Genomic DNA, 44104 nt, shown 5'->3' on the forward strand with positions numbered 1-44104 from the left:
TGGACGCGGATATATCATCAACTCAGCCAGGAGGGCTTAGTTGATGTAAATCGGCTGGATAGGGTGGATTGGCAGTTCTGGCAGCGTAGAGCTGCCTAAGCATAGATATTAACTGCTCAAAGTATTAAAATGTGATAAACGCGAATTCAATATTGAAAACATTTCGACCGCTAAAATGTGCTTCATAATCTAGTATGTATCAGTCTCCACTGCCCTCGCCCCATTCTCCGCCAGCGCCTGAACGCCCGTCAGCAACGTAGCAAAACGCTCGTCTTTGGTCAAGCCTTTTTTGTAGCGACCGTAAATCTGCTGGATAACCACGGCATTCTTAAAAAGTCCGAATACGTAGTAGAACAACAGGTTAGATACATCACGGCCGCTGCGTTCGGCGTAGCGGTTGGCAAACTCCTGCCGGGTGAGGTTGCCGGGCAGCCACGTCAGGTTAAAAGACTTCTCGAAAGGGCCGTCATTGGCCTCTGCCCAGTAGGATAAGGCAGTGCCCACATCCATCAACGGGTCGCCAACGGTGGTCATTTCCCAGTCCAGCACCGCCTGTATGTCGGTCAGGTCGTCGGGATTGAGCACGACGTTATCGTATTTGTAATCGTTGTGGATGAGCGTCGGTGGGTTCTCGGCAGGCAGGGTATCCGTCAGCCAGCGGGCGAGTTGGTCCATAGTGGGCAGGTCGTCGGTTTGGGCCGCCAGGTAGCGTTTGTGCCAACCCTCTACCTGCCGCCGGATATAACCCTCCGGCTTACCAAGATTTATCAGACCCGTCTGGTGAATATCAATCGCGTGCAGATTAACCAGATTATCGACCAGTGCCTCGGAGAGTTGGCGCATCTGCTCCGCCGGCAGGTTTAGCTTAGGAGCCATATACGCCCGCAGGATGATACCCGGCACCCGCTCCATCACGTAAAATGGGCACCCAATCACCGACTCGTCTTCGCAGAACACCACCGGCTCCGGAATTTTGGTATAGCCGGCTGCTTTCAGCATCGACAGCACCCGAAACTCACGGCCCATATCGTGCCCGCCCTTTATTTCCTTCGCCCCAAAAGGCGGCCGACGCAGCACATACTCCGGGCCATCTGTTTTCAGCAGATACGTCAGATTAGAATACCCGCCGGGAAACTGGGCAATGTCCGTTATAGGGCCAAAACCCGGCACCTGAGTATTCAGGTATGCCTGTAAGGCCTCTTTGTCCAGTTCTTCGCCGGAGCGAATGGTAGTGGGAATATCGGGTTTGAGGTTGGTCATGAACTACGCTCTTGTTGCCGCCATATCAGTTGCTTTTTTCTTTACATCCAGCCCATATCCTTTCATAATACTGCGGGCCAGGGCAGATTTGTGTACTTCGTCGGCACCGTCGTAGATGCGGGCACCGCGCTCGTGGCGGTAATACCAGGCCAGCAGAATATCGTCGGTGATACCCATAGCACCGTAGGTTTGAATGGCGCGGTCCACGACTTTGAGCATAATGTTGGCTACGAAGAATTTGATAGCCGAAATCTCGTTGCGTACAGCGGCCGCACCGAACTGGTCAATCTGGTGGGCAGTACGCAGCACCATCATACGGGCGGCATCAATCTCGGCCCGGCTCTCGGCAATGAAGCCCTGGATAAACTGCTTCTCGCCCAGCATCACGCCCGGTTCAATCTCGCGGGTAGCGGCCCGGCGGCACATCAGGTCGAAGCACCGTTCGCTGATGCCGACCCAGCGCATGCAGTGGTGAATGCGGCCGGGGCCTAATCGTTCCTGAGCCAGCGTAAAGCCCATGCCCTCACCCCCAATTAGGTTGGAGACCGGCACCCGCACCTCATTGTACTTCACCTCGGCATGACTACCCCAATGATCGCTGGGGTCACCCATGATGGAGATGTTACGCACCAGCTCGAAACCCGGCGTATCGGTCGGCACCAGAATCATGCTGGCCCGGCGGTGCGGAGCCGCGTCGGGGTTGGTCACGGCCATCACAATGGCAAAAGCCGCACCATCGGCCGAACTGGTAAACCATTTATGGCCATTTATCACGTACTCATCCCCGTCGCGCACGGCGGTGGTACCCAACCGTGTTGGGTTGGACCCGGCAAACTCCGGCTCGGTCATGGAGAAGCAACTCCGGATATGGCCTTCTTTGAGCGGCTCCAGGTATTGGCGCTTGAGGTCGTCGGGCGCGTATTTATGCATCAGCTCCATATTGCCGATGTCCGGTGCCTGGCAGTTGAAAGTATAATGCCCGAACGGGCTATAGGCCAATACCTCGCTCACCTGCCCGAATTCGCAAAGGGTGAGGCCCAGACCGCCTTCGTCTGCGCTATGCTGCAAGCCCCACAAACCGGCTTTCTTGACCAGTTCGCGTTTCTGGTCCAGAATACGGGCTACGGTCGAGAAGTGGCCGGTCAGGTGCTCGGCATTTTCGAGCGGAATCAGTTCATTTTCGACAAACTCCCGAATGCGCGGGATGAGGTCGCGGGTCTGATCAGTAGAAAAAATATCGTTCATGCTGGTTTTACTGCCGATGAAGCAGATACAGGCGACAAGTTAGTTTACTTAAATACCACAATCAACACCGCCCCGGTAACCATAATGGCGGCTCCGACGAGTTTCTGCACAATGTTTCGTTCCTTGAAAAACTGGTAGCCGAACAACACACTCAGCAGCGCCGACGTCTGGAATAGCGCCAGGGCATACCCGACCTGCGTACCGCCGAAGGCCACATTCGTCGAAAACTGCATCAGCCCCACCGACAGAAACAGGGCCAGGTACGTAATTTTCTGCGAAGACAGCAGCCGTACCTGCTCCTTCCAGTTCCCGCGCAGGGCCAGCACAATCCACAGCAATGTCAGGATAAAGCCCAGCACGCACCAGAAAACAAACACGGTTACGGGCGACGACAGCAGCATGGCTTTTTTGATAAAAACCGCTTCAATGGCCGAGCAGACCAGTGCCGCCAGCCGGTATTGAATTTCCGGTTGTTTCAGCAGCGCCCAGCTAAAGCCCGGCCCGCGCCGGCCCGAATCCAAGACAAAGTAGCTCCCTACCACAATGAGTACGACGCCCAGCGTACCGGCCCAACTGGGTATTTCATTGAGCAGAATAATACCGAAGACAATACTCACGACTGCCTTGTAGGCATTAATCGGCCCCAGCACCGACAGGTCACCTGTTTTGAGGGCCTTTACCAGAAAGACGTTGCCGAGTACGGCCAGTAAACTGATGATAATCGCATTCCACCAGAAGGCAGCCGGCAGCGCAGAAAAGTTAATTTCCTGCCAGAAGAACAGACATAGCACACTCAGAAAGCCATACGTAGCGGAGGTAATAAACAAGGGCTCCGCCGAGCGTTGCGTCAACTGTTTCTGGAAGACATTCGACAGCGGGTTCGATACAATCCGGACGATGATGGCGAGGGATGTGAGGGTGAGGATAGTCAACAGCATATTAAAACCATTCGTTTTGCATTGTCACCGTTACCCGGTCGGCGGAGAGCAGCCGCCGGGATAGCGCGTGGATTTTCACTAATTCGTATTCATAAAAATAACGGGCGGCCATGCGTTTTCCCTGATAAAAGTTTCGGTCGTCTTCGTGGGCGTCGGATAATGCCTGCTGGGAAATAATAGTTTGCCGGAGCCACTGCCAGGCTATCACAACAATGCCGAACAACTCCAGGTACAGTGTCGCATCGGCCAGGAAGGCTTCGGTATCAGACGGGGCTACGCTAAGCAGGTGTTGGGTAACATTGTCCAGTATTCCCAAAGCCGCACTAAGCTGGTCACTCAGGGCGCTGCCTTCCGGAGATGCCTGTGTCGCAATTATATCTTTTTGAATTTCAGCCAGCAGGAGCGTCACGGCTTTGCCGTTTTGCATGATTACCTTCCGGCCCAGCAAATCAAGACCGTGAATACCGGTTGTTCCTTCGTGGATAGGATGAATGCGGGCTTCGCGGTAAAACTGCTCCACCGGAAAGTCGGTGGTGTAGCCGGCACCACCGAGAATCTGCACGGCTGCGCTGGTGGTCAGGCAACCCATCTCCGAAGGATACGATTTGGCAATGGGTGTCAGCAAATCGAGTAGCAGAGCCGCATTTTCCTGCTCGTCACCCTCGGCGGCATGCACCAGATCGGCATAATAGCTGCATTGTAGCAATAGCCCCAGCGAGCCTTCCAACACTGCTTTCTGGAACAGCAGCATTCGCTTAACATCGGCGTGGCAGATAATGGGTACCTGCGGTTTGCTCGGGTCTTTTTCGGCGATGAGTCTGCCCTGCGGGCGTTCGCGGGCATATTCCAGTGACGCATAGTATGCTGCCGTACCGATGGATACGGCATTCATCCCTACCCCCACGCGGGCTTCGTTCATCATCTGGAACATGTAGCTGAGGCCCTTGTGTGGCTCGCCAACCAGATATCCGATGCAGCCATCGTTGGAGCCCACCATCAGGTGGGCAATGGGTGCGCCCTTGTAACCCATTTTGTGGTAAACGCCTGCGGTCAGCACATCGTTAACGAGTAGCCGGCCATTCTCCGGGCGCTTCTGTGGTACGGCAAACAGCGATATACCCTTTGCGCCCACCGGTCCGCCTTTGATTTTGGCTAGCATCAAATGAACAACGTTCTCACAGGCATCATGGTCGCCGGCCGAGATATATATCTTCTGTCCCCTAATTTTGTAAGTCCCCGGTTGATCAGTAGGCTCGGCGGTAGTGGTAATGTCGGAGAGCGAGCTACCCGCATCAGGCTCGGTCAGGGCCATGGTTCCCTGCCAGCGTCCGGCATACATATTTGGGGTAAAGGTGTCGATGAGTTCCGGAGAACCGAAGCTGCGTAGCAGATTAGCGGCTCCGGTAGTCAGAAACGGAAATACGCTGGCCGAATAATTGGCCGCGCCAAAGATAAAGGTAGCAGCATTCAGGATAGTGGCCGGAAGTTGCTGCCCACCTTCTTCGTACGAAAACGGCGCATTAATCCAGCCGTCCTCGCCAAACCGCCGGATGATGGAGGCCAGGCCGGGATGCACCCGGATTTTACCATCGACCAGTTGCGGCTCCTGCCGGTCCATCTCTGTCAGCAGCGGTTTCAGCAGCGACCCGGCAATCTGTCCGGCCGCATCGAGCACCATATCAAATGACTCCCGGTTGTGGTCCTGAAAGTAGGGGAATTGCGTCAACTGCTCCGCATTCAGCACTTCGTATAGGTGAAAGGCCAGATCACGTTTGGAATAAAACTGGTTCGCCATGAGTTATAGGTTAAATTTTCCGGGCCTTATCCGGCCGTCAGGCCGCCATCCATCTGAATAGCCTGACCGGTGCAGAAGGCATTTTCGTCGGAACACAGCCACAGAATTGCCTGCGCAATCTCTTCCGGCTGACCGAAACGGCCAATAGGAATAACCCGGCGCATCCGTTCTTCCATACCCGGTGCTCTATTCATCAAATCATGCACCATGCCCGAATGCGTATAGACCGGACAAACAGCATTGACCCGGATATTCTGCCGAACATATTCCAGCGCAGCTGTTTTGGTCAATCCCAGTACGCCATGTTTAGCGGCACTGTAAGGGGCCCCGTTAGGCATACCCCGCACGCCGGCAATCGACGAAATATTCACAATTTTGCCTCCGCCCTGCGTCAGCATCTGGCGGATTTCGGCCTGCATGCAGTAAAAGACACCACTCAGGTTTACCGCCAGCATGCGGTTCCAATCGTCCAGGGTCTGGTCAAGTAGTTTTGCGAAAGCCCCACCGATACCGGCATTGTTGATGCCAATGTCGAGCCGACCGTAGGTCTTTACCGTCTGCCGGATAAGTGCTTCCACCTCATTGGGGTCGGCGACGTTGCAGGAGATAAACGTTGCCTGGCCTCCGGCCTCCTGAATCATGGTAACTGTTTCCTGCCCGCCTTCGGCATTCACGTCGGATACGACCACGGCCGCCCCCTGTTGAGCAAATGCCAGCGCAGTGGCCTGGCCAATCCCTGAAGCAGCTCCGGTTACAATGGCTACCTGATTACTGAACGTAGTCATATCTATGGGTCATCAATTCGTTTCGAAAATAGCGTTATTTTACAGACACTATGCGTACCCTCTGGCATTATCTGCGCACCCACCTGCAAACTGATTTCCGGACTGACCTCTACCTGACCACAGCCCTGTATGCTGCAGTATTAATCGCCATCAACTATTGGCTGGACTTTGAAGACAGCATCATTGACAACTACCGGGGCAGTTATATGCGTCCGCTCCTGTATTTCTGCCTGTACGCGGTCGCTTATTACGGGGGTGTGCTCATCTGGACGTACTTCCATCGGCAGCCGGATGTGCTCCGCCGGCCACGGTTCTGGACACACACATTATTCGGTCTGGCTGTATACTCGTATTATGCCGGCTTTTACGGCTATGTGTCCTGGAGTGAGCAACTATTCGGTGGGAAGATTTACATATTCGCTTACCGTTGCCTCAGCAACCTGCACTCCATTATTACCGTGGCGCTGCCGCTGTACCTGTACTACCGGCTGTGGGACCGTGAGCATACCGGCTTTTATGGGCTTCGGCCAAAGCGAGCGGGCCTTCAGATGTACGCTGGTCTGCTGCTGCTTATGGTGCCGCTTATAACCTGGGCCTCCTTCCAGTCCGACTTTCTCAGCTTCTACCCAAGTTATAAAGACACCAACGCCAATGAATTTTTCAACGTCCCGGAGTGGGTAACGGCCCTCATTTTTGAACTCTCCTATGGCTGGGATTTTATACCGACCGAACTGATGTTTCGTGGTTTTCTGGTGATTGGCCTTAGCCGGTTGTTAGGTCCCGGCACGGTGCTGCCGATGATTGTGGTGTATTCGAGTATTCACTTCGGCAAACCGCTGGGCGAAACCATATCCTCCCTGGTTGGCGGGTATTTGCTGGGTGTTTTCGCCTTGTACAGCCGAAGCATCTGGGGTGGGGTACTCATTCACCTCGGCGTGGCCTGGCTGATGGAACTGGCCGCCTTCCTGCAACTGTACTTCCGCAGCTAAATGGTTGCATTTTGTTTAAACGTTAAATCCTGCACCCTTTACCATAATTTTTTGTACTCTCCGGTTATTAGAAAATTTTATTTGGCTTCTTAATAAATTCTAATGCTTCTGAGTAGGTTTCCGTAAATTTTCCTTACAACTTTGATCTAACTTGTCAAATTGTTAACGGCTCTTCCAACGGCTTATGCAACCGTTAAACAGCGTACTGACCGAACCGACAACAACCGTATTAGGGCGTGGCATCCAATACATCGGCATCGGTAAACACGGTAGCAAACCCTTACCCACCGAACTACTCCAGGAGTGCAGGCAGGCGCTGCTATCTCCTGATACTGACCCTCTCCAGAAAGGCGCGTTTATTGGTGCGCTCATCACCAAAGGCCCCACCGACGAGGAGCGGCAACTCGAAACGGTTTTTGGCCGGGGCGCTTTCTCGCACCCAACTTTTCTGATAAACAGGCTCTGCCCCGAACTGCCGACCCGGCTACTGCCTATCGGCACTAAGCTGCTACGCGGGCATACGCTCCGCACCAGTGAAGCACACCAGTTAGGTACGTACCTGTTTTCTGATGAACAAGGCCCAGATGCGTCCTGCGAGACCTTCCGCGCCATGGCGGCCAGTATTATGCGGGTACGTCACGAAACCAACGACGAGTACAAAGGGCTGTACGAGGCCGCCATGGAGACGATTACGCCCGGTTTTCAGCAGCCGGCCAACGTTAAGCAAACGCTCATCCAACTGGCCGAGCCATTCGACGGCGTAGCGCATTCGTACCTGATTACCCCGCTGCTGGCCAATCACCTGCAAAAGCGAGGCTACGGCGTTATATCCTCCGTCGGCCGCACGGCCGGACCCAAATACGGTGTAAACGCCCACGACCTTTATCTGTACCTAGGGTGCCCAATGCTCCAGAGCAACCACGAACTCTACACGCCTGAAGAACCCTTTGGCTGGGTACTCGACCAGAAAGCCCTTTCCCCGGCGCTCGACCGCTGGGTTGATCGTCGACGCGCCATGATTAAACGGCCGTTTCTGGCGACGCTCGAAAAAGTTTTAAACCCCTGCCATGCCCGCGTGCTGGTTACGTCGGTTTTTCACATCAACTACCAGATGAAAATGGCGGAACTGGCCCTGATGGCGGGCTTTGACGCGGTGGTAGTCATGAAACGGGGACTGGAAGGCAGCCTGGCCATATCAACCGCCCGCGCCAGTGGTATTCTGTGTGCCGTGCGGACGGAGAGCAATCATCTCTTCTTCCAGCATTTCGATGCCAGCCTGCCGGTATTCAACCCCTACCGCACCGAGACCGACGAGGATGTAGCTCCGCTTCAGGTAACGGATAATGTCCGGCTGGTACGGCAGTACCTCAAAACCAAAGAGACGGGCCATGCTGATTTCGACAACCGCGTCCGGTTGACATGCCTGATGCTCGACCGGGGGATGGAGTGGATTGCCGGTCAGCTTAAGTAAGAGAACACACCCGGTTTTGCTACCTTTGCCCCGTGCCTGTACCACCGGGCACCTGCTGATTCATGCTTAAAATCGCACCACGGTTCTATCCGCTTGTCTTACTGTTTCTTGGTATTCTGTTCTATATACCTTTTCTGGGACGGGTTCACCTGTTCGACTGGGACGAAATAAACTTCGCCGAATCGGCGCGGGAGATGCTGGTGACCGGCAACTTTACCCGTGTACAGATCAACTTTGAGCCGTTCTGGGAAAAGCCGCCCCTGTTCTTCTGGATGCAGGCCACAGCGATGAACGCCTTCGGTATCGGGGAGTTTGCGGCCCGTTTCCCGAATGCGATTATAGGCATTTGTACCCTGGTCGTCCTGTACCTCATCGGCCAACGGCTTTACACTCCGCCATTCGGATTGCTTTGGGCGATGGGGTATCTGGGCTCCTTTACGCCCCACCTCTACTTCAAATCCGGCATTATCGACCCTACCTTTAATTTCTTCATCTTCATGGGCGTCTGGTATCTGGTCAATGCCGTTGCTGCCTATAGTTCGTCCCGCGCCACTCGCTATTCAGCCCTGTCCGGATTATTCATTGGCCTGGCCGTGCTGACCAAAGGACCGGTTGGCGGACTGCTGCCGGGATTAACGTTTCTGATCTACTGGGGTCTCCAGCGCTTCCGCCCTATTCTGAGTTTCCGAAATGGACTTCTGCTGGCAGGCTGTGCGCTTGTAGTCGCATCACTCTGGTTTGGACTGGAGCTGGCGCAGAATGGCTGGTGGTTTTTTCAGGAGTTTATCGATTACCAGATTCGCCTGTTCATGACACCCGATGCCGGCCACGCGCAGCCGTTCTTTTACCATTTTGTGGTGGTGTTGCTGGGCTGCTTTCCCATTTCGGTACTGGCCATTCGCTACATCACCGTCTGGAAAGCGGCTCCCGCTTCTGACACAACGGAACCAGTGAATGGCGAGTTGTTCCGGCAGTGGATGGTGATTCTTTTCTGGGTGGTGATGATTCTGTTCTCCATCGTCCGGACAAAGATTGTCCACTACTCATCCATGGCCTGGTTCCCGGTATCGTACCTGGCGGCATACCATCTGCATCAGTACCTGACCGGGAAGATTAGCTGGAACCGCTGGACAACCATCGGACTTATCGTGCTGGGAGCTATTTGGGGAATACTGCTGGCGGCCGTGCCCCTCGTGGGTATGAATGCGCCGGCGCTTACCCCCTATATCAATGATCCCTTTGCCGTAGCCAACCTGCAGGCTCCCGTATATTGGGCGGGCTGGGAGTGGCTGATCGGTCTGTTGTACGGCGTTGCCATTATCTGGTGGATTATACGCGTGCCACGTGTCGGTTTCCGGGCCATAACCGGTCTTTATCTGACTACCGCTGTCTGCCTGCTCATCTATCTGGCGCAGGTGGTACCCAAAATTGAGCAATACACCCAGGGCACCGTTATCGACTTTTACCAGGCCAAACAGGGTCAAAATGTATACGTCGAACCCATTGGCTACAAGAGCTACGCCCAGCTTTTCTACTTTCGGAAAACGCCACCGGTGAATCCGAAAACCCGCGACGAAAATTACCTGCTGAACGGGCCGGTTGATAAGCCGACATTCCTGATTACGAAAATTACGTCGGCGGAAGATTACCGCTACAACCCGAATCTGGAGCTGATCAGTGAGGAAAATGGTTTTGTCTTTTTCCGCCGAAAAGTGTTCAGGTAAAATTGCCGGTTACAAATCGCCCATACTGTCGGTTCGCTCTTTAAGCCGGCGACGCTCACGCCATTGATTAAAGTAGTAGAATACCAGCAAGGAGGTCAGCGTTCCTACAACAGAGCCGGCGTATACATCTTCCACAAAATGCTGGAACAGATAAACGCGGGAGTAGCCAACCAGCATAGCGATAATCGCCAGCACCCAACCCCGGCTTTTCCGTTCGTCGAGCATCGCCAGCAGGCTGAACACGGCAAAAGCCGTTATGGTATGGCCGGACGGAAAACTGTTGTAGCTGAAAATATTAAGGCCCTTTATAGCGTGGTATTGCCAGTTAGAATGTTCAAAATACTTTAGCGGCCGTAAATTATCCGGAAATACTACCCGCTTCAGAAAAATAGACGTCAGCGACGAGATTACAAAACTACCCGCAGCCAGAATGCCCATCCACCACGACCGGATGAACAGAATAACCACAACAATAACAGCAAAAGCCCCATCGCCAAGATAGGTCACATTGTCGAAAAAGACGTCAGCCCAGGATGTGTTATAGGTATTTACCCATCGAATGAGTTCTTCCTTGGTATAGATCAGTTGCAGGATTCCTACCACCACCAGCGCTACCAAATAAGTCCAAAAGAACGCTCGGTTCTTACGTATTAATTCGATCATTCCCTTTGATCAGTCAATTAGTAACCTCTCCGACTCCGTAAACCGAACCTTTAGCTCACGGGCAGCTGCGTAAATCGGGTCTGCCAGATGGCCCAGGCCCGTTACGTCCGACATACAATCACTCACCACTACTAGTTTCGGCAATAAGCCCGGCGCAAAGTCCATTACTTGCTTCAGGCTGTTCGCTACGCAATGCGACTTAGCCTCACCCATCAGGTACACAGTATCAAAACGCTCCAGGTCGGCAATCAGGTCGGTGTTGAGCTGGGTTTCCGGCACGGCGGGGTCCGGCACCTGCGCCCGAAAGATACCGAAGTGCTCCGAAAGCGGGTGAACCCCCTTCTGTACGGCTTTGTAATCTACCTCCCGCTGCCGCGACCAGTCTTTCAGCGCATCCAGCAGCGTATCGTGCAGGGCCGCCCCTTTGGAGCCAATCAGACAGTGTTCGGGCCAGATGTAATGTTCAAACTGCCCGTCTGCTTCCAGGTCACGGACATACTGCCGGGCTTTCTCGGCGGCAAAGCGGGGCATCCATTTTCCGGCTTCTACCTCGGCGTAAGTAATGCGGGTAAACGGATGCGGGTGATTGCCCTGCTCGTCGTGCCAGAACAGCGGGTGGGCAATGTCCAGCAGTTTATGCGTATCCAGCGTCACCACAATATGGTCGATTCGGTCCCTATAGCGTCGAATCAGGTTCGCCATTCGGTCGACATCCTGCTCTGCTCCCGGCACAAACAGGGCACCGTTTGGGTGGCAGAAGTCGTATTGGGTATCGATAATGAGCAGCGCGTTTTTCGTATTATTCATAGCATCGTACTTACCTCAAAGGCGTTTCAAACTTAACAACTATTCCGACGTCTATGCTTATAAACTCATTTTCTTCAGCCGGTTCTTTCTTGATTCACAAAAGGTTCGTATCTTTGCGGTCTTATTTTACGGAGGACAGAGGTGGAGACCGAATTGCGTAAATACGACATCAACATCTTTGGGCTGGAGAACAAGCGCTATGAGTTCGATTTTGAATCAGGCGACAAGTTCTTCGAGGCTATGGATCAGGAGCTTATCCAGAAGGGCAACTTTAAAACCCACCTGACGCTGGATAAGTCGGAGACCATGATTCAGCTCAACTTTCACATCACAGGGCAGGTAGAACTGACCTGCGACCGGAGCCTCGATACGTTCGATGAGCCTATCGACATCCGGCAGAAGCACGTGCTGAAGTTCTCAGACCATAACGAAGAACTGACCGACGAGATCGAGTTGATTCTGCGCAATACACCGGTTATCAATGTGGCCCGGTACATTTTCGATTTCATTGGCCTGTCGCTGCCGATGAAAAAACTGCACCCCCGCTTCCGGGAGGAAGAAGAGCAGGAGGCCGACGACGAAACCGAAGGCAAACTGATTTATCGCTCCGACGCGGATCAGACGGATGATGACCAGGCACCGATTGACCCGCGCTGGGAAGCGTTGAAAAAATTGAACAACAACTAAATGCCTGAGCGCGTACCGACCGTACCGGCAGCTCAGGACCTGATTGATAACTGAATACTGTAAACTGCAAACTGATAATACAAAATGGCACATCCCAAACGCAGACACTCGAAAACCCGGCGTGATAAGCGTAGAACGCATTATAAAGCAACGGCCGTAACGCTCGCGACCGACGCAACTACGGGCGAAGTGCATCAGCGCCACCATGCTCACGTATTTGAGGGTAACCTTTATTACAAGGGCAAAATGGTTGTTGAGAACTACGCTCCGACTGTATAAGGCAGGCTTAACGCCCCACAAGCGGGCTCTGATTAAAAAGTATTTCGCAGGAGTCTGACCGAAAGATGAGTGCGGAATACTTTTTTATTGCCGGTGACCTCTCTATTTTTACACGATTTTTAGAAGTGCGTTTTTGAACGAATTGTCAATGAAAATTGCAGTAGACGCTATGGGTGGCGATTTCGCTCCTGAAGCTATCGTGGAAGGAGTAGTAATGGCCGCAGCCGGATTGCCGGAAAATGTGCAGATTGTATTGGTTGGGAAGCAAGCCGTAGTAGAAGAATTAATACACAAATACGCATCCGCGTCGGGTACGTCGGTAAACGCTATTGAGGTAGTCAACGCCGATGATGTGATTGAGATGGGCGAACATCCGACGAAAGCCCTCTCCCAGAAGCCCAATTCCAGCATCGGAGTTGGGTTTAAGCTTTTAAAGGAGAAGCAGGTCGATGCGTTCTGCTCCGCTGGTAACACAGGGGCCATGCACGTAGGTGCGCTGTTCAGCATCAAGGCCATTGAAGGCATTCTGCGGCCCTGCATTGCGGGCTTTGTACCGCAGAAAGCCGGTGGGTATGCCGTCATGCTCGACATTGGTGCCAACGCCGACTGCAAGCCCGAAATGCTGGCCCAGTTTGGCGAAATCGGCTCCATTTATGCCCAGTACACCCTGGGCATTGATAAACCGAGAGTGGCACTGATGAACATCGGCTCCGAAGAGCAGAAGGGTTCTCTGATTGCCCAGGCCGCTTACCAATTGATGAAAGACAGCCGCAAAATTAACTTTGTGGGCAACATTGAAGGCGGTGACCTGTTTGTAAATGCCGCCGATGTGATTGTGACCGATGGCTTTGTGGGTAACATCGTCTTTAAGTTTGGTGAGTCGCTGTACCCGCTGATGCTCGAACGGGGTATTCGGGATGAATTTATCGACAAAACCAACTACGAAGCCGTAGGCGGCAGCCCCATTATCGGCGTAAACGGCAACGTAATTATTGCGCACGGTATTTCATCGGCGCTGGCCATCAAAAATATGATCAATCTGGCTGTCCGGCAGGTTGAATCAGACGCTTATACAAAGATTGCACAAGCCCTCAGCTAGTTGAGCCGGGCTTTTTTTATGTGAATACGTACCCCCGAAACATGACCACCAGAGCTGCGATTACCGGAATTCACGCTCATGTACCGGACTATGTGCTAACAAACGCTGAGTTGGAGCGCATGGTGGAAACCAACGACGAATGGATTACCACCCGAACGGGCATTAAGGAACGCCGGATTCTGAAAGGAGAAGGAATGGGCACCTCGCACATGGCCGCCAAAGCGGTTGAGGGCCTGCTCGAAAAGACAAATACCAAACCGGAGGAAGTAGACCTGCTTATCTGCGCCACCACTACTCCCGATTTTGTATTTCCGGCCACGGCTAACTTGATTTGCGACATGGTGGGCATTCGTAATATAGGCAGCTTTGATATTCAGGCCGCCTGTTCGGGCTTTGTTTACGCGCTGACTATCGGCACGCAGTTTATTGAAACGGGTAAATACCAGAAGGTCATCGTAGTCGGTGCCGATAAAATGTCGGCGATTGTCGATTATACCGACCGGACAACCTGTGTACTGTTCGGCGACGGGGCCGGTGCGGTGATGCTGGAACCGAATACGGACGGGTATGGCGTTTTAGATTCCATTCTGCGGTCTGACGGCGTGGGGCAGCACCACCTGTTCCAGAAAGCAGGCGGCAGCCGCTACCCGGCTACGCACGAGACAGTGGAGAAGCGCTGGCATTATGCCTATCAGGATGGGCCATCGGTATTTAAGTTTGCCGTGAAGAACATGGCCGACGTATCCGCCGAAATCATGGAGCGTAACAACCTGAACGGGGAAGACGTTGCATGGCTGGTGCCGCATCAGGCCAACAAACGCATTATTGATGCTACAGCCAACCGCATGGGCATTGATGCCGATAAGGTGATGCTGAATATTCATAAATACGGCAATACCACGGCGGCTACCATTCCACTCTGCCTGTACGATTACCAGTCGCAGCTGAAAAAAGGCGATAATCTGGTGCTGGCAGCTTTCGGCGGAGGTTTTACGTGGGGTGCCGTTTATGTGAAATGGGCTTTTTAATCTGAATACCTATTGGGTATCCTGGCCCGATACTTTTATACATTTTTCTTTACTTTGAGTTATGGCAACGACCGCAGACATCCGCAATGGATTGGTACTCAACTTCAACAACGACCTATTCCAGATTATCGAATTTCAGCACGTGAAACCCGGTAAGGGAGCCGCTTTTGTGCGTACGAAACTGAAAAGTTTGACGTCGGGTAAAGTGCTGGACAATACCTTCAACTCGGGGGTAACCATTTATCCGGTACGCGTAGAACGCCGGAAATACCAGTACCTCTACAAAGATGAGGCCGGCTACAACTTCATGGACAACGACACATTTGATCAGGTTAACCTCGACGAGAAACTGATTGAAGGTGCCGACCTGATGAAAGAAGGCCAGGAAGTAGAGATTCTGATTAACGCCGAGACTGAAACCCCGCTGACGTGTGAACTGCCGCCGTTTGTCGAACTCGAAGTCACTTATGCGGAGCCCGGCCTTCGGGGCGATACCGCAAACAGCCCCAAAAAGCGGGTTGAAGTAGAAACCGGGGCCAAAATTATGGTGCCCCTCTTCATTGAGCAAGGCGAGAAAATTCGGGTCGACACCCGCACATACGATTATGTAGAACGAGTAAAGTAAGGTAATAGTCGATGGTCGTTAGTCGCTAGTTGTTAGCAAATTCGGCGTCAGCCACTATTGACTAACGACTAGCGACTAGCGACTAAACCCAACAACTATGGATACCAAAGACATTCAACGACTAATTGACTTCATCGCCCAGTCGGGGCTGGATGAGGTGAACATCGAAACCTCCGACCTGAAAATCAGCGTGAAGCGCTATGGCTTAGGTGCTCCGGCCGGTCAGCAACAGGCTTCGGCTCCGGCGACTATGCCGGCTCCGGTTCAGCAATCAGCTCCGCAACAAAGCGCTCCGGCTCCAGCGGCACCCGCAGCCGCACCGGCCCCGGAAAAAAAGGCCGATACCTCAAATTACATCACCATCAAGTCGCCGATGATTGGTACGTTCTACCGCTCATCAGGCCCGGATTCGGCATCGTTTGTAGAGCTGGGTGACGAGGTGAAGCCCGGTAAGGTAGTGTGTATTATCGAAGCCATGAAACTCTTCAACGAAATCGAGTCGGAAGTTTCGGGCCGTATCGTACGCGTACTCGTGGAGAATGCCACGCCGGTAGAATATGATCAACCGCTGTTCCTGGTAGAACCTATCTAGTATGTTCAAAAAGATACTTATTGCCAACCGGGGGGAAATTGCACTGCGCATCATCCGGACCTGCCGGGAAATGGGCATCAAAACAGTAGCCGTTTACTCGACCGCCGACCGCGACAGCCTGCACGTGCGGTTTGCCGATGAAGCGGTTTGTATTGGACCTCCCCCAAGTCGTCAATCTTATTTAAATATCCCCAGCATCATCTCAGCCGCTGAGGTAACCAGTGCCGACGCCATCCATCCCGGCTACGGCTTCCTGTCGGAGAATGCTGAATTCTCGCAAATCTGCGCGGATTACGGCATAAAGTTCATTGGTGCCACCGCCGACCAGATTAACTCCATGGGTGATAAGGCTACGGCCAAGGCCACCATGAGAGCCGCCGGCGTTCCGGTAATTCCCGGTTCAGAAGGGTTGCTGGAGTCGGTAGAGCAGGGCAAGCGGCTGTCGGCCGAAATGGGCTACCCGGTGATTGTGAAGGCTACCGCCGGTGGGGGTGGTCGTGGGATGCGTATCATCCGCAACGAAGGTGAGTTTGACAAAGCCTGGAACGATGCCCGTGTAGAAGCCGGTGCCGCTTTCGGCAACGATGGTCTCTATCTGGAGAAGTTCGTAGAAGAGCCCCGTCATATTGAAATTCAGGTTGTGGGCGACCAATACGGTAAGGTCTGCCACCTGTCGGAGCGCGACTGCTCCATTCAGCGCCGGCACCAGAAGCTGGTCGAAGAAACGCCTTCGCCCATCATCTCACCCGAATTACGGGAGCAAATGGGTCAGGCCGCTATTAAAGGGGCGCAGGCCATTCGATACGAAGGCGCTGGTACGGTTGAGTTTTTGGTGGACAAGTACGGCAAGTTCTACTTCATGGAGATGAACACCCGGATTCAGGTGGAGCACCCAATTACCGAAGAGGTAACGGACTTTGACCTGATCAAGGAGCAGATTAAAGTAGCCGCCGGTGTGCCGATCTCGGGCCGTAATTACACGCCGAAACTGTACTCGATGGAGTGCCGTATCAACGCCGAAGACCCGGCCAACGGCTTCCGTCCCTCACCCGGTAAAATCACCAACCTGCACATCCCCGGCGGCCACGGCGTCCGCATCGACAGTCATGTCTATGCCGGCTACACTATTCCGCCCAATTACGACTCCATGATTGCCAAGCTGATTGTCTCCGGACAGTCGCGGGAAGAGGTCATAACGCGGATGAAGCGGGCGCTACAAGAGTTCGTGATTGAAGGCATCAAAACCACCATTCCGTTTCACATCAAACTAATGGACGATGCACGCTTCATATCGGGCGATTTCACCACCCGATTCCTGGAAGATTTCGACTTCTCAAACCTGTAACCCGGAAAGCATTTCCGGTCATAAAAAAGCCCGTCGCTTTCTCTGGCGACGGGCTTTTCGTTATCTGATGAACTTGAGATGATTAATGGATTGTATATCCGAAATCCCCAATCTCAAATCCGAAATCGTATTACTTCTTGTCAATCCGGTACAACCGTCCCTGGTCGGTAACGGCGTACAGGGCACCATCATTCCCCTGGGTAATGTCCCGGAAACGCTGGTTCTCACCCGACAGTAAGCGCTCTTCGCCGACTACCTTGTTGTTGTCAATCACCAGCCGCGCAATATGCATCCCACTGAGGGCACCTACAAACAGGTTGTTTTTCCATTCCGGTATGTTGTTCCCGCTGTAGAAGGTCATGCCACTGGGTGAAATCGACGGATCCCAGTAGTACACAGGCTGTTCCATTCCCTCTTTCTGCTGAATGGCATCACCAACTTGCTTACCACTGTACTCAATACCGTAAGTAATAGTAGGCCAGCCATAGTTCTTGCCCGGCTGAACCCGATTGATCTCATCGCCACCACGCGGACCGAACTCGCCTTCCCACAGGTCACCTGTTACCGGGTGAATGGCCAGACTTTGCACGTTCCGATGTCCGTAGGAATAAATTTCCGGTCTTCCGTCTTTACCAATGAATGGATTGCCGGCAACCGGCTTTCCGTCTTTTGTAATGTGGATAACTTTACCCAGACCAGAGTTAACATCCTGCGCCTGCGGCCGGGTAACCAGGTCAGACCGCTCACCGGTACTAATAAACAGGTTACCGTCTTTATCGAAAAGAATGCGGCCACCATAGTGCAGGGTTCCTTTATAGGCCGGAGTAGCCCGGTAAATGACCGTGGTGCCTTCAATCCGCTTTTCATCGGCAGACAGTTTTCCCTTGGCTACGGCCGTCAGGTTTCCGTCGGATAGCGGCTCGGAGAACACCCAGTATACCATTCGGTTCTGCGCAAAAGCAGGGTCGACCCGCACGCCCAGCAGACCACCCTGACCGTTGGCGTTAACCGTCGGCAAACCGGTAATGGGAGCACTCAATTGACCATCCTTCGTAGCAATCCGCATGGTGCCGCCTTTTTCGGTAATCAGCAGCCGGCCGTCGGGCAGGCTGGTAATACCCCAGGGATTCTTAAGGTCACTGGTCAGGACTTTGCCTTCGTAATTGGTGGTTGTTTTTACCCCGGCCACCCTGGTCTGACCGGCAAAGGCTGGTTTATAGGCCGGCGAATTAGGTTCTTTTGTTTCTACAGGAGGCTGGCTGGTATTACTGGCGATTTGTGCAGAAGGATTTTGGCCGCAGGCCGTTAGGGATAGGGTAGCGCCCGTTAAGAGCAATAGGAGTTCTTTTGTCATTGTAAGTTGTAACAGAAGTTTATAAGTAAATCTAAAACGCTACTAAAACGTTCGCCGAGCCCTATTAGGTTCTTTTCTTTCCCAATATGCGTTGCTAAGTAGCCCTAAAAGTACTACTTTTCCCTGCTTAATATAAACCTATTCCTACTCCTGCCTTATGAATCAGTTGCACTGGGCCGATTATGTGGTCTTCTGTGTTTATTTTGTTGTCGTTGCCGGATACGGCTATTGGATTTATTACCGCAAGAAATCCGGCCAAACTGATACCAAAGATTTCTTCCTGGCCGAAGGTTCGCTGACCTGGTGGGCCATCGGGGCTTCGCTGATTGCCTCCAATATTTCGGCGGAACACTTTATCGGTATGGCCGGCTCCGGTTTCGCTATGGGACTGGCCATCTCTTCGTACGAGTGGATTGCCGCTGCTACGCTGGTCATTGTCGCCGTGTTTTTCATTCCGATTTACCTGAAGAACAAAATTTATACGATGCCGCAGTTTCTGGCGCAGCGGTACAACGATACGGTCAGCACTATTCTGGCTATTTTCTGGCTGGTGGTGTACGTGCTGGTTAACCTGACATCTATCCTTTATCTGGGCGCTATTGCGGTGGAGACCATCTCCGGTATTTCGTTTACCACCTGTACCATCGGGCTGGCGGTTTTCGCTATTTTCATTACCCTCGGCGGCATGAAGGTCATCGGCTATACCGACGTCATCCAGGTTATTGTACTCATTTGCGGAGGTCTGGTTGTTACCTACCTGGCGCTGCAACTGGTATCGGACAAGAGTAATAGTCAGGGGGTTCTTAGTGGCCTGAGTATGCTGCGTGACCAGGCCGATGACCACTTTCATATGTATTTTGCGCAGGGGCACCCCCATTATAATGTGTTACCCGGCATGGCGCTGATTACCGGCGGTATGTGGATCAACAACCTGTCGTACTGGGGCTGTAACCAGTATATTGTGCAGCGGGCGTTGGGTGCCGATCTGAAGACGGCCCGGAGCGGTATTCTGTTTGCGGCCTTTCTGAAGCTGCTGATTCCGCTGATCGTGGTTATTCCAGGCATTGCCGCTTTTGTGCTCTTTAAAAACGGCACTTTCCAGCAGGCCATGACTGACCCCACCGGCGTTGTAAAACCGGACCAGGCGTATCCGGTATTAATGAATCTGCTGCCTGCCGGCATGAAAGGATTGGCCTTTGCGGCTCTGACCGCGGCTGTGGTGGCGTCATTGGCTGGGAAGTGCAACAGTATTTCTACCATTTTCACGCTGGATATCTACAAGAAGTTTTTTGATAAAGATGCCTCGGAGCGTAAACTGGTGAATGTAGGTCGCTGGGCCGTTGTTGTGTCCTTTATTATCGCTATCATTATCGCGCCGATGCTGCGCTCGTTCGATCAGGTGTATCAGTACATTCAGGAATATACCAACTTCCTGACGCCAGGGGTATTTGCCATCTTCCTGCTGGGCTTCTTCTGGAAGCGTACTACTACCAACGCTGCCTTAACGGTGGCCATTCTGACTATTCCGTTCTCGACGCTGCTCAAGTTCTGGCCGGAGCTGATGCAGGTGATTAACGTTCAGGCCGACGAAATTCCCTTCCTGCACCGCACAACCTGGGTATTTTGTATCGATGTGGCGCTTATGGTTGTGATTACCCTGCTTGATTCCAGCAGCCGGCAGAATCCGAAGGGGTTGGAGGTGGACAGGCGAATGTTCCGCGTTTCGCCTTTGTTCGTAATCGGTTCAGTCGCAATCATTAGCATCCTGACGGTGTTATATACGGTATTTTGGTAACCGTTCCGTCAGAACATCATGTTTTAATCCTGTTTTTATAAATTGGTTGTAAATTTACGTGACTAACAGACACTTGATATGAAAGTTGCCTCCTTATCAGAACAAGAGAAAGCGCCCCTCGATAGCCTCGAACAGTGGGAAGACGACCTGCTGCTACGTTATCCTGAACCGGAGCATAAGGCCAAAGACGAATATCGGAACTACGATAATCCGGGCCGTGACACCGTTCGGGAGTTCTACCGGCTTAATCATACCTACCAGACGTATGATTTTGTCATGGAAAAAGAGCGGGAGTTTCTGAAGTTCGATAAGAAGGAAATGCCGGTTTGGGGCGTGGCCGAATTCCTGAACACACTCATCGACGACTCGGACCCCGACACCGACCTCGACCAACTGCAACACCTGCTGCAAACCTCTGAAGCCATCCGGGCCGATGGTCATCCCGACTGGTTTGTGCTGACGGGCTTCCTGCATGACATGGGTAAAGTGCTGTGCCTGTTCGGTGAGCCGCAGTGGGCCGTGGTGGGTGATACCTTCCCGGTCGGTTGCCGGCATTCCGACAGAATTGTCTATCCCGAGTTCTTTGAACTCAACCCGGATTCAAAAGACGAGCGTTATAACACCAAATACGGCGTGTATGAGCCGAACTGCGGCCTGCGCAACGTGCATATGTCGTGGGGGCACGACGAGTACCTGTACCAGATGATGAAGCCGTACATGCCCGAGCCGGCGCTGTACATGATGCGCTACCACTCATTTTACGCCCAGCACCGCGAGCATGCCTACGACCACCTGATGGACGACCACGACCGGGAGATGTTCAAGTGGGTGAATAAATTCAACCCATACGATTTGTATTCGAAGAGTCCGAAGCCGCCGGTGGTTAGCGAACTGAAGCCGTATTACGAAGACCTCATTGCCAAGTATCTGCCGGATACCATTCGGTTGTAAAAGTTGCGACCGGCAGGGGTACTGATTAAAGAGAAATAATGTTTATTTTGGACGGGCCGGCAAGGATGCTGGCCCGGACTTTTTATGCTCACCCTCTTCATTGCCATTTACCTCTTATCTAACATTGCCATTGGTGCCTGGGCGGCACGGAAAGTAACTACCTCGCAGGACTTTGTACTGGCGGGTCGGCAGTTGCCGCTGGTGCTGGCTGCTTCGGCTACGTTTGCCACCTGGTTCGGCTCGGAAACGATCATGGGGGCACCGGCTATGTTTGTCGAGGGGGGTATACCGGCTATCATTGAAGAGCCGTTTGGGTCGGCGCTGTGCCTGTTTCTAGTGGGAGCCTTTTACGCCCGGCCGCTGTATCGGCTTAACATTACTACTTTCTCCGACTACTTCAGTATGCGCTTCGGGCGCTCGGCCGAGTTGCTGTCGGCTGTCATTGTGATTCCCTCCTACTTTAGCTGGATTGCCGCCCAGCTTATCGCTATCGGTATTGTGCTGAATGTAGTCATGGGCATACCGATGGCGTACGGTATTATGGCCAGCGCGACCATTGTGATGATATACACGATGCTGGGTGGTATGTGGTCGATATCCGTCACCGACTTTATCCACAACATCATCATTATTATTGCCCTGCTGGTATTAGCCGTTTCGCTCTGGAACCAGGTAGGCGGCTGGGAAACTATTCAGCGACGCACGCCGGAAGGCTTTTTTCGCTTTTATCCGCATGGCTCTCTTAAGGAAATTTCACAGTATATAGCGGCCTGGTTTACCATTGGCTTAGGCTCTATTCCGCAACAAGATGTTTTCCAGCGGGTCATGTCGGCCCGGTCGGAGAATACCACGGTTCGGGCGTCGTATCTGGCTTCGGGTTTGTACCTGTCGGTAGCCGCGCTGCCCTTGTTTATTGCATTAAGTGCCCGCTGGCTGCACCCTGACTTGCCAGCCGATAACCAACTGCTCATTCCGAACATGGTACTCCGGCATGGCAGTCTTTTCCTTCAGATATTGTTTTTTGGTGCGCTTACGTCGGCCATTCTGAGTGTATCCAGTGGGGCGATACTGGCACCGGCGACCGTATTTGGCGAGAACATTGTCAAGTTCTTCCGGCCTGATATTAAAGACAGTACGCTGCTGTACATCATCCGTATGGCCGTAGCGGCTATCTCCATCATCTGCGTCTGGATGTCGACGGCGCGGGAAATGAACATTTTTGAACTCGTTGGGGAGTCCTCTGCGTTCAGCCTGGTCTCTTTATTCGTCCCATTAACGGCCGGTATCTACTGGAAACGCGCCAACCTGACCGGCTGCCTGGCTTCGATCAGTCTCGGTTTCATTGTCTGGCTCGTCTGCCTCTGGCTGGAAACCGAATTCCCGGCCATGCTGTATGGCCTGTTAGCGAGTACCGTGGGAATGGTTGTGGGGAGTTTGGTTAATGTGCCGGCCAGCATCTTTGCCAGTCAACGCTAAAAAGCCGGCAAGGCGGTCCGGCGTACCGGTACTGGCTGAAACATTATCCAAAAAACTGCTGACTTATCTTACCAATGTACTCCAGGCTGTTCCGGGTATTCAGCCAGCGCTGAATCTGCCGGCCGACGTTCGGATACATATTCAGGCTGTCCAGTTCTGAAACGGGTTTCCAGACGACCGCCAGGGCTGTGGTGTGCTCTGGATTAAGGACCGGCTCGCCATCGGTAATCTCCCCGGTAAATACCATATGCAGGACATCCTCCTTCGCCTGCGGGAGCATGACTTCACCGGCAAAAGCAAGGGGTCCTACCTCTACATCTATGCCTAATTCCTCCTGCAATTCCCGGATGAGCGCTATATCTAAGGTTTCTCCCCGGTCGGGGTTGCCGCCGGGAAGTGCGTATACATCTTCCTCGCCGTAGCGGTATTGCATCACCAGAATCTGATTGTCGCGCTGAATAAGTAGAGCAGGTCGTACTTTCATCTTATAGATAAGCAAGTTTTAACAAGACTACGAATAAACCCTGACTATGAAAATGAATTCGATTTGTAAACTACTACTGAGCTTCCTGGCGCTTTGTTCAGTTACCGCTTATGGGCAATCGGCTGCCGGCGATGCTATATTGGTTTTTTCTAAAACCAAGGGTTATCGGCATCAATCCATTGGCGTTGGAAAGCTTGCCATCATGAAGCTGGGAGCCGATAACAGGTTCCGCGTCGATACAACCGAGGATGCCTCGCTCTTCACGCCCGAAAAACTACGGCAATACAAAGCGGTGATTTTTCTGAGCACAACCGGCGATGTCCTGGATAATACCCAGCAAACGGCCTTTGAACAGTATATTCGGAATGGGGGCGGATACGTCGGTATTCACGCAGCCGCGGATACGGAATACGACTGGCCCTGGTACAACCAATTAGCAGGAGCATATTTCCTGCATCACCCCAAGCAGCAAAACGCCGACATTCAGGTTGTTGATAAAAAGCATCTATCTACGAACATGCTGCCCGACCGCTGGAAGCGATTCGACGAGTGGTATAGTTATAAAAACATCATTCCTGAATTGCATGTGCTGGCAAAACTCGATGAAACAACCTACGAAGGGGGCCGGAACGGAGATAATCACCCTATAGCCTGGTATCGCGAATTTGACGGCGGTCGGTCCTTTTACACGGGACTCGGACATACCGATGCGTCTTATAGCGAACCGCTCTTCCTGCAACACGTTCTTGGCGGTATCAAATATGCCATGGGCCGGAAAAAATAAGTCAACTCCGGCAGGTGCAGGCTTTGTTTATTCTGTCTGTACCTGCCGGGGTATATTAAAATCTCGCCAGTACCTTCTCTGACACCGTTTGCCCGATCGACAAAGACGAAGTAGCGGCCGGCGACGGCGCGTTGCAGACATTGATGGCTTTGTCGGTTTCCAGAATGGCAAAATCGTCGAGCAGCCCGCCGGTGCGGTCGCAGGCCTGGGCACGCACACCCGAGCCACCGTCTTCAAGGTCGTCTTCCTGAATGTCGGGTATGAGTTGCTGCAGGGCTTTGGTGAAGGCCGCTTTGGAAAACGAGCGGTACATCTCGCCCAGGCCGGTTTGCCAGTAGCGGCCCGCTACCTTCTGAAAACCCGGCCACGTCAGCGTTTCGTACAATTCCTTCAGGTTTACGTCGGACTTCCGGTAGCCCTCCCGCTGAAACGCCAGCACGGCATTCGGGCCAGCTTCGACGCCACCGTGTACCATGCGGGTGAAATGCACGCCCAGGAACGGGAAGTTCGGGTCGGGTACGGGATAAATCAGGTGCCTGACCAGGTATTCCTTATGGGGTTTTATCTTGTAATACTCACCCCGGAAGGGCACAATGCGCAGGTTAATAGGCTCCCGCTGCGTCAGTTGGGCAATTTTGTCGGAGTATAGGCCCGCGCAGTTGACGACCAGTCTGGTTTCGTAGGTGCCCTTATTCGTCACTACAATAGACAGGCTGTTGCCAGGCGTTATGTTTTCTACCCGCTCACCAAGGCGCAGTTCACCGCCCAGGGCCTGGAACCGCTCAGCATATTTTTCAGCTACCTGTTTGTAATCGATTATGCCGGTTTGCGGCACCCGGATACCTTCAACGCCATTAACGTACGGCTCTATTTCCCGCATCTCGGCCTGACTTAGCTTCCGCAAACCGGTGAGGCCGTTCTGCTGCCCCCGCTCAAACAGGATGTTCAGTTGAGGGATTTCTTCGGGTTTTGTGGCTACCACAATTTTCCCGCACAACTCGTAGGGTACGCCCTCCTGGTTGCAGAAATCGAGCAGCATGTGGTACCCCCGGATACAGTTCGTGGCTTTCAGACTGCCGGGCTTGTAATACAGTCCTGAGTGAATAACCCCGCTGTTGTGGCCGGTCTGGTGCCGGGCCACACTCAGTTCTTTCTCAATTACAGTTACGGTAAGGCCGGGGCGCTGCTTTTTAAGCTGCAAGGCTGTGGCTAAGCCGACGATCCCCCCGCCAATGATAACGACATCGGTCATTTTTGTTAGTTTGAGGTTTGAGGTTTAAAGTCTGAGATTAGTTTAACTACAAACCTCAGACTTTAAACCTCAAACTAATTCGGAAAAGATAGTTTGCCCATAGTAACGGTTGGGACACCCTGACGGTCGCCAAACGAGGTTTCTCCGCCCGCTACGGCTTCGTTGGCCAGCACGGCAAACAGAACGGCTTCCTTGGCGTCGCCCGAAATGCCTAAATCATCGGTCCGGCCAAATTCGCAATCCGGCAGGAGCTTCTGAATGGCATCCGTCAGCACCGGATTATGCATCCCTCCCCCGCTCATGTAGACATGATATTGCTCGTTGCGGTCCAGCACCCGCTGAATGGCCTCCGCAATGGTTTCCGCGCTGAACCGGGTCAGCGTGGCCACGAGGTCTTCCGGAGACAGCGAGGTGGTCTGGCTGCGCTGCTGCGCCAACCGAACATAATCCAGGCTGAACAGCTCAGGTCCCGTTGTTTTGGGAAACGGAGCGGTAAAGAAGGTGTCTTTTTTCAAGGCCGTCAGCAGGTCTATGTTTACTTTACCGCCGGCGGCAATTTCCCCGTCCGCATCAAAGGGCTTATTGAACGAGCGCCGGGTAAAGGTATCAATCAGCGTATTACCGGGGCCGGTATCCGTGGTGAAAACCTGGTTGGCATCCAGGTCGGCGGGCAGGTAGGTAAAGTTGGCAATACCGCCCATGTTCAGCAGGATGCGATTCTCGCCTTTTTTCGAGAACACAAAGTAATCGCCGTAAACGGCCAGCGGAGCGCCTTCGCCCCCGTGGGCTGTATGCTTTTGCCGGAAATCGCTCAGCGTAATTATACCCGTTGTGGCCGCGATATGGTCGCCGTCGCCGATTTGCAGCGTGGCATTGGGAAATTTATCCAGCTTATGCAGAATTTTGGGGGCATGAAAAACGGTTTGGCCATGGCTGGCAACCAGGTCAACCTCCTCCGGCGCAACGCCCCACTGGCTCAGACAATCCAGGATCAAGCGGCCGTGAAGCTGCCCAATCCAGGGGTTGAGTAAACAAAGATGCTGAAAATCGATTTCCTTCTTAGCAAAGACTTTGCGGATTTCGGCCTTGATGTCGTCGCCGTACGGTATCGTAGCAAAATGCGTCAGGGTAACGGATGTATTCGTGCCGCTACCGGCAATCCGGCAATAGGCTACGTCGAGGCCATCCAGCGATGTACCTGACATTAATCCGATAATCCGGCGTTCCGGTCTGCCGGCCAGCCGATACAATTTTTCTATTTGTGCGTTCATAAGCCCCACGTCCGAAGGGCAAAAATACCAAATTAGTTAGTCTAAATACGTATGTGGTCAGGCGATGAGCAGTTCGCTTTTTTCGAAAATATCCTGTTTCTGGCCCTGGGCCATTCCGTTGAAGTCATTGAAACCCGTTTTCTCTCCGGGGGCGACATCAACACAGCCGCTCAGGTCTTTACCTCCGAGGGTCTGTACTTTGCCAAATGGAACACCGCCGACAAGGAGGGCATGTTTGAATCCGAAGCCCGTGGGCTGGACTTGCTGCGACAGACAGAGGCCATTCATATCCCTACCGTAATCGGTTACGGGCAGCACCACGACAAAGCGTTTCTGCTGCTGGAGTATATCGACTCCGCCACCCCCCAGCGCAATTACTGGGAGACGTTAGGCCATTCGCTGGCGGTCATCCACTCGCATACCCAGCCGGCGTTTGGCTTGCACTTCAACAATTTTATTGGCTCACTGCCGCAGGACAACACTCCCGGCACCAACGGCCCGGAGTTCTTCTTCCTGCACCGGCTGCTGCCCCAGGCGGGTATGGCGCTGTACAAGGGCTTGATTGATAAAGACCTCTACGACCACTTTTTCCGGCTGCACCGCCAGCTTCCCAACTTGCTCCCCAATGAACGGCCGGCCCTACTGCATGGTGACCTTTGGTCGGGTAATGTGATGGTGAATGATACCGGTGCGCCAGCCCTGATAGACCCCGCTGTTTATTACGGCTATCGGGAAGCCGAGCTGGCATTCACTAAATTATTCGGCGGATTTGACCAGCGGTTCTACGATGCTTACAACGAGACCTTTCCGCTGGAAGACGGTTTTGAGCAGCGCGTTCCCATCTACAACCTCTATCCGCTACTGGTTCATGTGAACCTATTTGGCAGCGGCTACGTGAGTGGTGTGGAGAAGGTACTGCGCCGGTTTTGAGGCTGGTAGCTGCACGGATAATAAGTTTTTTGATAAGGTTGGTGCGCTATACGTAACTTGTTGTCTGCGCTGCGGCTAAACTCCTCAGCAACTACTTCATCAACCAACGATAAGAATATGAGCACCAACATGGAGCCTGTAAAGACGTACGCCCTGCCCGTCGGCGTCACCCTCGACCGCTATATCATGCGGAAGCAGAGCGATTTTCCGTTTGCCACCGGTGAACTTTCCCAACTGCTACGGGATATAGCCCTGGCCGGAAAAATCATCAACCGCGAAATCAACCGGGCCGGTCTGATTGACGTAACCGGCGCATTCGGAGCCAACAATGTGCAGGGCGAATGCCAGCAAAAGCTGGATGTTATCGCTAACATCCGCTTTATCCGGGCACTCAAAAACGGCGGAGAAGCCTGCGCCATTATCTCCGAAGAAGACGAGGAAATCATTTACACCGGTAATGACCACGCCAAATACGTCGTCGCCATGGACCCGCTCGACGGCTCGTCCAATATCGACGTAAACGTATCCATCGGCACCATTTTCTCCATTTACCGCCGGGTAACGCCCACCGGCACCCGCGCCACCATTGATGATTTTATGCAGGGTGGCCGTAAACAGGTAGCCGCCGGTTATATTCTGTACGGCTCCTCAACCATGCTTGTTTACACCACCGGTCACGGCATCAGCGGCTTCACCTACGACCATTCGCTGGGTGAGTTTTTCCTGTCCCACGCCGAAATCAACAGCCCCGTCACCGGCACCATTTACTCCTGCAACGAAGGCAATTACCCTATGTTTCCGGCCACCGTGCGCGATTATGTGGATAGCTGCCGCCAGAAAAACTTTATGGCCCGGTACATTGGCTCCCTGGTTGCCGACTTCCACCGCAACATGATTAAAGGCGGTATTTACCTCTACCCACCTACCGAAAAGACACCTAAAGGCAAGCTGCGGCTGCTGTATGAATGCTTTCCGCTCGCTTTCCTGGCCGAGCAGGCCGGCGGCCGCGCTTCCGACGGCTTCCGCGACATCCTCGACATGGAGCCTACTCACCTGCACCAGCGCACGCCCCTCTACATTGGAGCCCGGCAGTTGGTGGAGGAGTTGTTGGGGAAGATGTGAGATTAGTCGATAGTCAATAGTCGTCAGTCATTAGTGCTGACGCCAGATCCACTATCGACTAAAGACTATTGACTAACAACTATTATCTACCTTTGCACTATGGAAATCACTTCGTTCGAAGATTTTAAGCTGAACCGGCAGTTGCTGAATGCGGTGGCGGACGCCGGCTATACCGAGCCGACGCCTATTCAGCAGAAGGCCATTCCGCTGGTGCTGGGGAATCATGATGTGCTGGGCATTGCCCAGACGGGAACAGGCAAAACAGCCGCGTATGTGCTGCCTTTGCTGATGAAAGTAAAGTACGCCCAGGGAAACAATCCCCGGGCGCTCATTCTGGCTCCTACCCGCGAGCTGGCGATGCAGATTAACCAGGCTATCGGTGAACTGGGAAAATATACGGATTTGCGGCACCTGGCCATTTATGGTGGTCTGGGGCCTAAAACACAGATACAAACTTTACAGCAGGGCGTTGATATTCTGGTAGCCACGCCGGGTCGTTTTATGGACCTTTATCTGGCGGGGGAAATTGTGACAAAGGAAATCCGCACGATGGTGATGGATGAAGCGGATAAAATGATGGATATGGGCTTTATGCCCCAAATCCGACGTATCCTGGAGGTGATACCGGTAAAGCGCCAGAATCTGTTGTTTTCGGCTACGTTTCCCGAGAAAGTAGAACGACTTTCGGCCGAGTTCCTGGAAGCACCGGTGCGGGTAGAGGTAACTCCCCAGGCGTCTACTGCAGAAATGGTGAGTCAGAAATTATATGAGGTACCTAACTTCCGGACTAAAATAAACCTGCTGGCGCACCTCATCAGCGATGAAGCCGTTCACCGCGTCATTGTCTTTGCCCGTACCAAGCAAACGGCCGAGAACATTTACAAATTTCTGGCCCGGAAAGTCGTGGCCGAAGACGGTATAAAAGTTATCCATGCCAACAAAGGGCAAAATACCCGCATCAATGCCATGGAGGCTTTTAAGGAAGGCAACATCCGGGTGCTGGTTGCGACGGACGTAGCCGCCCGGGGGATAGATGTTGCAGAAGTCAGCCATGTGATTAATTTTGACGTCCCGCTGATCTACGAAGATTATGTACACCGCATCGGCCGGACCGGGCGGGCCAACCGGACCGGAGAGGCCATTACGTTCCTGACGGCACCGGAAGAGTACCACGTGCAGAAGATTGAGAAAATTATCCGGATGAAGATTCCCAGGGAGTCGATTCCAGAAGGCGTAGCGATTACGCCAACGCCGTTTGACGAACAGCAGGCGATGCTGCGGGAAATTGACGAGCAGCGCAAAAAAGAGGATCCAACGTTTCAGGGAGCCTTTCACGAGAAAAAACAGCATCCTGGTACCGCTGCCAAAAGCAAAAGTCCGGGCAAAACCAGAGCAGCCGGCGCGAGGCCGAAAACCGCTTCTGCCAGCCCCAAAACCGGTAACCGGCGTACCAAACCCCGCAACGGGCGCAGGTAATTTTCGGATAATGCACTAATTTACTGGTCTATTCGTTCTTACGGAACAGAGTAGTATATGTCCAGAATGAGCATTCGGATTCTCCCTAATGTGGTATCGTCAGTTACCGCCCGGTATCTGCTGTGCGGTTTTACAATATTGCCGTTTCTAACTCAGGCTCAGCCGGTTCAAAAATCGTTTACCCAGGCTGATGGCAAACAATTGATGACGTCGGCCCGTACGGCCGATACCGCCGTAAAAGGCAAACCAGTTGAATCCCCGTCGATCTCAACGGCACCGGCTACCCCGCAGGTGACTGCGGCCGCCCATGTGCTGCCACTCTTCGGTGAGCGCCCCAAAACGGCGGAGCAGATTGGCCGCGAAATCCAATTCCTGAACGAATGTGACCAGAATTTTACCAGCCGGCAGGAAGCCAGTCAGTTCTTTTCTGCCCGTGGCTGGGATTACCTGTCCGAAGGGCAATTAGACACAGCTGCTTACCGGTTCAATCTTTCCTGGCTGCTGAATGATAAAAACTCAGATGCCTATTGGGGTCTGGGGGTGGTGAGCTACCAGCGAAACGACCTGCCGCAGGCGGTGCGAATGCTGAAAAAAGGATTGAATGTAGCCGACACAAACGTGGTATTGATGACCGATCTGGCTACCGTTCAGATTCGGCTGTATCAGGAAAAACAGGATCTAAATGAGCTGAACGATGCTGAGTCGCTCCTGCAAAAGTCGCTTACTATTGTGCCGAACAACCCAAATGCGTTCGTCAAACTGGCGCTGGTCAATTATGAACGGACCGAGTACGCCAAAGCCTGGGAGTATTTCCACAAAGCTCGCATCCTCGACATATCCGTAATCGATTTAACCTTCCTGAACGAGTTACTAAGCAAGCAACCCGACCCACAAGGAGTGTTTAAGTAGGCAGTTGGTTCAGTAGGCAGAAAAAATACGAGCCGGACTATTTTGTCCGGCTCATTTTGTTTATGCATAATCTGTAAGTGACTGTGTCTGCTTACTGCCTGCTTCAATTATCCGTCTCCTCCTCCTCAACCACCGTTGTAGATTTCTCTTTTGGGCGCTCGTAGACCATTTTGCCTTTTTCATCCCATTCACTGATGACGTAAGGCTCAAAATCGGTGTCCCAGCGGTCGCGGCCGTACTGCATCAGCTTCTTACGCATCCGGCGTTGGGTGGTGGGGTAATATTCGGTCCAGCGGCCTACTTTTACACCATTGTCATACGTACCGTCGATGGCCATCTGACCGTTTTCGTAAAAAGCCATGTACCGTCCTTTTGTCTGGCCGTATTCTACCGGAATAATTTCTTTAATCTTCGTATGCGCCGAATCGTAGTACGTGATGTGCGACTCAGCCGGGAAGCCCCGGTGCCAGTTTGTTTTGTCCAGCAGCATAAACTTCTGGTCGTACTTTTCCCAGCGGCCGTCTTTGGTTCCGGCATAGTAATAGCCTTCCTCCACCAGATTGCCGGCCTGATAGCGTTTATAGGGTCCGTGCAGCAGTTGCGCCTGCGACTTATCTTTAATAACTGAACTGGTTACCCGTCGGCCTTTGGCGTCATACCAGAATACTTCCCGCGCATATGGGTTGGGATCCTGGTAGTTTTTCAACACAAAAAACTCTTCGATAATCGTCCGGTCACCGCTGCCATATTTGGTAGAGGCCTTGACCATTGGTAAGCCGGCGTAATCCGTTTTTGAGACTTTCTTCTTCGGGCTTTTCCTGCTGGCCTCTTTCATCCGTTTTATCTTCAGGCCGAGGTCAGGCAGTGCACCGGAAAACAGGTCATTAATATCATTGGGTTTAGTCCCCGTGGGCGCTAATACTGGTTTTTCACTGGTGGTAAATGAAGAAGGAGCCGATGTCGTCGATGCGGAGGGGACCTGTGCCGGAGCCCCATTGTATAACAATATCAGCAAAAGCACTAGTAAAAACGGTATTCTGGCCATACTGGCAAACGATTGGTACGCAAAGAGTGTTAGTTTTGCAACGCTCAATAGCGCCATTTAGTATTCTAAAGTTAACACCAAATCACGGCATTTGCACCTGATACAGAGTGGAAAAGCAAGCTAAACTATATATTGCGGGCCACCGGGGCATGGTTGGTTCCGCTATCGTTCGCCGATTGAAAGCCGAAGGCTTCGACAATATCGTTACCCGTACCTCCTCTGAACTGGACCTTCGCCAACAGGCTGAGGTAACCGATTTCTTTGATCAGGAAAAGCCGGATTATGTATTCCTGGCAGCTGCTAAAGTCGGCGGCATCTGGGCCAATAATACCTACCGGGCCGAATTCCTATACGATAACCTGATGATTGAAGCCAACATCATTCAGGCGGCTCATCAGTCAGGCGTCAGGAAGCTGATGTTTCTCGGTTCCTCGTGTATCTACCCCAAAATGGCCCCTCAGCCGCTACAAGAAGACTCGCTGCTGACGGGTCTTCTGGAGCCGACCAACGAACCCTATGCCATTGCCAAAATTGCGGGTATCAAGCTTTGCGAAGCCTACCGGAGCCAGTACGGCAGCAATTTTATTTCGGTGATGCCGACGAACCTCTATGGTCCGAACGATAACTACGACCTGCAAAACTCACACGTACTGCCGGCGCTTATCCGTAAGTTCCATGAGGCTAAAGTGAACAATCAGCCCTACGTCGAAGTATGGGGTACGGGTTCGCCCCGGCGGGAGTTCCTGCACGCCGATGACCTGGCCGATGCCTGTGTTTTCCTGATGAAGAACTACAATGACGAGCATTTTGTCAACATCGGTACGGGTGAAGACATCACCATTCGCGAACTGGCCGAACAGATTAAAGAAACCGTCGGCTACGAAGGCGAACTCCGCTGGAACACCGACAAACCCGACGGTACCCCCCGCAAACTGATGGATGTTTCCCGGCTCCACGCCATGGGCTGGCGCCACCGCATCGAACTGAACGAAGGCTTAGCGCTGACATACCAGGACTTCCTGGCCAATGAACTATCCTACGTAGAGTAGGCAGTTCGCAGAAAAAATTCCCAAGCAGCTTTTCAAGTCTGCCCACTGCGAACTGCCTACCTAAATCTTCTTCGCCGGATTGCCAAACACCGTTGCTCCCGCATCAACGTTCTCCACTACAACCGAGCCCGCGCCAATGCGGGCGTTTTTGGCGACAGTAACCCCGGCGATTATAGTTACTCCGGTGCCGATAAAAGCCCCCTCCTCCACTTTTACGCCACTGTTGATAATGGCCCCGGTACCGACCTGCACGTAGTCACCCAGTTCGGCATTGCTTTCAATAACAGCCCCTGACTGAATAATGCAGTGTTGACCAACCGTCGCAAACGGGTTAACGACGGCACGGGCGGCTATCAGATTACCGTGTCCGATACTGGCTAAAGGTGACACCACAGCGGTATCATGGACGGCATTAACAGGTTGCACGTGCCGGCGGTCGTTCAGCATCTTCACCAGCCGCTTGCGTACCCGCGCATCGCCTATGGCTACGCAGGCTTCACACTTTTGGCCTATGAGCTTCAGAAAACCATCATCGTCGGTCTCACCCAGCACAGACAGTTCGCCGAACTCCTTCCCGTGTAACTCCTTGTTATCATCCAGAAAACCGTAGACGACTACCTGATTACGCTGAAAGATATCGAGAGCCGTGACACCCAAATTACCGGCTCCAAAAATCAGAACGGGATTCTCCATGTATCCTTACCTATTAAGTATCTGTAAATACGGCACGTCTCCAAAATGAAAGAAGCCGACAATCAGAAGCGAAGCCTTCTGTCTTCTTTAAAAACGCTTCTGAAGTAAATCGTTCATAAAACACAAAAGTAATTTATTTATCTGCTCGACATCTACAACAGTAGCCCGTGCTTTACACCAGCCTACTACCTCTACTGGAACAATAAACCGGGCTTGTCGTGTGACTTTTATCACGGAACTTGAAAAGGTTTTCTCCGAACTTTGTATCAAGCCAAAACGAAGCTATAATTCGTTCATCTTCGAATTTTGGTACTGGCTTAGTAGCTGTTAAACTGACTTTGTCTGGAATAAATTAACCCTGCAGGAGTTAATACGGTTGTATACTCATCAGGAGTAGCCTGGATGTTAGTGGCTATAGTGTTTAATCGATAAAAGTTATGGTAAAAAACTGGAATATAATGCGAATAGTCCGGCTGGTAGCTGGCGTAGCTATTCTGTGGAGTGCTTATGCTAATAACCAGCCGCTGCTGGGGCTGTTAGGCGGGTTGTTGCTGATTCAGGGCGCACTCAATGTAGGCTGTGGCCCGGCTGGCTGTCGGATTCCCAAATCAGAAAAGCGTTCGGTCAGAAATGCAGCTGACAATTCGGTTAAAGATGTCAGGTATGAAGAAATATAGAGGTTGATCTGGTAGTAAGCTTTTAATGCTTTTATAGCAACCGGTACTATCGTCAGAATGGCCCTACCGTATCTTTTACTTTAAGGAGGTTCGGATGAACCAGACCGTACACAGGAACAGCCTGAATAAACAATTTTTTGTATGAAAATTGAGCAGTTCGAAGATAAAGGGTTAGCGCATTATTCCTATGCGATTCTAAGTGAATGTCAGCAAAAGATAATCTTGATTGATCCGGCCCGGGACCCAAAGCCTTATTACGCTTACGCTGAAGCTAATAGTGCCCAAATTGTCGGCGTTATCGAAACGCACCCTCATGCTGATTTCGTTAGCTCCCATCTGGAAATCCACCAGATAACTGGGGCCACTATTTACGCTCATAGCCTGGTCGGGGCCGATTACCCCCATGAATTTTTTGACGAAGGCGCAGAAATTCATTTAGGAAAGATTAAACTAAAATCTTTGCATACGCCAGGCCACTCGCCCGATAGTATTTGCATAGTCCTGAATCATGATGGAATAGACAAAGCGGTATTCACCGGAGATACGCTCTTTATAGGGGATGTAGGCCGTCCCGATTTGCGTGAAAATGTGGGAAATTCAACTGCCAAACGGGAGCAACTTGCCCGCCAGTTGTACTACAGCACCCGTGAAAAACTCATGAAACTGGAGAATGATATATGGGTGTACCCGGCACACGGGGCCGGATCACTCTGTGGCAAAGGTTTAAGTGAGGCCAACCGAAGCACCATTGGTACGGAGAAAAACGGCAATTATGCCTTGCAGCCAATGAGCGAAGCTGCGTTTATCAACCTTATTCTGGATGACCAGCCCTTTATCCCTAAATATTTTGAGTATGATGTTGCCGTCAACAGACAGGGAGCACCGGCATTTCAGGCCAGTATAGAGCGTGTTAAAAGGCTCGCCAGTAACTATACGCCAGAAGACGGCGCACTCCTGGTTGATGGCCGTAATCAATTGATATTTAAACGCGGTCATCTGAAAAACGCGATTAATATTCAGGAAGGGGACAAGTTTGAAACCTGGCTGGGCAGTATCGTGGCACCTGAAGAGCCGTTTTACCTGATAGCCGATAATGAGGATAAACTCGGCCGCCTGATTGCTAAAGCAGCTAAGATTGGGTATGAACGTTTCATTAAAGGAGCTTTTGTAATGGACGACACAGTTACTGAAGCGACTAATCCAACAATAGATCTGGATGCGTTTAAGCAACACCCGGATCGGTACACCGTTGTCGACGTGCGAAATGAATCGGAAGTGGATGAGAAAATCTTTTTTGCGCATGCAATCAATATCCCGCTTTCCCAGCTTCGTGAACGGGTGGAAGAGGTCCCTACTCACAAACCGGTAGTAGTGCACTGTGCTGGGGGGTACCGCTCAGCAGCCGGAACGAGTATTATTGCAGCGGCTTTACCGGAAGTAAAGGTCCTCGATCTGGGTGAAGCCGTCAATCAGTTTAAATAAGTCGATAATCACACCAGTAGCCGACTTTACTAAACCCATGTTGGCTACTTTCTTGTTAAAAACGGTTTTTTTGCAAAAGCGCTTACCGTTAATTATTCAAAGGATGGACAGTCTAGCCAAAAACACCCTGCAACAGCAGTTTCCTCAACTGGAATCCCCTCTCGCCGAGGAGATTCTGGAGCATAGCACGCTGCGGTTAGTGAAGGAAGGGGAAGAGGCTCTGCGAACCGGCCAGTATATACGGTCAACAGTCCTTGTCCTGAGCGGTCTGTTGAAAGTTTACCGGGAAGATGAGCATAGTAACGAGTTTCTGATGTATTATCTGGAACCAGGAAGTGCCTGCGCTTTGTCGATCATGTGTACAGCCCGCAGCGAGAAAAGCCAGGTTATGATCAAAGCGGTTGAGGATTCAGAAGTTATCCTGATTCCATCCCATCTGACGGAGTCCTGGCTGGCCAAATATAAAAGCTGGTATAATTTCGTCATTGCTTCATATCGCCAGCGGTTTGAAGAGCTACTGCAAACGCTGGACAGCGTAGCGTTTAAGAACCTGGATCAGCGGCTATTGTTCTACCTTAAACGCCATGTTAAGGTTAGTGGCTCTGACATTAAACTCTCACATCAGCAAATTGCCTATGAGTTGAATACTTCCCGGGAAGTAATCTCACGGCTGCTTAAAAAGCTGGAACAACGAGGGGCCATTATCCTGCACCGCAACTCGATTGAAGCCCATAACCTGAACAGCCTGTAAGGTCTCAGCTCGGTCAATAATTATACTTCCTGGCGGTAAGCAGTACCTCTGACCATATTGACAAACGTTTTAATCCGTTCGGTCGTAGCCGGACCCTGCTGCAGGTGGCGGATAAAGGCACTGCCCACAATGGCTCCGTTGGCATACTGGCAGGCAGTCTGGAAGGTTTCGTTATCCTTTATGCCAAAGCCAATTAGTCGCGGATTTCGCAGCTTCATGGCCTGGATGCGGTTAAAGTATGCCAGCATGGTATCTGTAACGCCTGTCTGCGAACCAGTGATGCTGGCCGAGGACACCATGTAGATAAACCCTTCAGAGACTTCATCGATTAGCTTGATACGCTTTTCTGCTGTTTGAGGGGTAATCAGAAAAATATTCTGCAGACCGTACGCCTTGAAAATAGATTCGTATTCCGACCGGTAAAGATCAAGCGGCAGATCAGGCAGGATTACACCATCAACACCCACTTCGCTACACTTCCGGCAAAAAGCTTCAACGCCGAATTGCAGAATGGGATTGATATAACCCATCAGCAGAATAGGCACGTCAATTTCGTTCCGGCAGCCCTGCAATTGCTCAAACAGCAGCTTCAGCGACATACCGTTTTCCAGCGCCTGCATATTGCTCTGCTGAATGGTTTCACCATCGGCAACGGGGTCGGAATACGGCATCCCGATTTCCACAATATCAACCCCGGCAGCCTGTAATCCCCGAAGAATCGGCAGCGTATCGTTTACCTGTGGAAACCCGGCGGTGAAGTAAATATTCAAGACCTCCTCGCGCTTGCGGGTGAAAAGGTTGGTGATTCTGTTTTTGGTAAGTGTTTCTTGAATCATACTGGTAGAACGGATTGCAAATCCGTTTTACGCGTTTATATACTTCGTATACGTGCTAAGGTCTTTATCACCCCGGCCGGAGAGGCAGACTACCACTACATCGTTCGGCTGTAGGCCCAGTTTAGGTAGTACGGCTATTGCGTGGGCTGATTCGAGGGCGGGAATGATGCCTTCCAGACGGCTTAGTTCCATAGCAGCCTGTACTGCTTCTTCGTCGGTAATGGCCCGGAAGTCGCCCCGGCCGCTGTCGAAGAGGTGGGCGTGCAGGGGGCCGATCCCCGGATAATCCAGACCGGCCGAGATTGAATAGGGCTCTGTTACCTGACCATCTTCCGTTTGCATCAGAATGGTGCGACTACCATGCAGGACCCCGGGCTTACCCAGCGCCGTTGTAGCGGCTGAGTGACCCGTTGTCAGCCCCATACCAGCCGCTTCAACAGCAACCAGTTTCACGGAAGGTTCATTCAGGTAGTGGAAAAACGCACCGGCGGCATTACTGCCTCCGCCTACGCAGGCTACCACATAATCCGGGTTGGGCCGGCCAACTTTATTGGTAAGCTGTTTCTTTATTTCTTCGGAAATAACCGACTGAAAACGCGCTACCATATCGGGGTACGGGTGCGGCCCCACCACCGAGCCGATGATGTAATGCGTATCGACCGGGTTGTTAATCCAATGCCGCATGGCTTCGTTGGTAGCGTCTTTCAGGGTTTGGCTCCCTGAGGTAGCCGGGACTACCGTAGCGCCCAGCATCCGCATCCGATCGACATTGGGCTTTTGCCGCTCCATGTCAATTTGACCCATGTAGACAATGCACTCCAGCCCCATCAGAGCACACACGGTTGCCGTAGCTACGCCATGCTGGCCGGCTCCGGTTTCGGCGACGATGCGCTGCTTGTCCAGGCGCTTCGCCACCAGAATCTGCCCAATGGTATTATTGATTTTATGCGCGCCGGTATGGCAAAGGTCCTCGCGCTTCAGATAAATGGTCGTGTTCAGTTGTTCCGACAGCCGACGGGCCAAAAACAGGGGAGTAGGCCTGCCTACATAATCGGCCAGCAATGCCCGGAACTCAGCCTGAAATTCCGGTTCGTTCATAATCTGGAGATAGTTTTCCCGCAGTTCCTCCACATTCGGGTACAACATCTCCGGTATAAAGGCTCCTCCGAAATGCCCGTAGAAGCCTTTATTATTTACCTCAAACGAGGTCTCTTTTAGTATATCCTCCATTTTCGTACGCTATTCTGAAAAGCGAATATTAGCACACACGGCAGGTTTTGCCGTTTTTCGATTACGCTATGTTGTACCAATTTAGGCGACTTCTTCGCGCTCAACGGGTTTCACCCGCTTAATCAGAGCACTCACCTTGTCTACGTCTTTGTAGCCGGCTACCAGCTCCACCTGACTGTTTACGTCGATGCCGTACAGTTTCAGGTGCTCCAGTTGCTTCAGGTCGTCCAGATTGTCGGGACCAATGCCCCCGCTCAGGAAGAACGGCTTTTCGTTGTCGTAGCGGTTCAGCAGATTCCAGTCAAACCGAACGCCATTACCACCCGGCTGGTCTCCTTTCGCGTCAAACAGAAAGAAGTCACAGAAAAGTTTGTAGTTGTTCAGCATACTGAAATTGAACGACGAATCGACTGTAAACGCTTTAATGATGCTAATACCCTTGTTACGCAGGTTCCGACAGAAGTCCGGAGTTTCGGTACCGTGCAACTGAACGTACTGCAGGTCGTACTTCTTTACAGTCCGAAGAATGTAGTCGGGACTGGCGTTGACAAATACGCCCACCTTTTTGATGGAACGGGGTAAAGCCTTTACCGCGTCTACATCCAGATCTTCACCCACATAGCGGGGAGATTTGTCGTAGAAAATAAACCCGATGAAATCGGGACCCAGAGCCGCCACCTGTTTCAGGTTCTCTGCATCACGCATGCCGCATACTTTTACTTTCATAGCGTATGATTGTTTGTGAAGGAAGGAGTTTGCCGTCTTAAATCAGCCACCAGACCGGCCAAGGCATCCGCCGGGGAAGGTGTTCGCATAAACGCTTCGCCAATGAGGAAGCCCTGATAACCGGCTTCCCGCAACATAAGCATGGTGGCTGCATCCTGCAGACCACTTTCCGTGACACGCACAAACGTGTCGGGTATGCGTTCCGCCAGCCGAAGCGATGTGTCGACCGACGTTACGAACGTTTTCAGGTTACGGTTATTTACTCCTACCAGATCCACCGTATCGGTAAGCGTACGGTCCAGTTCATCCTCATCATGTACTTCGAGTAGAACTTCGAGGCCTAAATCATGCGCTAAGCGGCTCAGGCTGGATACCTCCTCCGGCGACAGACACGCTGCAATCAGCAGAATCAGGTCGGCACCCCAGGCTTTGGCTTCCAGCAGTTGGTAAGGGTCAATGATAAAATCTTTACGAAGAATGGGCGTAGCCGGATTGGCCTGCCGGGCAGCCAGCAAATCATCGGGTGTTCCGCCAAAATAAGGCTCATCCGTCAGCACCGACAGGCAGGCCGCTCCGGCCTGTACATAGCCCTTCGTAGTCTCCGCTACAGACACCGACGCATTGATGATGCCTTTTGAAGGAGATTTACGCTTGAATTCGGCAATGATACCCGTCGAGTCGGCGGCCGTAATGGCTTGTCTGGCCGACAGGGGAGTACGTTTGAATGAAGGATGCTGTTCCAGTTCCCGCGCCGACGTACCTGCCCGACGCTGGGCTACTTCACTTCTTTTATGCTGGACAATCTGCTCTAAAATATTCATTCGCTCGTTCAACGCTCCAGTTACGACGGGCGGTTACGCCACTAATTTTTTGAAGCCGGCCAGAGCCCGCTTGCTTTCCAGTGATTCGCGGGCCATGGCAATGGCTTCCTCGTTGGTTGCCGCTCGCTCAGACGCCAGCAGGGCCATGGCCGCGTTGGCCAGTACGGCCTGCTTTTGGGCCGTTGTGGCCTCATCATTCAGCACGTTCATAAATATACGTGCCGAATCCTCTACCGACTCTCCACCCGACAATTCCTCCGGCTGTAATTTACTTAAACCCAATTGATTAGGCTCCAGTAACTGCTCCGTCCGGTTGGTAATTATCTTAAACGCTCCGGTAAGCGAAACCTCATCATAACCATCCAGGGTATGGAGGATCATAAATTGCTTATCCGTTTGCTGATAAAGATAAGCATATAATCTGGCTAATTCAAGACTGAACACCCCTACAAGCTGTTTTTGAGGCATTGAGGGGTTAATCATGGGGCCCAATACATTGAAAAAGGTCTTTACACCCAGTTCCTTTCGGATAGGTGCGACGTTTTTCATGGCCGGATGAAAGAGCGGAGCGTGCAGAAAACAGATACCTGCTTCTTCAATTTTCCGCTGCAATTCGCCAATGTCATTCGTAAACCGGTGACCCAAATATTCCATCACCGTAGACGAACCGCATAGCGATGATACCCCGTGATTACCGTGTTTCGCCACCCGCTGACCGGCACCTGCTACAACAAAAGCCGATAGAGTCGAAATATTGAAGGTATCTTTACCATCTCCGCCAGTGCCGCAAAGGTCCATTGCATCGTAACCTGCCAAATTAACAGGCAGGCATAATTCGAGCATCGCATCCCGGAAGCCTTCCAGCTCTTCCAACCGCACCGGGCGCATCATATAAACCGTCAGAAACGACGCAATTTGTGAGGAGTTATACTCGCCCCGGCCAATACCTAGCAGTACCTGTTTAGCCTGATCTTTGGTGAGTGACTTGTATTCAAAAAGGAGATTCAGAATTTCTTTCATGATTGTCTCAGCCAGCATCCCTGCCGGCTATTTTTATTTACTTCATGTTACATTTAAATGAGCTTACGCGTACAAGGCCAGCAGGGCGGTCCCGCTCCGGCGTATCAAACGTCTCGGTGCTGACAGATACATTAAGCATCCAGCCAATTCACCAGCATCTGCGCTCCATTCTGCGTCAGCACCGACTCCGGATGAAATTGTAAGCCTTTAACATCGTATTTGGTATGCGAAAGCCCCATCACCTCTCCGTTCTCATCCACTACTGTTACTTTTAAATCTGCGGGCATGGAATCCGCTACCACGGTCCAGGAATGATACCGGCCTACCAGTAGCTCTTCGGGAAGACCTTTGAAAATACGGTCAGTTTGGTCGGTTATATACGCTTTATGCGCTACTCCATGCAGCACATCATCCATATTTTCCAGCGTCGCACCAAACACTTCGCCGATTCCCTGGTGACCCAGGCAAATGCCTAAAATACTTTTTTCCGGTGCATAAGCAGCGATTAGGTCCTGCATAATACCAGCCTCAGAAGGGATACCAGGACCAGGAGAAAGCAAAATCTTGTCGTACTTTGATACATCTTCCACCGCTATTCTGTCATTCCGGTAGACATCTGGTTTATGCCCCAGTTCGCGCAGAATATAAACCAGGTTATAGGTAAAGGAATCGTAATTATCTAATACCAGCAATTTCATAGTCTCTGTGTATTACAATGTTTTCGCCTGCTCAATCGCCGTCCGAAGAGCCGCCAGTTTGTTATGTACTTCCTGCGATTCGCTATCCACTACCGATTTCGCCACGATACCGGCCCCAGCCTGATAAAAGAGTCTGTTATCCTTACTCATGAAGGTGCGAATCATAATCGCCTGATTGAATTCTCCATCGAAACCCATGTAGCCGATACAACCCGAATAGAAGCCCCGGCTAATGTTCTCGTAGCGGTCAATCAACTGCATGGCCATATGCTTGGGAGCACCGGAGAGGGTACCCGCCGGGAAAGTCTCAGCAACGATTTGAAGCGGGTCAGCCTCTGCATTCAAATCACCTACAACTTTTGAGACAAGGTGGATAACGTGCGAATAAAACTGCACCTCTTTGAATGTTTCAACTTTGACCACATCACAGTTTCGGCTAAGGTCGTTGCGGGCCAAATCAACCAGCATAACGTGTTCGGCTGATTCTTTCGGATCGTTATATAGTTTCTGTGCCAATTCAGCATCAGCCGCATCATCACCCGACCGGCGGAAGGTGCCGGCAATTGGGTAGATAGTAGCTTTCCGATCTTTTATAACGATCTGCGACTCCGGCGAAGAGCCAAATAGTTTGAAGCTGCCGTAGTCAAAGTAAAATAGATAGGGAGACGGGTTGAGGGAACGAAGAGCCCGGTAAACATTAAACTCATCACCAATGAATGGAGTTGAGAAGCGACGTGAGAGAACAATTTGGAAAACATCACCCCGCTTGCAATGGTCTTTACCTTTCTGAATGACGGCTTTGTATTCCTCATCGGTAAAATTTGACTGCTCCTGACCAGCTGTGTCAAAGGAGTAAGTCGCATAGTTGCGACTAGTAATCAAAGAGCTTATATACTCCAGATTGCTCTCCGGCAGTTTTTCCCCTTCTTTGGTATAGCTATGCTCAAAGAGGTACAACTCATCTTTAAAATGGTTAATAGCTACTACATACCGGTAAACCTGAAATACGATAGCAGGTATGTTATTTTCTTCAGGAGTAGGAGCTGTTAAGGTGATATCCTCAAAGCTTTCGACCGACGGAAAACCAAAGTAGCCAAACAAACCATTAGTAATAAACGGGAAGTTCGGCTTTTGATGGTCAAAACTGTCCTTGAACTGCTGTAAAGCGGGTAATACTTCGTCCTTACGAACATTCCGAATGTGTGGTTCTTCGCCAGGCAGTTTTACACTGAGGGTTTCACGATTATATTCAAATCGGGCAACAGGGTCAAAACAGACGTAGGAAAAGCTGTTTTCGTTACCGTGATAGTCGGAGCTTTCCAGCAAAAGGCTGTTCAGAAAGCGGTCGCGGATGCGCAGATAGATACTGACAGGTGTAATGATATCCGCCAGCATCCGTTTGTACCGGCTGTTGACCGTGTAGACTGAGGTTGGGGTAAGTGTCTGAGGTTCCATTTTAAATTGAGATTTAGCGCAAAAAATAAGGCCTACTGGGATGACAGTAGGCCTTTAATACGTATAAGGTATATACAAAAAGGTGGCACTGCTCATCCCGCGAGAGAAGAACGCCACCACCAAATCATATTTACTGTAGACAAGTTCACGTACTCTATTAGTTTTGTCGGGGTGAGAGGATTCGAACCTCCGGCCTCTACGTCCCGAACGTAGCGCGCTACCAGGCTGCGCTACACCCCGTATTGTCGTGCAAATATAAGGTTAGGATGAATCTTTGCAAAAGGGAACTGCTAAAATTTGAAAATAGTAACCCTACCAAAAGCACGTGTCCTATAAAACGCCAAAAGCCGACCCACAAGGTCGGCTTTGTCTGGCTTGATAGTTGAGGTGGCAGCTACCTACTCTCCCACCGGTGAAGGCAGTACCATCGGCGTTACGGGGCTTAACGGCTCTGTTCGATATGGTAAGAGGTGTCCACCCGCACT

General features: G+C 51.9%; 41 protein-coding genes, 1 tRNA gene and 1 rRNA gene. 21 read left to right on the top strand and 22 right to left on the bottom strand.

Annotation, left to right across the window (positions count from 1 at the left end; genetic code table 11):
• Positions 1–189: 189 nt before the first annotated feature.
• Genes ABD931_RS27895 through ABD931_RS27915 form a run of 5 tightly spaced genes read right to left on the bottom strand, consistent with a single transcriptional unit; the run spans position 190 to position 6023 of the window.
• Positions 190–1260 carry a phosphotransferase family protein gene (locus tag ABD931_RS27895; protein WP_345271356.1) on the bottom strand — a complete coding sequence of 357 codons (1071 nt, stop codon included), beginning with the start codon at positions 1258–1260 and terminating at the stop codon, positions 190–192.
• Positions 1261–1263: 3 nt separating this feature from the next.
• On the bottom strand, positions 1264–2505 hold the full coding sequence (locus ABD931_RS27900; RefSeq protein WP_345271357.1) for an acyl-CoA dehydrogenase family protein: 1242 nt from the start codon (positions 2503–2505) through the stop codon (positions 1264–1266).
• A 44-nt stretch (positions 2506–2549) separates the two neighbouring features.
• Positions 2550–3443 (bottom strand): EamA family transporter, encoded by an 894-nt coding sequence (locus ABD931_RS27905; RefSeq protein ID WP_345271359.1) that lies wholly within the window; start codon positions 3441–3443, stop codon positions 2550–2552.
• A gap of 1 nt (position 3444) precedes the next feature.
• Complete coding sequence (locus tag ABD931_RS27910) at positions 3445–5238, bottom strand: acyl-CoA dehydrogenase (protein ID WP_345271360.1); 1794 nt, start codon at positions 5236–5238, stop codon at positions 3445–3447.
• 26 nt (positions 5239–5264) lie between these two features.
• Complete coding sequence (locus ABD931_RS27915; protein ID WP_345271361.1) at positions 5265–6023, bottom strand: SDR family NAD(P)-dependent oxidoreductase; 759 nt, start codon at positions 6021–6023, stop codon at positions 5265–5267.
• 50 nt (positions 6024–6073) lie between these two features.
• Between ABD931_RS27915 and ABD931_RS27920 the strand changes: the two genes are divergently transcribed.
• The 3 genes from ABD931_RS27920 (at position 6074) to ABD931_RS27930 (ending at position 10207) form a co-directional block, all read left to right on the top strand.
• Positions 6074–7012: a CPBP family intramembrane glutamic endopeptidase gene (locus ABD931_RS27920; RefSeq protein WP_345271363.1), complete on the top strand. Its 939-nt coding sequence runs from the start codon at positions 6074–6076 to the stop codon at positions 7010–7012.
• Between the two features lie 184 nt (positions 7013–7196).
• Entirely contained in the window at positions 7197–8483 is a 1287-nt protein-coding gene (locus tag ABD931_RS27925) for an anthranilate phosphoribosyltransferase (RefSeq protein WP_345271364.1), read from the top strand.
• Between the two features lie 62 nt (positions 8484–8545).
• Positions 8546–10207 carry an ArnT family glycosyltransferase gene (locus ABD931_RS27930; RefSeq protein ID WP_345271365.1) on the top strand — a complete coding sequence of 554 codons (1662 nt, stop codon included), beginning with the start codon at positions 8546–8548 and terminating at the stop codon, positions 10205–10207.
• Positions 10208–10216: 9 nt separating this feature from the next.
• Here the strand turns inward: ABD931_RS27930 and ABD931_RS27935 are convergent, their stop codons facing one another.
• Together ABD931_RS27935 and ABD931_RS27940 are read right to left on the bottom strand one after the other, a co-directional pair.
• Positions 10217–10870 carry a phosphatase PAP2 family protein gene (locus tag ABD931_RS27935; protein WP_345271366.1) on the bottom strand — a complete coding sequence of 218 codons (654 nt, stop codon included), beginning with the start codon at positions 10868–10870 and terminating at the stop codon, positions 10217–10219.
• A 9-nt stretch (positions 10871–10879) separates the two neighbouring features.
• Complete coding sequence (locus ABD931_RS27940; RefSeq protein WP_345271367.1) at positions 10880–11677, bottom strand: cysteine hydrolase family protein; 798 nt, start codon at positions 11675–11677, stop codon at positions 10880–10882.
• 141 nt (positions 11678–11818) lie between these two features.
• On the opposite strand from ABD931_RS27940, the gene ABD931_RS27945 reads away from it, so the two are divergent.
• From ABD931_RS27945 to accC, 7 genes are all read left to right on the top strand, one after another.
• Positions 11819–12364, top strand: a complete 546-nt coding sequence (locus tag ABD931_RS27945; protein WP_345271369.1) for a YceD family protein — start codon at positions 11819–11821, stop codon at positions 12362–12364.
• Positions 12365–12448: 84 nt separating this feature from the next.
• Complete coding sequence (rpmF, locus tag ABD931_RS27950) at positions 12449–12643, top strand: 50S ribosomal protein L32 (protein WP_345271370.1); 195 nt, start codon at positions 12449–12451, stop codon at positions 12641–12643.
• 148 nt (positions 12644–12791) lie between these two features.
• Complete coding sequence (gene plsX, locus ABD931_RS27955) at positions 12792–13742, top strand: phosphate acyltransferase PlsX (RefSeq protein WP_345271371.1); 951 nt, start codon at positions 12792–12794, stop codon at positions 13740–13742.
• 41 nt (positions 13743–13783) lie between these two features.
• On the top strand, positions 13784–14770 hold the full coding sequence (locus ABD931_RS27960) for a beta-ketoacyl-ACP synthase III (RefSeq protein ID WP_345271372.1): 987 nt from the start codon (positions 13784–13786) through the stop codon (positions 14768–14770).
• A gap of 61 nt (positions 14771–14831) precedes the next feature.
• Positions 14832–15395: an elongation factor P gene (gene efp, locus ABD931_RS27965; RefSeq protein WP_345271373.1), complete on the top strand. Its 564-nt coding sequence runs from the start codon at positions 14832–14834 to the stop codon at positions 15393–15395.
• Between the two features lie 97 nt (positions 15396–15492).
• Entirely contained in the window at positions 15493–15987 is a 495-nt protein-coding gene (gene accB / locus ABD931_RS27970) for an acetyl-CoA carboxylase biotin carboxyl carrier protein (RefSeq protein ID WP_345271375.1), read from the top strand.
• A 1-nt stretch (position 15988) separates the two neighbouring features.
• Positions 15989–17332, top strand: coding sequence for an acetyl-CoA carboxylase biotin carboxylase subunit (accC, locus tag ABD931_RS27975; RefSeq protein WP_345271376.1), 1344 nt, complete (start codon positions 15989–15991; stop codon positions 17330–17332).
• Positions 17333–17462: 130 nt separating this feature from the next.
• Here the strand turns inward: accC and ABD931_RS27980 are convergent, their stop codons facing one another.
• Positions 17463–18686, bottom strand: coding sequence for a PQQ-dependent sugar dehydrogenase (locus ABD931_RS27980; RefSeq protein WP_345271377.1), 1224 nt, complete (start codon positions 18684–18686; stop codon positions 17463–17465).
• A 157-nt stretch (positions 18687–18843) separates the two neighbouring features.
• Here ABD931_RS27980 and ABD931_RS27985 point away from each other — a divergent pair, with 157 nt between their 5' ends.
• The 3 genes from ABD931_RS27985 (at position 18844) to ABD931_RS27995 (ending at position 22908) form a co-directional block, all read left to right on the top strand.
• Positions 18844–20481, top strand: coding sequence for a sodium/sugar symporter (locus ABD931_RS27985; protein WP_345271378.1), 1638 nt, complete (start codon positions 18844–18846; stop codon positions 20479–20481).
• A 78-nt stretch (positions 20482–20559) separates the two neighbouring features.
• Positions 20560–21432, top strand: coding sequence for an inositol oxygenase family protein (locus ABD931_RS27990; RefSeq protein WP_345271379.1), 873 nt, complete (start codon positions 20560–20562; stop codon positions 21430–21432).
• An 84-nt stretch (positions 21433–21516) separates the two neighbouring features.
• Positions 21517–22908, top strand: a complete 1392-nt coding sequence (locus ABD931_RS27995; protein WP_345271380.1) for a high affinity choline transporter 1 — start codon at positions 21517–21519, stop codon at positions 22906–22908.
• A 43-nt stretch (positions 22909–22951) separates the two neighbouring features.
• Here ABD931_RS27995 and ABD931_RS28000 read toward each other — a convergent pair whose 3' ends face one another.
• Positions 22952–23392: an NUDIX domain-containing protein gene (locus ABD931_RS28000; protein ID WP_345271381.1), complete on the bottom strand. Its 441-nt coding sequence runs from the start codon at positions 23390–23392 to the stop codon at positions 22952–22954.
• A gap of 52 nt (positions 23393–23444) precedes the next feature.
• On the opposite strand from ABD931_RS28000, the gene ABD931_RS28005 reads away from it, so the two are divergent.
• The gene (locus tag ABD931_RS28005) at positions 23445–24176 is read left to right on the top strand and encodes a ThuA domain-containing protein (RefSeq protein ID WP_345271382.1); all 732 of its coding nucleotides are present in this window, start codon (positions 23445–23447) and stop codon (positions 24174–24176) included.
• Between the two features lie 55 nt (positions 24177–24231).
• Here the strand turns inward: ABD931_RS28005 and lhgD are convergent, their stop codons facing one another.
• Positions 24232–25428: an L-2-hydroxyglutarate dehydrogenase gene (gene lhgD / locus ABD931_RS28010; RefSeq protein ID WP_345271383.1), complete on the bottom strand. Its 1197-nt coding sequence runs from the start codon at positions 25426–25428 to the stop codon at positions 24232–24234.
• A gap of 74 nt (positions 25429–25502) precedes the next feature.
• Positions 25503–26699: an anhydro-N-acetylmuramic acid kinase gene (locus ABD931_RS28015; RefSeq protein ID WP_345271385.1), complete on the bottom strand. Its 1197-nt coding sequence runs from the start codon at positions 26697–26699 to the stop codon at positions 25503–25505.
• A 45-nt stretch (positions 26700–26744) separates the two neighbouring features.
• On the opposite strand from ABD931_RS28015, the gene ABD931_RS28020 reads away from it, so the two are divergent.
• From ABD931_RS28020 to ABD931_RS28035, 4 genes are all read left to right on the top strand, one after another.
• Positions 26745–27629, top strand: a complete 885-nt coding sequence (locus ABD931_RS28020; RefSeq protein ID WP_370469365.1) for a fructosamine kinase family protein — start codon at positions 26745–26747, stop codon at positions 27627–27629.
• Positions 27630–27746: 117 nt separating this feature from the next.
• Positions 27747–28751 carry a class 1 fructose-bisphosphatase gene (gene fbp, locus ABD931_RS28025; protein ID WP_345271387.1) on the top strand — a complete coding sequence of 335 codons (1005 nt, stop codon included), beginning with the start codon at positions 27747–27749 and terminating at the stop codon, positions 28749–28751.
• Positions 28752–28850: 99 nt separating this feature from the next.
• Positions 28851–30227 (top strand): DEAD/DEAH box helicase, encoded by a 1377-nt coding sequence (locus ABD931_RS28030; protein ID WP_345271388.1) that lies wholly within the window; start codon positions 28851–28853, stop codon positions 30225–30227.
• Positions 30228–30284: 57 nt separating this feature from the next.
• A complete protein-coding gene (locus tag ABD931_RS28035; protein ID WP_345271389.1) occupies positions 30285–31136 on the top strand; it encodes a tetratricopeptide repeat protein in 852 nt (283 codons plus the stop codon).
• Positions 31137–31239: 103 nt separating this feature from the next.
• Here ABD931_RS28035 and ABD931_RS28040 read toward each other — a convergent pair whose 3' ends face one another.
• Entirely contained in the window at positions 31240–32157 is a 918-nt protein-coding gene (locus ABD931_RS28040; RefSeq protein ID WP_345271402.1) for a toxin-antitoxin system YwqK family antitoxin, read from the bottom strand.
• A gap of 131 nt (positions 32158–32288) precedes the next feature.
• Here ABD931_RS28040 and fcl point away from each other — a divergent pair, with 131 nt between their 5' ends.
• Entirely contained in the window at positions 32289–33230 is a 942-nt protein-coding gene (gene fcl / locus ABD931_RS28045) for a GDP-L-fucose synthase (protein WP_345271390.1), read from the top strand.
• Positions 33231–33290: 60 nt separating this feature from the next.
• Here the strand turns inward: fcl and ABD931_RS28050 are convergent, their stop codons facing one another.
• Positions 33291–33923, bottom strand: a complete 633-nt coding sequence (locus ABD931_RS28050) for an acetyltransferase (RefSeq protein ID WP_345271391.1) — start codon at positions 33921–33923, stop codon at positions 33291–33293.
• Between the two features lie 818 nt (positions 33924–34741).
• Between ABD931_RS28050 and ABD931_RS28055 the strand changes: the two genes are divergently transcribed.
• Positions 34742–36082: an MBL fold metallo-hydrolase gene (locus ABD931_RS28055; RefSeq protein WP_345271392.1), complete on the top strand. Its 1341-nt coding sequence runs from the start codon at positions 34742–34744 to the stop codon at positions 36080–36082.
• Between the two features lie 103 nt (positions 36083–36185).
• Positions 36186–36833: a Crp/Fnr family transcriptional regulator gene (locus tag ABD931_RS28060; protein WP_345271393.1), complete on the top strand. Its 648-nt coding sequence runs from the start codon at positions 36186–36188 to the stop codon at positions 36831–36833.
• A 20-nt stretch (positions 36834–36853) separates the two neighbouring features.
• Here ABD931_RS28060 and trpA read toward each other — a convergent pair whose 3' ends face one another.
• The 9 genes from trpA to rrf all read right to left on the bottom strand — a co-directional run.
• A complete protein-coding gene (gene trpA, locus ABD931_RS28065) occupies positions 36854–37669 on the bottom strand; it encodes a tryptophan synthase subunit alpha (protein WP_345271395.1) in 816 nt (271 codons plus the stop codon).
• 27 nt (positions 37670–37696) lie between these two features.
• A complete protein-coding gene (gene trpB, locus ABD931_RS28070; protein ID WP_345271396.1) occupies positions 37697–38899 on the bottom strand; it encodes a tryptophan synthase subunit beta in 1203 nt (400 codons plus the stop codon).
• An 81-nt stretch (positions 38900–38980) separates the two neighbouring features.
• Positions 38981–39625: a phosphoribosylanthranilate isomerase gene (locus tag ABD931_RS28075; RefSeq protein WP_345271397.1), complete on the bottom strand. Its 645-nt coding sequence runs from the start codon at positions 39623–39625 to the stop codon at positions 38981–38983.
• On the bottom strand, positions 39622–40446 hold the full coding sequence (trpC, locus tag ABD931_RS28080; RefSeq protein ID WP_345271398.1) for an indole-3-glycerol phosphate synthase TrpC: 825 nt from the start codon (positions 40444–40446) through the stop codon (positions 39622–39624). The genes ABD931_RS28075 and trpC overlap by 4 nt, the downstream gene beginning before the upstream one ends.
• A gap of 33 nt (positions 40447–40479) precedes the next feature.
• Positions 40480–41466 (bottom strand): anthranilate phosphoribosyltransferase, encoded by a 987-nt coding sequence (gene trpD, locus ABD931_RS28085; protein WP_345271399.1) that lies wholly within the window; start codon positions 41464–41466, stop codon positions 40480–40482.
• A 131-nt stretch (positions 41467–41597) separates the two neighbouring features.
• Positions 41598–42164: an anthranilate synthase component II gene (locus ABD931_RS28090; protein ID WP_345271400.1), complete on the bottom strand. Its 567-nt coding sequence runs from the start codon at positions 42162–42164 to the stop codon at positions 41598–41600.
• Positions 42165–42176: 12 nt separating this feature from the next.
• Complete coding sequence (locus ABD931_RS28095) at positions 42177–43559, bottom strand: anthranilate synthase component I family protein (RefSeq protein WP_345271401.1); 1383 nt, start codon at positions 43557–43559, stop codon at positions 42177–42179.
• Positions 43560–43785: 226 nt separating this feature from the next.
• A tRNA-Pro gene (locus ABD931_RS28100) sits at positions 43786–43859 on the bottom strand.
• Positions 43860–44004: 145 nt separating this feature from the next.
• Positions 44005–44104: ribosomal RNA gene (gene rrf / locus ABD931_RS29410) — 5S ribosomal RNA — on the bottom strand; the annotation flags it as partial.

The sequence above is a fragment of the Nibrella viscosa genome (genome assembly GCF_039541875.1).
In the GTDB taxonomy this organism is placed as follows: domain Bacteria; phylum Bacteroidota; class Bacteroidia; order Cytophagales; family Spirosomataceae; genus Nibrella; species Nibrella viscosa.

Coding starts and splice junctions, on each gene's coding strand:
- ABD931_RS28030 (WP_345271388.1), top strand. CDS start 28,851: ATGGAAATCACTTCGTTCGAAGATTTTAAGCTGAACCGGCAGTTGCTG.
- ABD931_RS27960 (WP_345271372.1), top strand. CDS start 13,784: ATGACCACCAGAGCTGCGATTACCGGAATTCACGCTCATGTACCGGAC.
- rpmF (WP_345271370.1), top strand. CDS start 12,449: ATGGCACATCCCAAACGCAGACACTCGAAAACCCGGCGTGATAAGCGT.
- ABD931_RS27995 (WP_345271380.1), top strand. CDS start 21,517: ATGCTCACCCTCTTCATTGCCATTTACCTCTTATCTAACATTGCCATT.
- plsX (WP_345271371.1), top strand. CDS start 12,792: ATGAAAATTGCAGTAGACGCTATGGGTGGCGATTTCGCTCCTGAAGCT.
- ABD931_RS27925 (WP_345271364.1), top strand. CDS start 7,197: ATGCAACCGTTAAACAGCGTACTGACCGAACCGACAACAACCGTATTA.
- ABD931_RS28000 (WP_345271381.1), bottom strand. CDS start 23,392: ATGAAAGTACGACCTGCTCTACTTATTCAGCGCGACAATCAGATTCTG.
- ABD931_RS27940 (WP_345271367.1), bottom strand. CDS start 11,677: ATGAATAATACGAAAAACGCGCTGCTCATTATCGATACCCAATACGAC.
- ABD931_RS27905 (WP_345271359.1), bottom strand. CDS start 3,443: ATGCTGTTGACTATCCTCACCCTCACATCCCTCGCCATCATCGTCCGG.
- trpD (WP_345271399.1), bottom strand. CDS start 41,466: ATGAAAGAAATTCTGAATCTCCTTTTTGAATACAAGTCACTCACCAAA.
- ABD931_RS28005 (WP_345271382.1), top strand. CDS start 23,445: ATGAATTCGATTTGTAAACTACTACTGAGCTTCCTGGCGCTTTGTTCA.
- ABD931_RS27980 (WP_345271377.1), bottom strand. CDS start 18,686: ATGACAAAAGAACTCCTATTGCTCTTAACGGGCGCTACCCTATCCCTA.
- ABD931_RS27910 (WP_345271360.1), bottom strand. CDS start 5,238: ATGGCGAACCAGTTTTATTCCAAACGTGATCTGGCCTTTCACCTATAC.
- ABD931_RS27900 (WP_345271357.1), bottom strand. CDS start 2,505: ATGAACGATATTTTTTCTACTGATCAGACCCGCGACCTCATCCCGCGC.
- ABD931_RS28035 (WP_345271389.1), top strand. CDS start 30,285: ATGTCCAGAATGAGCATTCGGATTCTCCCTAATGTGGTATCGTCAGTT.
- accB (WP_345271375.1), top strand. CDS start 15,493: ATGGATACCAAAGACATTCAACGACTAATTGACTTCATCGCCCAGTCG.
- ABD931_RS28060 (WP_345271393.1), top strand. CDS start 36,186: ATGGACAGTCTAGCCAAAAACACCCTGCAACAGCAGTTTCCTCAACTG.
- ABD931_RS28075 (WP_345271397.1), bottom strand. CDS start 39,625: ATGAAAGTAAAAGTATGCGGCATGCGTGATGCAGAGAACCTGAAACAG.
- trpB (WP_345271396.1), bottom strand. CDS start 38,899: ATGGAGGATATACTAAAAGAGACCTCGTTTGAGGTAAATAATAAAGGC.
- ABD931_RS27930 (WP_345271365.1), top strand. CDS start 8,546: ATGCTTAAAATCGCACCACGGTTCTATCCGCTTGTCTTACTGTTTCTT.
- trpA (WP_345271395.1), bottom strand. CDS start 37,669: ATGATTCAAGAAACACTTACCAAAAACAGAATCACCAACCTTTTCACC.
- ABD931_RS28055 (WP_345271392.1), top strand. CDS start 34,742: ATGAAAATTGAGCAGTTCGAAGATAAAGGGTTAGCGCATTATTCCTAT.
- ABD931_RS27935 (WP_345271366.1), bottom strand. CDS start 10,870: ATGATCGAATTAATACGTAAGAACCGAGCGTTCTTTTGGACTTATTTG.
- ABD931_RS27985 (WP_345271378.1), top strand. CDS start 18,844: ATGAATCAGTTGCACTGGGCCGATTATGTGGTCTTCTGTGTTTATTTT.
- ABD931_RS27920 (WP_345271363.1), top strand. CDS start 6,074: ATGCGTACCCTCTGGCATTATCTGCGCACCCACCTGCAAACTGATTTC.
- ABD931_RS28095 (WP_345271401.1), bottom strand. CDS start 43,559: ATGCTGGCGGATATCATTACACCTGTCAGTATCTATCTGCGCATCCGC.
- ABD931_RS27990 (WP_345271379.1), top strand. CDS start 20,560: ATGAAAGTTGCCTCCTTATCAGAACAAGAGAAAGCGCCCCTCGATAGC.
- ABD931_RS27915 (WP_345271361.1), bottom strand. CDS start 6,023: ATGACTACGTTCAGTAATCAGGTAGCCATTGTAACCGGAGCTGCTTCA.
- efp (WP_345271373.1), top strand. CDS start 14,832: ATGGCAACGACCGCAGACATCCGCAATGGATTGGTACTCAACTTCAAC.
- ABD931_RS28015 (WP_345271385.1), bottom strand. CDS start 26,699: ATGAACGCACAAATAGAAAAATTGTATCGGCTGGCCGGCAGACCGGAA.
- ABD931_RS28050 (WP_345271391.1), bottom strand. CDS start 33,923: ATGGAGAATCCCGTTCTGATTTTTGGAGCCGGTAATTTGGGTGTCACG.
- lhgD (WP_345271383.1), bottom strand. CDS start 25,428: ATGACCGATGTCGTTATCATTGGCGGGGGGATCGTCGGCTTAGCCACA.
- fbp (WP_345271387.1), top strand. CDS start 27,747: ATGAGCACCAACATGGAGCCTGTAAAGACGTACGCCCTGCCCGTCGGC.
- accC (WP_345271376.1), top strand. CDS start 15,989: ATGTTCAAAAAGATACTTATTGCCAACCGGGGGGAAATTGCACTGCGC.
- ABD931_RS27895 (WP_345271356.1), bottom strand. CDS start 1,260: ATGACCAACCTCAAACCCGATATTCCCACTACCATTCGCTCCGGCGAA.
- ABD931_RS28090 (WP_345271400.1), bottom strand. CDS start 42,164: ATGAAATTGCTGGTATTAGATAATTACGATTCCTTTACCTATAACCTG.
- trpC (WP_345271398.1), bottom strand. CDS start 40,446: ATGAATATTTTAGAGCAGATTGTCCAGCATAAAAGAAGTGAAGTAGCC.